A 56671-nucleotide genomic window follows, 5' to 3' on the forward strand; every position below is an offset into this window, starting at 1 on the left:
CAGGTGCCGCTGGTGCAGAAGCGGGCGATCCAGGCCGCGCGGGAGCGCAACAAGCCGGTCATCGTCGCCACCCAGATGCTCGAGTCGATGATCAGCAACTCCCGGCCCACCCGCGCCGAGGCCTCCGACGTGGCCAACGCGGTGCTCGACGGGGCCGACGCGGTCATGCTCTCGGGGGAGACCTCGGTGGGGCAGTACCCCATCGGCGCCGTCCGCACGATGGACCGCATCATCAGCGCGGTCGAGAACGACCACCTGTGGGTGCCCGAGGTGGCGCGCCGGTCGCGGTCCCGGTCGGGCGCGATCGTCCGTGCGGCCCGGGACATCGGCGAGTCGCTGGACGTGAAGGCGCTGGCCACCTTCACCCAGACCGGTGAGACGGCCCGCCGGCTGGCCGCCCTGCACCCGCGGCAGCCCCTGCTCGCCTTCACCGTGGACGCCCGGGTGCGCAGCCTGCTCGCCCTCTCCTGGGGGGTGGAGACGTTCCTGGTGCCCGCGGTGGAGCACACCGACGACATGGTGGAGCAGGTGGACTTCTCGCTGCTGTCGATCGGCCGGCTCCAGGTCGGTGACCGGGTGGTCGTCGTCGCCGGCAGCCCGCCCAACACGGTCGGCTCCACCAACCTCATCCGGGTGCACGAGGTGGGAACCGACTCGTGAGCGACCGGCCGCAGGACACCCAGGCCGCGGCGCTGCTGTCGGTGCTCGACCTCGCCGAGCGGGAGCCCGACGTGTTCGTCGGGAAGACGCCGAGCACCGAGCGGCAGCGCATCTTCGGCGGGCAGGTGGCCGGTCAGGCGCTCGTGGCGGCCGGGCGCACGGTGCCGGGCGAGCGCGGGGTGCACTCCCTGCACTCCTACTTCCTGCGTCCCGGCGACCCGGCGGAGGAGATCCGCTACTCCGTCGACCGCATCCGCGACGGGCGGTCCTTCTCCACCCGGCGGGTCATCGCCTGCCAGCGGCGCAGGGGCGAGGACGTGGCGATCTTCGCGCTGACCGCGGACTTCCACGCCGGGGAGCCCGCCGTCGCGGAGCACTCGCTGCCGATGCCGCAGGCCCCCGGTCCGGACGAGATGATGGGCACCGAGGAGATCGTCGCCCGGCACGGGGAGCGGGCGGCGTTCATGGCGGCGATGGGGCGGGTCGTCGAGCAGCGGTTCCTCCACGATCCGTTCGCGGCGCCGCCCAAGTCGCCACCGAACACGCAGTCGTGGACCTGGTTCCGGGTCGCGGGCGAGCTGCACGACGACCCGGTCGTGCAGGCGGCGGCGCTGACGTTCGTCAGCGACCTGACGCTGCTCTCGGCGGGGTTCGCCCGCCTGGGCGGTGGCTGGCCGGACTTCATCGGGGCGAGCCTCGACCACGCGGTGTGGTTCCACCGGCCGGTGCGCGCCGACGACTGGCTGCTCTACGAGACCGACAGCCCCGCGGCGGCGGCCGGCCGCGCGCTGTGCTTCGGGCAGGTCTGGTCCGCCGACGGCACCCACGTCGCCACCGTCGCCCAGGAAGGGCTCATCCGGTCGCTGGACCGCTGAGCGTCTCCCCGCCCGTGCCGGCCCCGCCCCGGTCGGCCGCGTCCGTCTCGTCGAGGGCGGCAGCCGTGTCCGCGACTCCGGGGAGGTCGTCGGCGGGGACCACGCGGATCCCGGCCTCGGCCCGGGCTGCCCGCTCCGCGCGCTCGCGCTCGGCGAGCTCCCGCTCGGCGGCCCGTGCGGCGGCCTGCTCCGCCGCCTGGGCGGCGAAGTCGGCCGCGAGCCAGTCGTGGCCCTCGGTGAGCAGCGCCCACACCCGCTCGACGTGCGCCCGGGTGGTGGCGGGGGAGCCGACGGCCACCCGGAGGACCGGCTCCCGTCGCACGGTGGTGTGGGTGAGGAAGACCTCGCCGCCGTCGTTGAGCCGGTCGAGCAGGGTCATGGTGGCGACGTCGGAGTCCACGCCCTCGGGCCACCGGGGCTTCAGGCAGACCAGCGAGAGCGGGTGCGGGGCGACGACGTCGAAGCGCTCGTCGGCCGCCGCCCACGCGGCCAGCTCCTGGGCCAGGGCGACGTGCCCGCGGATGTGCGCGCGCAACCCGTCGGCGCCGTACCAGCGGACCACGAACCACAGCTTCAGCGCCCGGAAGCGCCGGCCCAGCGGCACCTGCCAGTCGCGGAAGTCGACCACCGCGCCGGCGTCGGTGGCGGCGTTGCGCAGGTAGTCGGGGAGGATCGCCAGCGCACCGGTGAGGGCGGCGCGGTCGGCGACCCAGAACAAGGTGGCGTCGAAGCCGGTGAGCAGCCACTTGTGCGCGTCGGTCGTGTAGCTGTCGGCCCACTCGACGCCGGCCTGCAGCTCCCGCAGCTCCGGGGCGACGGCGCTCACGCCCGCGTAGGCGGCGTCGACGTGCAGCCAGACGCCGTACTGCTGGCAGATCGGCCCGATGGCGGCCAGCGGGTCCACGGCGGTGGTGGACGTGGTGCCGACGGTCGCGCACACCAGCACGGGGCGGTGACCGCGGGCGACGTCGCGCTCCAGCCGGGCGGCGAGCGCACCGGGGTTCATCGCCAGGTCGCCGTCGACCTCCACGATGCGGACCGCGTCGGTGCCCAGGCCCGCGATCCGCACCGCCTTCTCCATCGAGGAGTGCGTTTCGCTGGACACGTAGACGGTGGCGCGTTCGGGCTGGACGCCCTGGCGCACGGTCGCCCCGCCGCTCGCGCGGTGCAGGGCGGCCAGCAGCGCGACCAGATTGGCGCCCGAGCTCGAGTCCTGGACGACGCCACCGCCGGTACCGGTGGAGCGGAAGGACTCCGGCAGGCCGAGCAGCTCGGCGAACCAGTCCATGACGTGCTGCTCGAGCTCGGTGGCGGCCGGGCTGGTCACCCATGACATGCCCTGCACGCCCAGCCCCGCCGAGACCAGGTCGCCGAGCACCGACGGCCCCGAGGTGTTGGCCGGGAAGTAGCCGAAGAAGCCGGGGTGCTGCCAGTGCGTGATCCCGGGCATCACGACCCGGTCCAGGTCGGCCAGGACGGCCGAGAACGGTTCGCCCTGCTCCGGGACCGAGGCGGGGAGGGCGTCCCGGACGTCGCCCGGCGTGACCTGCGAGCGCACCGGGAAGGAGCCGATCCGCGTCCAGTAGTCCGCGATCCAGTCCACGACCTCGTGGCCGTGTCGCCGGAACTGCTCGGGAGTCATGTGCGGTGCGGGCTCGGTCACCCCGTCACCGTATTCGCCCCGCCGAGCGGGGCATGAAGGGTCCCCGCGAACACCAGGCGGGCGCTCGGCGCAGCAGGGTAACGGCGCCTGGCCGCGGTTCCGATCCGGAGGATCGCAACTCAGCACAGTGCCCCCGGTGCGACTCGAACGCACACTGCGCGGGTTTTGAATCCGCTCCCTCTGCCGATTGGGGTACGGGGGCGCGCCGGGGTGGCCCGGCACCCGAGCAGACTAGCCGGGCGGTGGACCGTCGCCGACGCCGATAGGCTGCCACCCCGTGACCAGCGAGCCGATCCGCGTCCTGATCGCCGAGGACGAGGCGTTGATTCGTCTCGACCTCAAGGAGATGCTCGAGGAGGAGGGGTACACCGTCGTCGCCGAGGTCGGCGACGGTCAGCAGGCGGTCGACCGCGCTGCAGAGCTGCGCCCCGACCTGGTCATCCTGGACATCCAGATGCCGGTGCTCGACGGGCTCTCCGCCGCCGAGCGGATCGCCACCTCGCGTATCGCGCCGGTCATCGTGCTCACCGCGTTCAGCCAGCGGGAGCTGGTGGAGCGGGCGCGGGACGCCGGCGCGATGGCCTACCTGGTGAAACCCTTCTCGAAGAACGACCTCGTGCCGGCCATCGAGGTCGCGCGGGGCCGGTTCGCCGAGTTGACCGCCCTGGACGGGGAGGTCAAGGACCTCGAGGAACGGCTGGAGACCCGGAAGGTCGTCGAGAAGGCGAAGGGCCGGCTGATGGCCGACCAGGGCATGAGCGAGGCCGAAGCGTTCCGCTGGATCCAGCGCACCGCGATGAACCAGCGGACCAGCATGAAGGCGCTCGCGGAGTCGATCCTGACGGCCACCGCGACGCCCGACGAGAGCCCCGCCTGATCCCGGACGGCGTTCTCGCCAGGTCTGTCGCACCGCAGGGTTGGCTACCGCGCACGCAGCGTTCCAGCGGTTCCACCATGCGGACACCGAGGTCACGACCTCATCACGGTCCCTCCCGGGCCGGGTGCAACCCCCCGGACGGCAGCTAGGTTCTGCGCACCGATCGGCGCCCGGTCGGCGGTCGTCGCGTACGCGCGCCGGCGCCGGGCGCACTGATGACACTGGGAGTCATTTGATGCGCACTGGCACTACTGCCCGCAGCATCGCCGTCACCGGTGCTGCCCTGCTCGCGCTCAGCGCCTGCGGTGGCGGCGACAGCGGTGGCGACACCGCCGACGGCGGCAACGGTGGCGGCGGCGGCGGCGGCGAGAAGCAGGTCAACGTCTACGGCACCGACGGCAACATGGGAAATGCCCTCGGTGAGGACTTCGAGGAGGAGGGCGCGCTCGCGGGGATGAAGGGCACCGCGCCCCTGACCGAGCTGTCCGGCGACTTCATGGACCGCCTGGAGGGCGTCTACCCCGGTCTCCAGGACTACAACTACGCCGGCGAGACCTACGACGCCATCATCCTCTCCGCCCTGGCCGCACAGGCGGCGGGGACCAATGACGCCAACGTGTTCAAGGCCTACGTCAACGGCATCACTTTCGGCGGCGAGACGTGCGAGGACTTCGCTGCGTGCAAGGAGATCCTCGACGGGGGCGGCAACCCCGACTATGACGGCGTCTCCGGGCCGCTGAGCTTCACCGACGCCGGCGAGCCGGCGCAGGCGAGCTTCGGGCTCCTTCAGTTCGGCGAGGACAACACCCTCGACGAGGACGCCACCGAGTTCGTCATCGCCGGCGACGAGGCCAACGCCGCCACCGACGAGGGCCCTGCGCCGGCGCCCGCAGGGACGACCGGTGACCCGCTGATCATCGGCACGCTGCTGCCGGAGACCGGCAACCTGGCGTTCCTCGGGCCTCCGGAGATCGCCGGGGCGCGGCTGGCCGTCGAGGACATCAACGCGGCCGGTGGCGTGCTGGGTCAGCCCGTGCAGCTGATCGAGCGGGACTCCGGTGACCCGACGACCGACATCGCGACCCAGTCGGTCGACCAGTTGCTGCAGGCCGGGGCGAACGTGATCGTCGGTGCGGCGGCCTCCGGTGTGAGCCTCACGGTCATCGACGCCATCACCGGCGCCGGCGTCATGCAGATCTCGCCGGCGAACACGTCCGACCAGTTCACGACCTACGACGACAACGGCCTGTACTTCCGCACGGCGCCGCCGGACACCCTTCAGGCCCGCGCGTTGGCCGACATGATCAGTGCCGACGGCAACAGCACCGTCGGAATCATGGCTCTCAACGACCCGTACGGCACCGGCCTGGCCGAGAACACGGTGAACAACCTGATGAGCGCGGGCCTCTCCGAGGACGCGATCGTCAGCCTCACCTACGACCCGCAGGCGGCGAACTTCGACTCCGAGGTGCAGCGGATGGTGGAGTTCAACCCCGACGCGATCGTCGTCATCGGGTTCGAGGAGTCCTCACGGATCATCCAGACCCTCAACCAGAACGGCATCGGGCCGCAGCGCTGAGCGTCCCGCCCGGGTCACCGACCCGTTAGCGCGCCACCACAGTGGCCCGGCACCGTCACGGTGCCGGGCCACTGTGCATTCGGGCATCGCCGCGGGACCGGCCGCTCCCACGACGGTTCACCGGCCCGGGGGGCTCGCGGAGTCCGGGGAGGTCGGGGCACTGTCGGCCTGGGTCGGCGGGGAGGCTGAGTCGGCGGAGAGGCTGGGTCGGACAGCGTCCCTGCCACCGGTCACGCGCCTCGATCGACCGAGGGCGGGCGGGGGAGAGGGCGCCGCCGGGGGAACGCGGCAGCGCCGGGCCCGGGGAAGGGCGCCGGCGCTGCCAGGGTTCGAGTGGGTCAGTGCGCCTTGGCGAGGGTGCCCAGGTACAGCTCGATGACCTTCGGGTCGTGCATGAGTGACTCGCCGGTGTCGGTGTAGGCGTTCCGCCCCTGGTCTAGCACGTAGCCGCGGTCACAGATCTGCAGGCATCGGCGCGCATTCTGCTCGACCATGATGATCGAGACACCGGTGGCGTTGATCCGTCGGCAGCGGATGAACACCTCGTCCTGGTAGGCAGGGGAGAGCCCGGCGGAGGGTTCGTCCAGCAGGAGCACCGACGGATCCATCATCAACGCGCGGCCCATGGCGACCATCTGCCGCTCCCCGCCGGATAGCGTCCCCGCCTTGGCCTTCCGCCGCTCGCCCAGCAGGGGGAACAGGTCGATGACGTAGTCGAAGCGCTCCTTGAAGGTGTTCGGCCGCAGGTACACGCCCATCTGCATGTTCTCTTCGAGTGTGAGCGAGGGGAACACGTTGTTGTTCTGCGGTACGTAGCCGACGCCCAGGGACACCAGTCGGTGCGCCGGCGCGGACGTGATGTCCTGACCGCGCAGCGAGACCGTTCCGGATCGAACGGGGATGAGCCCGAAGAGAGTCTTGAGCAGGGTGGACTTCCCGGCCCCGTTGGGGCCGATGATGCCGACCAGCTCGCCTTCCTTGAGGTAGAAGTCGCAGCCGTTGAGGATGTTCACCCCCGGCACGTAGCCGGCGACGATCTCGTCGGCGCGCACGAGGGCACCCTCGGCGAGCCCGACGTGCGCCTCCCTGGTGGCCGCCTGCTCGGCCGGGGACATCTCCTCGTCCGGGGAGGCGTCCCGGGCCAGAGCCCGCTCGCCGGGTGTGCCGCTGTCGCCGCCGTGGCCCACTTGGAACTGCGGGTCCTCGCTGGCAGGGTTGTCCATGGTGCTCATCGGGACGTCCCTCCGTGGCCGGTCCCCTCGGGGCCCTTCTGGCGTGTGATGGCGTCCTCCGCCTCGGCGAGGACCTGATCCTCCTCCTCGATGATGAGGGGGGCGTCGTGGTGGGCACCGAGGTAGGCGTCGACCACGGCCTGGTTCTGGCTGATCGACTCCGGAGGCCCCTCCGCGATCACGTTGCCCGCGGCCATCACGACGACCCAGTCGCTGATGTCACGGACGACGTCCATGTCGTGCTCGACGAAGATCACCGTCATGCCCTGCTCGCGCAGGTCCTTGACGTGCCCGAGGAGGCTCTGGGTGAGGGCCGGGTTCACCCCGGCCATCGGCTCGTCGAGCATGACGACCTTCGGGTCGCTCATGAGCGCGCGCGCCATCTCCAGCAGCTTGCGCTGCCCGCCGGAGAGCGTGCCCGCGAAGTCGTCCTTCTTGGCGTCGAGCTTGAACCGGTGCAGCAGGTCCATCGCCTTCTCGGTGTTCGCCCTCTCCTGCGCTCGCCAGGTTCCTGGTACGAGCGCCTTGAAGAAGCTCTCACCGCTCTGTCCCTGCGCGCCCAGAAGCATGTTTTGGAGCACGGTCAGTCGGGACAGCGCCTTGGTCAGCTGGAAGGTCCGGACGACGCCCAGGCGAGCCACCTTGTGCGGCGGCAGATCGTTCAGCGAACGACCGTCGAACGTCCAGCTGCCGGAGTTCGGCTGGTCGAACCCGGTCATCAGGTTGAACAGCGTCGTCTTGCCGGCGCCGTTGGGCCCGATCAGACCGGTGATGCCGCCGCGCTGGATCTCGAGGTGATCGACCGCGACGGCGGTCAGACCGCCGAATGTCCGGGTGACGCCGTCCAGGGCGATGATCGGATCCGGTTTGCCGACGCCCACCTCCCACGGGATGTCCTTGAGCGCCACCTGGGCCAGCCGCCGGTGGGCCGGGCTCGCCGAGGCGGCGTGCGCACCGGTCGTAGGGGTCGGTTCAGCGGGCATCGAGCATCACCTCTCGTCGGTCGCCGAAGACGCCCTGCGGACGGAAGACCAGCAGCAGCATCAGCCCGAGCCCCACCAGGACGAAGCGGATCTGCGCCACGTCCGTCGAGGAGAGCAGGCCCTCGGGGATCACACCGTTGCCGATGAGTGCCCGCAGGCCCGTGTCGGCGAACTGCAGGATGAACAGCAGCATCATGGCGCCGACGACCGGGCCGAGCACCCGAGCGGCACCGCCCAGGATCAGCACCGCATAGGCGAGGAACGTATTGGCGTTCTGGTACTGGTCCGGGATCGCCGATCCGGTGCCGACGGCGTACACCATGCCGCCCAGCGCGCCGAGGATGCCGCCGAGGACAAGCGCCTGCATCTTGTAGACGTAGACGTTCTTGCCCAGCGAACGGACGGCGTCCTCGTCCTCGCGGATCGAGCGGACGACCCGTCCCCAGGGGCTGCGTACCAGGGCCCACACGAGCAGGCAGGCCAGGGCGACGAGCACCCAGCCGACCAGCGCCACCCACAGCTCACCGCCGGACCAGCTGGTGCCGAGGAGCCGGTACCGCCGGCTGGTGTCCCACGGGGCGAGCGCGATGAAGTCACCGTTGAAGGCAGAGATCCCGCGGGTGCCGTTGGTGACCGGTGTCGCGGAGACCGATCGGAAGAGCAGTCGCAGTCCCTCGGCCGTGGCGATCGTGGCGATCGCCAGGTAGTCCGCGCGCAGCCGCAGTGTCGGCAGGCCCAGCAGGAGCGCCAGGACCACGGCGGCGAGGATGCCGACCAGGACGCCCACCCAGAAGGGCAGTCCCCACTTGCTCACTGAGATGGCGACGCCGAACCCGCCCAGCATCGCGAAGGCGATCTGGCCGAAGTTCAGCAACCCGGTGTAGCCGAACTGGACGTTGATGCCGATGGCCAGCAGCGCGAAGAAGATCGCCTGGAAGCCGAGGGCCGACTTGCCCGCGATGGCGATCGCGTTCAGGAGTTCGCTCATAGGTCAGCCCACCCGGACACGGCTGCCCAGGATCCCCTGGGGCCGGATGACGAGGATCACGATCAGGAGGAGCAGGCCCCCGACGTACTTGACGTCGTTGGGGATGACGAGCGTCGACAACTGGACGAAGACGCCGACGATCAGACTGCCCAGCAAGGCCCCGTACGCGGTGCCCAGCCCGCCGAGGGTCACCCCGGCGAACATCAGCAGCAGGAGCCGGAAGCCCATGTCCCACTGGACCTGGTCCGAGAGGCCCAGGAGCACGCCGCCGAGTGCGGCGAGCGCACCACCCATCATCCAGACCACCAGGATGACCCGGTTGACGTCGATGCCCGAGGAGGCAGCCAGGTCACGGTTGTCGGCGACCGCCCGCATCGCCTTGCCGATCTTGGTGCGCTGCAGCATCAGGGCGACGAGTACCAGGACGACGACGGAGATGATGATCGAGACGAGGTCGGCGTTCGTCAGACGGAATGCCCCGTAGTCGGTGGCTCGCCCGCCGCCGGTTCCCTGGTACGGACTGGACCGGCCGCCGTAGACGACCTGCACCAGGTAGCGGAGCAGCAGCGAGAGGCCGATGGAGACGACCAGCGCGGCGATGAGCCCGGTGCCGCGACGGCGGAGCGGTCGCCACAGGCCTAGTTCGTTGAGCGCGCCGACCGCCGCGCCGACCACCATGGCTATCAGCGCGGCGGGGATCAACGGCACTCCGCCGTGGACGTTGATGAACCAGGCGGCGACCGCGCCGATGGTCACCAGCTCGCCGTGCGCGAAGTTCGTCAGACCCGTCGTGCCGAAGATCAGCGAGAGGCCGACAGCCGCCATGGCGATCAGCAGCCCGAACCTGATGCCCTCCACCAGCAGCTGGACGGCACGGATGGTGCCACCGCCGGAGTTCCGGCTGCCGTCGGTGAGGCCGATGATCACCGCTTGCTGCCGTCCGGCGTCCACGGTGACGGTGCGGTTGTCCTCACCGGCCAGCGCGACGCCTTCGGGTAGTTCGTCGGCGTCGAGGGTGACGACGTACTCACCCGGACCCGGGAGGTCCACCGACCAGCGGCCGTTCTCGTCGGTCTCGACGGTGTCGATCTCCTCGCCGTCCGGAGTGGTGACCTCGATCTGCACGCCCTCGATGGGACCGCTGACACTGGTCTGCAGCGTGCCGAGGAGCTGCTCGCCCTCGGCGTGAGCGACGCCAGGCGTCAGAGCAGCCAGGCCCAGGCCGAACGCCAGCACGAGCAGCAGCCGCACGACGATCCGGTGCCCGCCCGTCGGTCGACCGCGACCGTGGGGCCGCTGCTTGCGGCCGCACGGGCCCGATCGTCGATCGTGCCGGCTGCCACGGTCTACCGCGTGCGTCACTCGACCTCCCTGGCGGATAAGTTGAGGACGGACCCTAACCCGCCTCTGCGGCTTCCCCGTGTCCGCGCCAGGACCTGTGACCTTTCCGCGACACGCCGGGATGGTCACGGAGAACAGTGCTTCGGTGCCTCGTCGTAATCGGCCCTGGTCGGTGGGGTGGATGGCCGACGTCCGACGAGCCCGCGAGTCGCTCCTCGGTCACCCCGCGCCTGTGATCGCCTGATCGGTCCGCGGCGTCCTGGGCGACCGGGTCACTTCTTCGTCGGCGCGTTCAGCGCCATGCAGGTCAGCCGGGCGGTGGCGGTCCGCCGGCCCTGGTCGTCGGTGATGTCGATGAGGAAGGTCGAGAGCGTCCGCCCGCGGCGCACCGGCGTGCAGACGGCCGTCACCGTGCCGGCCGTCGCCGCGCGGAGGTAGCTGACGTTGAGCTCGATGCCGACGACCTGCCGGTCCGGGCCGGCGCCGACGGCCGCGGCCATGGACCCGATCGTCTCGGCGAGCGTGCAGGTGGCCCCGCCGTGCAGCAGACCGAAGGGCTGCTCGTTGCCGGCGACCGGCATCGTGGCGACCAGCCGGTCGGGGTTCCAGTCGGTGATCCGCACGCCGAGCTTGTCGTCGAGAGGGCTGCTGATGCCGTCGGGCAGCCAGTCCGGGGGAGGAGTGGTCACGGCTGGCACCGTAGCCAGCGGTCGGCGGGCCGGTTCTGTCGGGCGCCGCCCCTAGGATCGGCGACGATGTCCGCTCCGGTTGCCACCTCCGCGCCCGCCGCCCCCTCGAGCACGGGCACGCGCCCGCGTCTCCTCCTGCTCGACGGGCACTCGCTGGCCTACCGCGCCTTCTTCGCGCTGCCGGTGGAGAACTTCTCGACCACCACGGGCCAGCCGACGAACGCCGTCTACGGCTTCACGTCGATGCTGATCAACATCCTGCGCGACGAGCAGCCCACCCACCTCGCCGTCGCCTTCGACGTCGGCCGCAAGACCTTCCGCAGCGAGATCTACGCCGAGTACAAGGCGAACCGGGCGGAGAGCCCGACCGACTTCCGCGGGCAGGTGAGCCTGGTGCAGGAGGTGCTCGGCGCCCTGCGGGTCCCGGTCATCACCGCCGAGGGCTACGAGGCCGACGACGTCATCGCCACCCTGACCGTCCAGGCGGTGGAGCAGGGCATGGACGTGCTGATCGCCACCGGTGACCGCGACGCGCTCCAGCTGGTCGACGAGCACGTCACCGTCCTCTACCCCCGCAAGGGCGTCTCGGACATGACGCGGTTCACGCCCGGGGAGGTCGAAGCCAAGTACGGCCTGACGCCCCGGCAGTACCCCGACTTTGCCGCGCTGCGGGGCGACCCCAGCGACAACCTGCCCAACATCCCCAGCGTCGGCGAGAAGACGGCCGCCAAGTGGGTGCGGGAGTACGGCTCCCTGGACGCGCTGGTCGACCAGGTCGACACCGTCCGGGGCAAGGTCGGGGAGAAGCTGCGCGAGCACCTGTCCTCGGTGCTGCAGAACCGGCGGCTCACCGAGCTCGACCGGGCGGTCGCCCTCGACGTCGGTCCGCAGGACCTCGCGGTCCAGTCCTGGGACCGCAACGAGGTGCACACGCTCTTCGACAACCTGCAGTTCCGCGTCCTGCGCGACCGGCTCTTCGCCACCCTCACCAGCGCCCAGCCGGAGGTCGAGGGCGGCTTCGACGTCCAGGTCGACGACGTGCCGGCCGGCGGGCTGGGGGACTGGCTGCAGGCCAACGCCCGCACCGGCCGCACCGGCGTGATCTTCCGGGGGACCTGGGGCCGCGGCACCGGGGAGCTCACCGGCATCGCGCTCGCGGCGGGCGACGACCACGTCACCTTCGTCGACGTCGGCCCCGACCTGGACGTCGCCGACGAGCAGGCGCTGGCTGCCTGGCTCGCCGATCCCACCGCGGAGAAGGTGGTCCACGAGGTCAAGGGCCCGCTGCTGGCCGTCTGGGCCCGGGGCTGGCAGCTCGAGGGCGTCATCAGCGACACCGCGCTGGCCGCCTACCTGGCGCTGCCCGGGCAGCGGTCCTTCGACCTCGGCGACCTCGCCGTCCGCTACCTGCGGCGCGAGCTCAAGGACGCCGCCGAGCCCGAGGGGCAGCTCGCCCTCGACGGCCTCGGTCCCAGCGAGGACGAGCTCGCCCGCGAGGCCGCGCACGCCGACGTGCTCAAGGCCGTCGCCGTCAACGACCTCTCCGACGCCCTGGAGACCGTTCTCGACCAGCGCGGGGGCGCTCACCTGCTGGGCCAGATCGAGCTGCCGCTCACCCGGGTGCTCGCCGCGATGGAGTACCGCGGCATCGCCGCGGACCTGGACTTCCTCCGCGAGCTGCAGCGGGAGTTCGCCGACGGCGTCGCCGCGGCAGCCGCCGAGTGCTACGCGGTGATCGGCCGCGAGGTGAACCTCGGCTCGCCGAAGCAGCTGCAGACCGTGCTGTTCGACGAGCTCGGCCTGCCCAAGACGAAGAAGAACAAGACCGGCTACACCACCGACGCGGAGGCGCTGACGAGCCTCCTGGCGCAGACCGGCCACCCGTTCCTCGAACACCTGATGCGCCACCGCGACGTCACCCGCCTGCGCACGGTCATCGACGGGCTGATCCCGATGGTCGACGACGCCGGCCGCATCCACACGACGTTCCAGCAGACGATCGCCGCCACCGGCCGGCTGTCCTCGACCGACCCGAACCTGCAGAACATCCCGATCCGCACCGCCGAGGGCCGCCGGATCCGGCAGGCGTTCGTGGTCGGCGCCGGCTACGAGTCGCTCATGACGGCGGACTACAGCCAGATCGAGATGCGGATCATGGCGCACCTCTCCGGCGACCAGGGGCTGATCGAGGCGTTCACCTCGGGGGAGGACCTGCACTCCTTCGTCGCCTCGCGGGCGTTCGACATCCCCATCGAGGAGGTCGACCCCGAGATGCGCCGCCGGATCAAGGCGATGAGCTACGGCCTGGCGTACGGGCTGTCCGCCTACGGCCTGTCCCAGCAACTGCGCATCACGCCGGAGGAGGCGCGGGGCCAGATGCACGCCTACTTCGAGCGCTTCGGCGGGATCCGCGACTACCTCGACGGCGTCGTCGACGAGGCGCGGCAGACCGGTTTCACCGAGACCACGCTGGGCCGGCGGCGCTACCTGCCCGATCTCACCAGCGACAACCGGCAGCGCCGGGAGATGGCCGAGCGCATGGCGCTGAACGCGCCGATCCAGGGTTCGGCCGCCGACGTCATCAAGGTGGCCATGCTGGCCGTGGAGAAGGCGATCACCGCCGAGGGCCTGAGGTCGCGCATGCTGCTGCAGGTCCACGACGAGCTGGTGCTCGAGGTGGCGCCGGGGGAGCGGGAGGCCCTGGAGGAGCTGGTCCGCCGGGAGATGGCGGGGGCCGCCCAGCTCTCGGTGCCGCTGGAGGTCTCCGTCGGCTTCGGCACCAGCTGGGACGCAGCGGCCCACTGACGACGGGCGCCCCGGCCCCCGGGGCCGGGGCGCCCCGCGTTACAGCCTGTTGTCGATTCGCCCCCGCGGGTCCGGTGGAGGTGTCAGGCCCCCCCGCCCGGTCCACACCGGGTCCATGGGCTCTCCACCACCCTCCGACCCGACCCGTTCCGCGGTTCCCGCCTGGCTCGCCAGGTCCTCGGCCATGGGTGGGCGGCTGCTCGTCCTCGCGGTCCTGCTCTGGCTCCTCGCCGGCTTCGCGGTCAAGGTGACGATGCCGCTCGTCGCCGTCCTGATCGCCCTGCTGGTCGCCGGCATCCTGGCGCCGCTCGTCGAGTGGGGGCACGGCCGGGGAGCGCCGCGCTGGCTGGCCGCGGGCTCCGCCGTGCTGCTGCTGGTGGCCGTCCTCGGCGGAGCGCTGCTGGCCCTCGGCGCGCGCGTCGCCGGTCAGCTGCCCCGGTTGCGGCAGCAGTTCCAGCAGGTCTCCTCCGACCTCTCCCAGCGCTTCGGCATCGACCTGCCGGGCTTCGGCCCCGGCGGGGGTGGTGGCGGAGGCGGCTCGGGCGGCGGCACCACCGCCGGCGCGCTGCTCGGCCCCGCACGGACGGTGGCCGAGGTCGTCGTCGCGGCCTTCCTGGTGGTCGCCCTGGCCTACCTCTTCCTGCACGGGGGGCCGGGGATCTGGCGCTGGCTGCTGGGGAAGTTCGGCGGGCAGGCGCGCGAGGACGTCGACGCCGCCGGCCGCGCGGCCTGGACCACCGTGGGCGGTTACGTCCGCGGGCTGACGATCGTCGCGCTGTTCGACGCGGTGGGCATCGGCGTCGGCCTGCTGGTGATCGGCGTCCCGCTGGCGCTGACCCTCGCGGCGCTGCAGTTCCTGGCGTCCTACATCCCCACGATCGGTGCCTTCGTCGCCGGGCTCGTCGCCGTCGTCGTCGCCTACGCCTCCGGGGGCCTCGCCACCGCAGCGCTGGTGCTGGGGCTGGTCGTGGTCGTGCAGCAGCTCGGCAACTCCTTCGTGGAGCCGTACGTCATGCGCAACCGGCTGCCGCTCAACGCCGCGACGGTGCTGATCGCGGTCACCGTCGGCGGCGTGCTGTGGGGGATCGCCGGGGCGCTGCTCTTCGTGCCGCTGGCCGCCGCGGTCTCCGCCGCCGCCCACGAGCTGTGGGTCCGGCACGGCTCCCGGCCCCTCGCCGGCGGCTGAGCCCTCAGGCGGGCGTGCGGCAGACCAGGATCAGCGTGCCCGGGACCAGGGCGCCGCGTTCGGGGGACCACTGGCCCCAGTTCTCCCTGCGGCCGGGCGTCCACTCCGGCTCCACGAGGTCGGTGAGCACCAGCCCCGCCCCGACGACCGCGCGGACCCAGTCGCCGACGGTGCGGTGGTGCTCGACGTACACCGCCCGACCGGCGTCGTCGGTCTCCACGTACGGCGTGCGGTCGAAGTACGACGAGATGATCCGCAGGTCCTCGGGGTCGGGTGAGTCGGGGAACGGCCAGCGCATCGGGTGGTTGACCGAGGCGACGAAGCGGCCGCCCGGGCGCAGCACGCGAGACACCTCCCGCAGCGCACCCTCGACGTCGGCGACGAACGGGAGCCCGCCGAACGCCGAGCAGGCGAGGTCGACGCCGGCGTCGGCCAGCGGCAGCGCACCGGCGTCGGCCTGCAGCAGTGGCACGGTGATGCCGGTGGACCGGTTGAGCGCCGCCGCCCGCGCCAGCATGCCGGCGGACAGGTCCAGGGCGACGACGTCGGCGCCGGCCCTCCGCAGCCAGCGAGAGCACGGCGCGGAGCCGCAGCCGATCTCCAGCACCCGCCGTCCGGCGACCTCGCCCAGCAGGTGGGCGTCGGCCTCCCGCAGTCCCTCCGGGCACCAGAGGAAGTCGGCGTCCCCGAGGTCGGAGCCGTGTTCGGCCAGGTACGCCGGCGCCGCGGCGTCCCACCAGCGGCGGTTGGCGCGCACCGACTCCTCGGCGCCCGCCGGGCGACGGGCCACACCCCCGGCGGCCGGGTAGCCGTCGCTGCCGAGGGGGAGTGCCGGGCCGGCGGAGGATGCGTCCATGACACGCCGATCGTGACACGCCGCCGGCGGGGAAGACCGGTCCCACCCAGGTGGACCCGGCGCGCCCGGCGTCCGTACGATGGAACGGCGCCAGAGGTCTGTCGTGCCCTTCCCTCCAGGGAATGCCCGCGCCGGTTCTCCCCGCTGTACCTCCCCGCGGCCCGACGGCCGCGGGTCGTCCTGTCCCTACGCATAAACCGTCCGGAGCAACCAACCACATGACCTCTACTCAGGTCCGTCCTTCCAGCACTCCCCAGGTCGCCATCAACGACATCGGTACCGCCGAGGACTTCCTCGCGGCGATCGACCAGACGATCAAGTACTTCAACGATGGCGACATCGTCGAGGGCGTCATCGTCAAGGTGGACCGGGACGAGGTGCTGCTGGACATCGGCTACAAGACCGAGGGCGTCATCCCCTCGCGCGAGCTGTCCATCAAGCACGACGTCGACCCGAACGAGGTCGTCAGCGTCGGCGACGAGGTGGAAGCCCTGGTCCTCCAGAAGGAGGACAAGGAAGGGCGGCTGATCCTCTCCAAGAAGCGTGCGCAGTACGAGCGCGCCTGGGGCACGATCGAGGCGAAGAAGGAGGCCGACGAGGTCGTCACCGGCACCGTCATCGAGGTCGTCAAGGGCGGTCTCATCCTGGACATCGGCCTGCGCGGGTTCCTCCCGGCGTCGTTGGTCGAGATGCGTCGCGTCCGCGACCTGCAGCCCTACGTGGGCCGCGAGCTCGAGGCGAAGATCATCGAGCTCGACAAGAACCGCAACAACGTCGTCCTCTCCCGTCGCCAGTGGCTGGAGCAGACGCAGTCCGAGGTCCGCAGCGAGTTCCTCAATAAGCTCGCCAAGGGCCAGGTCCGCTCGGGTGTCGTCTCCTCGATCGTCAACTTCGGTGCGTTCGTGGACCTGGGCGGCGTCGACGGCCTGGTGCACGTCTCCGAGCTGTCCTGGAAGCACATCGACCACCCGTCCGAGGTCGTCGAGGTGGGCCAGGAGGTCACCGTCGAGGTCCTCGACGTCGACCTGGACCGCGAGCGGGTCTCCCTGTCGCTGAAGGCGACGCAGGAGGACCCGTGGCGTCAGTTCGCCCGCACGCACCAGATCGGGCAGGTCGTTCCCGGCAAGGTCACCAAGCTGGTCCCCTTCGGTGCGTTCGTGCGCGTCGACGAGGGCATCGAGGGCCTGGTCCACATCTCCGAGCTGGCCGAGCGCCACGTGGAGATTCCCGAGCAGGTCGTGCAGGTCGGCGACGAGATCCTGGTCAAGGTCATCGACATCGACCTGGACCGGCGCCGGATCTCGCTGTCCCTCAAGCAGGCCAACGAGGGCGTCGTCGGCGACGAGGACCAGTTCGACCCGGCCGCTTACGGCATGGCCGCGTCCTACGACGAGCAGGGCAACTACATCTACCCGGAGGGCTTCGACCCGGAGACCGGCGAGTGGCTCGAGGGCTACGACGAGGCCCGCGAGACGTGGGAGCGGCAGTACGCCGAGGCCCAGGCCCGCTTCGAGGCGCACCGCAAGCAGATCGCGGCGGCCAAGGAGGCCGACGCCGAGGCTGCGGCCGGCGGGAGCTACTCCAGCGCCGACGCCACGCCGGACGCCCCGGCCGCCGCCGGCGGCGGCGGCACCCTGGCCAGTGACGAGGCGCTCGCCGCGCTCCGTGCCAAGCTGGCCGGTGGCGAGTGACCTGAGGGTCTGACCCGCCAGCACCGCGCACGCCGAAGGCCCAGGACCGTTCCGGTCCTGGGCCTTCGGCGCTCCTGGTCGGGGGTGTCGAGGCCCCCGGGTACGACGAAGGGGCCCGTGGACGACGTCCACGGGCCCCTTCGGTCATGTGCCCGCGCTGTCCCCTCGCGGGCGTGGAGGCATCGGCGGCGGGACGGCCGGCGCGGAGCGTGCGGCGGTGTCGAGGACAGCAGACCTCAGCGGGCCGGCTCCTGAACCCGCCGGACGAGGGCGGGGTGCGCTCAGAGGCTGAGGATGATGGCGAACGCCGTGCGGGGGCGCCCGCCGGAGCCCGCGAGGAAGCTCCAGGTGTGACGGCCCGTGGTCGGCGTCTGGAACATCCAGCGCCACAGCGAGCTGCGGTGGGCGACGGCCGGCCGCTGGAACAGCATCCGCTCGCGGACGGCGGGGATGTCGGCGCAGCGCACACCCGTGGCAGAGCCGAGCCGGTGCCGACCGGCGGCGCGGGACGACGGGGATGCGGCGGGCGTGGAACGGGACATGTCTCGGTCTGCCTCTCTCGGCGGGGAAGATCGCCGCGGCAGACGTTAGTGGTGGTGCGCGTGTGACTACTGCGACGCGCCGGACGGGCTGGAGGCGTGTTACCGCTCCGTGATCTCCGCCCGAGTGGTCGCTACTGTGCGTACGTGCTGAGGATCGGACTGACCGGTGGGATCGGCTCGGGAAAGAGCACCGTGGCCCGGCTGCTGGCCGAACGCGGAGCGCTCGTCGTGGACGCCGACCGGATCGCCCGGGAGGTGCTCGAGCCCGGCACCCCAGGCCTCGCCGCCGTCGCGGACGAGTTCGGCGACGGCGTGCTCGCCCCCGACGGCTCGCTGGACCGGGGCGCGCTCGCCGCGGTGGTCTTCTCCGACGAGACGGCGCGGCGGCGACTGGATGCCCTCGTCCACCCGCTGGTCCGCAAGCGCTCCGCCGAGCTGGTCGCGGCGGCTCCGGCCGACGCCGTCGTCGTGAACGACGTGCCCCTGCTGGTGGAGACCGGCCAGGCCGGCTCCTACGACCTGGTGCTGGTGGTGGACACCGACGTCGAGACGCGGGTCGCGCGGCTGATCGAGCGAGGCCTGGCCGAAGCCGATGCCCGTGCCCGCATCGCGACCCAGGCCACCGACGAGCAGCGCCGCGCCGTCGCCGACGTCGTCATCGACAACAGCGGCAGCCTCGAGCAGCTGACCGAGCAGGTCGACAGGTTCTGGGCGGAGCGTATTGCGCCGGCCCGCGACTGACGCCGGCGTCGCTGCTCGGACGTCGTCGGCGGCGCGTGAGGCGGTCTCACGGGCGCGGTTCCAGGTCCGCTGTGCAGGTGGTCCTCGGGCGCTCCGGCACAGGAGGCCACGTGGGCCGTCGTGGAGGTCGTCGGTGACGGGGGCCGGACGGCCGACACCCACATGCGAAGAGCCCCAGGTCATCGACCTGGGGCTCCGTGTGGTGGGCGATACTGGGTTCGAACCAGTGACCTCTTCCGTGTCAAGGAAGCGCGCTACCACTGCGCCAATCGCCCGATCCGACCAGAAGGCCGGCTCCCTCCTCCGCGCTCGTGCCCCGCGAGGAGACGACGAGGTGGAGACGGGATTTGAACCCGTGTAGACGGCTTTGCAGGCCGTTGCCTCGCCTCTCGGCCACTCCACCGCACGCGGGCACCAGTCTCTCGACCGGTGCCCGAGGTTTCGAGCGGACGACGGGATTCGAACCCGCGACCCTCACCTTGGCAAGGTGATGCTCTACCACTGAGCCACGTCCGCGTTACGAAGAGAACTCTAGCGGACGTCCCGAGGGGGGTCGAAGGGGGGGTCCCCCCGCCCCCTTCCCAGGGGTGCCGCGTGAGTGTCTTCGCAGGTCAGCGCCCGGGGGAGTCCGGTCCGCCGTTGGACAGCAGGGCGTCGAGCTCCTGGTCCAGGTGCAGCAGGGTGCTCTCCGAGCCCGACGGCACCAGCGCCTCGGTGTGCCGCAGGAAAGCGGCGACCGTCCCGCGGGAGAGCTCGAAGAGCGCCTCACCCGACGGAGCCCGCAGGTGCAGGAAGAGCAGGTCGGCCGTCGCGTGGGCCGGCCAGACGCGGACGTCGCCGTCGCCGATCGGGTGCTCCAGGCCTGCCTGGAGCAGCTCGCGGCTCACGAGCCAGGCGATGCCTTCGTCGCCCTCGACCCTCCCGTCGGACTCACCGGTGTCGCCGAACGCGATCCGCACCGCGAACGGGTCGGCCGGGTCGTAGCAGAGCAGCGCCGGGACCTCGGTCCAGGACTGCGAGCCGACCAGCTGAAGAGTGATGGGGGAGATGTGGCCGGGCATCCATCGGCTCGTCATGTCAGGTCAACGACCGCGAGGACGAGGAGTGACGCTCGTCGGATGGTGGTGTCACACCCGCATCATGCGTCACAGGCGGGTGAGTCAAACCGGATCGGCGTGTCCTGTCGAGGGCCCCGTGTGACCATGGGTGCCGTGAGCCGATCGGTCCTCCGGCCGGAGGACGGCGTCGGCGACGTCGAACTCCTCCGCCGCATCCGCGCCGGTGACCGCAGTGCCGTCGACGAGCTGTACGACCGCTTCCGGCGGCCCGCCTTCGCGCTGGCCCGCCGGATCCTCGGCGACGACGGGCTCGCCGAGGACCTCCTCCAGGAGGTCTTCCTCATGGTCTGGCGCGACCCGAGCGGCTACGACCGGGCGCGTGGGAGCTTCGCCTCCTGGTTGCTGGCCGTGGTGCACCACAAAGCCGTCGACGCGGTGCGCCGGGAGGAGTCGCAGCGCCGCCGCCAGGCGCGGGCCGAGGACGAGGCCGTGCTCGGCGGCCCGGTGGCGGCCCGCGACGTGGAGGACGACGCCTGGTCCCGGGTGGTCGCCGAGCAGGTGCGCTCGGCGCTGGGCGAGCTCCCCGGGCCGCAGAAAAAGGTCCTCACGCTGGCCTACTACGGCGGCTACACCCAGCGGGAGGTGGCGGCGCTGACCGGGACGCCGCTCGGCACGGTCAAGACCCGGATGCTCGCGGGGATGCGGCGGCTGAGGCCGGAGCTCGGCGGGGCGTCCGGCCCGGTGGGTGGAGGAGCGCTCGACGACGGCGCGCCGGGAGGCGGGGCGGAGCGATGAACGGCGAGCACGCGCACGACGAGATGGCGGTGGGCTGGGCCCTGCACGCGCTGGAGCCCGAGGACGAGGCCGCCTTCAGCCGGCACCTCCCCACCTGCGAGCGCTGCGCCCGCACCGTCGCCGAGACCTCGGAGGTCATGGCCGCCATGGCGCACGACCTGCCGGCGGCCGAGCCGTCGCCGGGCCTCCGGGCCCGCCTGCGCGCCGCGGTCGAGCAGACCGAGCAGTCGCCACCCGCCGGGACCGCACCCGTGCCCGCGACGCCCGCCACCCCGGTGAGCGCGGCGGAGCGGGCCGGCCCGCGGCCGGTGCCGCGTCCCGCGCGGCCGGCCGGACGGCGTCTGCCGACCCGCGCCCTGGCCGCGGCCGCCGCGGTCGTCGGCCTCGGCCTGTGGGTCGTCGCGCTGGACCGGTCGCGGGACGACCTGAACGCGACGATCGCGGCCCAGGAGGAGGTCGTCGCCGAGCTCCTGCGGCCGGGGCGGGCGACCATCGCGCCGCTCACCGCCGACGACCGGCAGGTGGCGGCCGTGGTGGTCCGGGACGGTGCGCTGCAGGTGGTCACCGACGGGCTGGAGCGCAACGACCCGGCGTCGACGACGTACGTGGTGTGGGGGCTCGGCGAGAGCGAACCCGTGGCGCTCGGGACGTTCGACGTCGCTGGGTCACAGATCGAGGTCCGGACCGTAGGCTCCGAGGAGATCGGGACCGACGACTTCCCTGGCTACGGCATCAGCATCGAGCCCGGTCGGCAGGCTCCGTCGGCTCCGACGGAGGTCGTCGCAACCGGGCAGGTGACCAGCTGAGCGCATCGAGGACCACGACACCGGCGATGGGACACCCGCAGCCCGAGACCGCCGACGAGCGGCGTGCCCGTTACGACAACGACGAGGTGCACAGCCTCCGCGAGCGGGTGGCCGGCGCGCGCTGGCGACGGCGGCTGGCGGCCCGCCGCAGCGTCAACCACGGCTACCGCGTCGGCGTCGGGGTCGTGGGCGGGCTGATCGTCGCCCTGGGGCTGGCCACCATCCCGCTGCCGGGCCCGGGGTGGCTCACCGTCATCGCCGGCCTCTTCGTCCTCGCCACCGAGTTCACCTGGGCCGAGCGCCTGCTGGAGTTCACCAAGCGCCACGTCACGCGCTGGACCGACTGGGTCACCGCCCAGCCGGTGTGGGTGCGGTTGCTGCTGGGACTGGCGACCGCGGCGTTCGTCTACGGCATCCTCGTGGTCGCCCTGCACATGATGGGCGTGCCCGGCTGGGTGCCGGGGTGGGTGCCGCTCTGGCGATGAGCGTCTGGCACAATCGGACGCGTGCCGGGCGATTGGCTCAGTGGTAGAGCGCTTCGTTCACACCGAAGAGGTCACTGGTTCGAACCCAGTATCGCCCACCGGTACGGCAGGCCCGGTCCGCAGCAGCGGACCGGGCCTCCGGCTTTTCCGGAGGCGGCGCGGCACGCCCGATCGCGGGACCATGGGCGGGTGAGCGCCCAGCCCGATCGCACGGCCCGGCTGCAGCTGATCCTGGATCGGGACGGAGCCACCTGCCTCTGGTGCGGGCGAGCCTTCTCCGCGCAGGTCCGGCCCACCACCGAGCACGTCGTGCCGCGCGTCAAGGGCGGCCCGTCCTGGCTGGAGAACGAGGTCGCCGCCTGCGGTCGCTGCAACGGGGAGCGCGGGCACCGCACGCCGGTCGAGTGGCTGGAGGAGTGCCGGCGGCGCGGCTGGCCGGCCGACGAGGACCGCCTGGCGCGCACCCTGGAGGCGCTGACGGAGGCGATCGCCCGCACCGGCGGCCAGCGGCGGGCCCGGCCCTACCTGGACGGCCAGCTCCGCCGCCTGCGGCGTGCGCGGGACGCCGCCTAAGGTCGCCACCGTGACGACGGCCGGGCGCGTGGCGCAGATCTGGGTCTACCCCGTGAAGTCCCTCGGTGGGACCGCGCGGGAGCGGGTGCGGCTGGCCCCCACCGGCCCGGAGGGCGACCGCGCCGCCACCGTCGTCGACGCGGCGACGGGGGAGGTCGTGCGGAGCAAGCACGCGCCCGGGCTGGCGGGACTCGCACCCACCGGCGATCCGGCCGCCGACGAGCGGGCGGTGTCGCAGGCGCTGGGCCGCGACGTGCGCATCCGTCCGGCAGAGGGCGGGTCCGGAGCCGATGCGGCGGCCGTCCACCTGGTCTCCCGCCAAGCCATCGAACGGGCCGCCGACGGCGATGTCCCGGAGGGGTGCTCGGCCGAGGACCCGCGGGCGAACGTGCTGCTCGACCTCCCCGACGGCGACGAGCGCGGCTGGGTCGGCCGGATCGTGCGCATCGGGGATGCCGAGCTCACGATCACCCGGACGCCGAAGCACTGCCTCGGGGTGTACGCGGAGGTGCGACGGCCCGGCGAGATCACCGTCGGCGACGCCGTCCTGCTCTAGCCTGCGGCCGTGACCCCTCGCCGGTCCGCGGTTCTCGCCGTCCTGGTGGTGCTGCTGGCCGGTTGTGGCGCGGAGCCGCAGCCGACGGCACCTGACGCCACCACCACGGCCGCCGCTCCGCAGCCGGGCGAACCGGAGAGCATCACCGTCCTGGCCACCGGCGACGTCCTCGTCCACCAGGGCCGCGCGCTCACCGCCGGCGCGCTCCGGGACGGCGGCAGGTACGACCTCAACGGGGTCTTCGCGCCGGTCGCCGACCTCATCGGCGCAGCCGACCTCGCCATCTGCCACCTCGAGACGCCGGTGGCTCCCGACGGCGGCTCCTACCGCGGCTACCCCGGCCTCGCGGTCCAGCCGGAGATCGTCGACGCGCTCGCGGAGGCGGGCTACGACCTGTGCTCGACGGCCTCCAACCACTCCCTCGACGCCGGCACCGACGGCCTGGTGCGCACCCTGGACGTCCTCGACGCCGCCGGCATCGCGCACACCGGCACCTACCCCTCGCCGGCCGAGAGCACCGAGCCGGTCCTCCTGGACGTGGACGGCGTGCGGATCGGGCACGTGGCCGGGACGTTCGGCCTCAACGGCGTGCCCCTGCCCGCCGGCCGCGAGTGGTCGGTCGACGTCGTCGCCGTGCCGGACGTCGCCCCGATGCTGGCGGCCGCCGCCCGGGCCCGCGCCGCCGGGGCGGAGGTCGTCGTCGCGAGCCTGCACTGCTGCCTGGAGTACCGGCACGAGCCGACGGCGGAGCAGGAGACGGCGGTGCGGGCGCTGCTCGCCTCGCCGGACGTGGACCTCGTGCTCGGCCACCACGCGCACGTGGTGCAGCCGGTCGAGCGGATCGACGGCGAGTGGGTCGCCTACGGCCTCGGCAACCACGTCGCCGAGCACGCCACCCGCGGCTACCCGACGGAGGACTCCGTGGCGGCACGGTTCACCTTCACCCGGGGCTCGGACGGCCGGTTCGCCGTGACCTCGGCGGAGGCGGTGCCGCTGGCCATCGAGCTGGGCGACGCCGCGGTCACGGTGCGACCGGCCGATCCGGCGACCTACGAACGGGTCGCCGGGGTGCTCGACATGCGGGGCGCCGTCGCCGACGGGCTGGTGGTCGCGCCGCGGTGAAAGGGCTGCGGGTCCGGCCGGGAGCGCGCACTAGGCTCGGAGCCGGTGACCGGCCTGCCCGGCCCGCCGACGACGCCGCACACGACCCCCTGGAGCCCCTGTGTCGACCCCGCCCTCGCCAACCGCAGTCGGACCGATCCGGGTGCCGGCCGGGACGACGGCGCAGCAGGCGCTGAAGGACGCCGGCGTCCCGCTCAAGGGTCCCGATGGGGCCGTGGTCGTCCGCGACCTCGCCACCGGCGACCTCAAGGACCTGGCCTGGACCCCGGACGCCGACGCCGAGGTGGACCCGGTGGCGGCCGCCAGCGGCGACGGCCGTGCGGTCATCCGGCACTCGGCCGCGCACGTGCTCGCGCAGGCGGTGCAGGACCTGTTCCCGGGCACCCGCCTGGGCATCGGCCCGCCGGTCGAGAACGGCTTCTACTACGACTTCGACCCCGAGCGCCCGTTCACCCCCGAGGACCTCAAGGCGCTCGAGAAGCGGATGACCGAGATCGTCCGGGCGGGGCAGCACTTCAGCCGGCGCGAGATCAGCGACGCCGACGCCGAGGCCGAGCTGGCGCACGAGCCCTACAAGCTCGAGCTCATCGGCCTCAAGGGCGGTGCTGGTGAGGCGGCCGAGGGGGCCGACGTCGAGGTGGGCAGCGCGCAGCTGACCATGTACGACAACCTCGACCCGCGCAGCGGCGACCGGGTGTGGACCGACCTGTGCCGCGGCCCGCACCTGCCGCGGACCTCGGGCATCCCGGCCTTCAGCCTCACCCGCAGCGCTGCCGCGTACTGGCGCGGCAGCGAGAAGAACCCGCAGCTGCAGCGGGTGTACGGCACCGCCTGGGAGAGCAAGGACGCCCACAAGGCCTACCTGGAGCACCTGGCCGAGGCCGAGCGGCGCGACCACCGGCGGCTGGGCGCCGAGCTGGACCTGTTCAGCTTCCCCGACGAGATCGGCTCCGGCCTGGCGGTGTTCCACCCCAAGGGCGGCGTCGTCAAGCGGGAGATGGAGGACTACGTCCGCCGCCGGCACATCGAGGAGGGCTTCGACTACGTCGGCAGCCCGCACATCAGCAAGGGCGGGCTCTTCGAGACCTCGGGCCACCTGCCGTACTACGAGGACACCATGTTCCCGGCCATGGACCTGGAGAACTCGAAGTACTACCTCAAGGCCATGAACTGCCCGATGCACAACCTGATCTTCCGGTCGCGCGGGCGGTCCTACCGCGAGCTGCCGCTGCGGTTCTTCGAGTTCGGCTCGGTGTACCGCTACGAGAAGTCCGGGGTGGTGCACGGCCTGACCCGCGTGCGCGGGCTGACCCAGGACGACTCGCACAGCTACGTCACCCCCGAGCAGGCCCCCGGCGAGATCCGGCACCTGCTGCACTTCGTGCTGAGCCTGCTGCGGGACTTCGGCCTCGACGACTACTACCTCGAGCTGTCCACCCGGGGGGAATCGGAGAAGTTCATCGGCTCCGACGAGCAGTGGGCGGAGGCCACCGCCGTCCTGGAGGAGGCTGCGCGCGAGACCGGTCTGGAGCTCGTCCCCGACCCGGGCGGCGCGGCGTTCTACGGGCCCAAGATCTCGGTGCAGGCGCGCGACGCCATCGGCCGTACCTGGCAGATGTCGACCATCCAGTACGACTTCAACCAGCCCGCCCGGTTCGGCCTGGAGTACACGACCGGCGACGGGTCCCGCCAGCAGCCGGTGATGATCCACTCGGCGAAGTTCGGCTCGATCGAGCGCTTCTTCGGCGTCCTCACCGAGCACTACGCCGGCGCCTTCCCGGCGTGGCTCGCCCCGGTGCAGGCCGTGGGCATCCCGGTCACCGACGAGCAGGTGCCCTACCTGACCGACGTCGCCCTGAAGCTGCGCGCCCGTGGCATCCGGGTGGAGATCGACGACTCCGACGACCGGATGCAGAAGAAGATCCGCACCGCGTCGAAGCAGAAGGTGCCCTTCGTGCTCATCGCCGGGGCCACCGACGCCGAGGCCGGCGCGGTCTCCTTCCGCTTCCGCGACGGCAGCCAGGACAACGGGGTCGCCGTGGACGACGCCGTCGAGCGGATCGCCGCCTGGATCGCGGCCCGGAGCAACGCCGACCCGACGGCCGAGAACGCGGCGGTTCCCGGATGAGCGGGGACAACGCCCCGTACCGCGTGCCGGTGTCCTCCGACGACGGAGGCCCGGCGACGGTCTTCGAGCACCTCTGGACGCCGTACCGGATGGCCTACATCCGCGGGGAGGGCAAGCCCACCGGCGCCCACGACTGCCCGTTCTGCGTCATCCCCACCCTCGACGACGAGGAGGGGCTGATCGTGGCCCGCGGCGCCTCGGTGTTCGCAGTCCTGAACCTGTACCCGTACAACGCCGGCCACCTGATGCTCGTGCCGTACCGGCACGTGCCCGACTACACCGACCTCACCGCCGACGAGGTGGCCGAGCTCGGCGCCTTCACCCAGACGGCGATGCGGGTGGTGCGGTCGGTCACCGGCGCGCACGGGTTCAACATCGGGATGAACCAGGGGTCGGTGGCGGGGGCCGGCATCGCCGACCACCTGCACCAGCACGCCGTGCCGCGCTGGGGTGGCGACACCAACTTCATGCCGGTCATCGGCCTCACCCGGGTGCTTCCGCAGGTGCTGCGGGAGACCCGGGCGCTGCTGGCCACCGCCTGGGCCGAGCACGTCGTCCCGGCCGGCCCTGGGCCGTCCGCCCGCCCCGCCACCGCTGAGCCGTCCGCCCGCCCCGCCACCGCTGAGCCGTCCGCCCGCCCCGCCACCGCTGAGCCGTCCGCCCGCCCCGCCACCCCGACGGAGGCCTGAGTGCTCGGCGTCAACGCCCGGCCCGTCGTGGCGAAGGTGATCAACCCGGTCGTCACCCGGCTGGCCCGGGTGGGGGTCAGCCCCGACATGGTCACCATCACCGGCACCGTCGGTGCGATCGCCGGGGCCGCCGGGCTCATCGCCACCGGTCACCTCTTCTGGGGCGCCTTCACCGTCACGGTCTTCGTCCTGCTCGACATGCTCGACGGCGCTCTGGCGCGGCTTCGCGGGGGCGGCTCGGTGTTCGGCGCGGTGCTGGACTCCACCGGCGACCGCGCCGCCGACGCCGCGATCTTCGGCGCGCTGGTCTGGTGGTTCGCGGGCAGCGGCGACAACCGCCTCCTCGTGCTGCTCGCGCTGCTCTGCCTCGTGCTCGGCGTCCTCACCTCCTACATCAAGGCGCGCGCCGAGGGCATGGGCCTGGCGTGCGACGTCGGGGTCGTCGAGCGCACCGAGCGGCTCATCCTCGTCCTGACCGGGACCGGTTTCACCGGCCTCGGCATCCCCTACGCGGTGCACGTGGCCCTCTGGGTGCTGCTGGTCGGCAGCGCGGTCACGGTGGGACAGCGCGTGCTCGCCGTGAAGCGCGCCGCCGACGGACGGCGGATCGAGCCGTGAGCGGCGCCCGCGCCCAGGTGGCCGAGCGGCTGGCCGACACCGGCTACGCGGCCGGCTGGCGGGCGGTGCGGATGCTGCCCGAGCCGGTCGCCCGAACGCTGTTCGAGCGCGCCGGTGACTGGGCCGCCCGACGGGACGCCGCCGGGGTGCGGCGGCTGCGGGCCAACCTCGGCGTCGTCACCGGGGGCCGGCTGACCGAGGCGGAGCTCGACGCGCTCACCCGCCGCGCGATGCGGTCCTACGCGCGCTACTGGCAGGAGGCCTTCCGGCTGCCCGCGCTCGGCGTCGACCGGATCCTCGAGGGCAGCGTCGTGGCGGGGACCGAGCACCTGGCGGCCGCGCGGGCCCAGGGGCGGGGCATGGTGGTCGCCCTGCCGCACAGCGGGAACTGGGACGCCGCCGGCGTCTGGTTCGTCGACTGGCTCGGTGCGCCGTTCATGACGGTGGCCGAGCGGCTCCGGCCGGAGTCCCTCTACCGCCGGTTCCTCGACTACCGCGAAACCCTGGGCATGCGCGTCGTCCCCCTCACCGGCGGCCCCCGGCCGAGCTCGGAGGTGCTCCGCGACTGGCTGGACGAGGGTGGAGCCAGCTGCCTGCTCGTCGACCGCAACCTCGGGGCGGGTGGCGTCCCGGTCACCTTCTTCGGCCGGCCGGCCACCATGCCCGGCGGCGCCGCGTTGCTCGCCGACCGCACCGGCGCCGCGCTCCTCCCGGCCGTCTGCCACTTCAGCGAGCAGGGCTGGCGGATGCGCATCTACCCCGAGGTGCCGGTGCAGGGGCCCGGCCGGCTCAGGGACCGGGTCGCCGGTGCGATGCAGGGCGTCGCCGACGCGTTCGCCGTCGGCATTGCCGAGCGACCCGAGGACTGGCACATGCTGGGCCGCGTCTGGCCCGACGTGCCGGAGGACCGGCCCCGTCCCGGCGGGGACGAGCTCCGCTGATGCGCATCGGCCTGGTCTGCCCGTACCGGTGGGACGTCCCCGGGGGCGTGCAGTACCACGTGCGCGACCTGGCCGAGACGCTGCGCGGCATGGGCCACCACGTCGAGGTGCTGACCCCGGCCGAGCGGGAGGAGTCGGTCAGCGATCCGTTCCTCACCTTCGCCGGGCGCACCGTCCCCGTGCCCTACAACGGGTCGATGGCGAGCCTGCAGTTCGGGCCGGTGTCGGCCGCGCGAGTGCGCCGCTGGCTGCGCGAGGGCCGCTTCGACGTCGTCCACGTGCACGAGCCGGCCACGCCCTCGGTGTCGCTGCTGGTGTGCATGATCGCAACCGGCCCCATCGTGGCGACGTTCCACGCGGCGACCACGCGCTCCAAGTGGCTGGCCGCCGTCGGGCCGATGACCCGGCCGTGGCTGGAGAAGATCAGCGGCCGGATCGCCGTCTCGGACTTCGCGCGCCGGGTGCAGGTCGAGCACCTCGGCGGCGACGCGGTGATCCTGCCGAACGGGGTGCACGTGCCGTTCTTCGCCGAGGGCCCGACGCTGCCCGGTCTCGGGCGCGGCGCCGGCGCTCCGCCGACCATCGGCTTCCTGGGCCGGTACGACGAGCCCCGCAAGGGCCTGCCGGTCCTGCTCGAGGCGATGCACGGCGTGGTCCGGAGCCACCCCGCCGTGCGGCTGCTGGTCGCCGGGCGGGGCGACGCCGACGAGCTGTGGCGGCTGGTGGGGGAGGAGCTGCGCCCGCACGTGACGCTGCTCGGCGAGATCTCCGAGGCGGAGAAGGCCGCCTTCCTCCGGTCGGTTGACGTGTACTGCGCGCCCAACCTGCTGGGCGAGTCGTTCGGCGTGATCCTCATCGAGGCGATGGCGGCGGGTGCCCCCATCGTGGCCAGCGACCTCGACGCGTTCTCCCGCGTCCTCGACGGCGGTGCGGCGGGGGTGCTGGTCCGCCGCAACGACGCCGCGGCCCTGGGGCGGGCGCTGGGCGAGCTCCTCGCCGACCCGGATCGCCGCGCCGAGCTCGCCGCCCGGGGCTCCGTGGCGGCGGCGCGCTACGACTGGCAGGTGCTCGCCCGCCGCATCCTCGCCGTCTACGAGACGGTGCTGCCTCCCGGCGGTGGCGTGGTCACGGCGGGTACCCACGACGACTTCCCGGCGGTGCCGCCGACAGGCACCGCGGCACGACCTCCCCGCATCCTGCGGCCGCGCCGCTAGCCTCCATCCCCGTGACGCCCGAGGCCTGGTTGCTGCTCGCCGCCGGTGTCCTCCTGGTCCTGCTCGCCTGGGCCGGGTGGACCCTCACCCGCCTGCGGCGGCTCGCCGCGCGGGTGGACCGGGCGTGGGCGACGCTGGACGCCCAGCTGCAGCGCCGGGCGGGGCTGGCCGAGGAGCTCGCCCGCAGTTACCCGGCGGCCCTGGGTCCGGAGCTGGCCGCCCGGCTGGCCGCCGACGCGGCCGAGGCACGGACCCCGCGGAGCGACGGTGACCGGGAACTGGCCGAGAACGCGCTCGGCCACGACCTGCACGAGCTGCCGGCCGACCTGCCGGGCGTGCCGGCGGCGCTGCGCGCGGATCTCGCGGGAACCCAGACGCGGGTCGCGCTGGCCCGGCGGTTCTACAACGACGCGGTCCGGGACACCCGGGAGTTGCGCGGCCACCGGTTCCCGCGCTGGGTCGGACTGCACCGGTCCCACCGGCTGCCGCGGTACTTCGACATCGACGACCGGCTGGGCGCCGTGATCAGGGACGCCGACCCGGCGGGCCGCCGGTCGGGCTGACGGCCGTAAGATCGGGCGCAACTCATCTCGGCGACCGAAGGCGGACACCAGTGGCAGGGCACCTCGACCGGACGGGCAGCGCGACCGGGACCGACCGGGTGAAGCGCGGGATGGCCGAGCAGCTCAAGGGCGGCGTCATCATGGACGTCGTCACCCCGGAGCAGGCGAAGATCGCCGAGGACGCCGGCGCGGTCGCGGTCATGGCGCTGGAGCGGGTGCCGGCCGACATCCGCGCCCAGGGCGGCATCGCGCGCATGAGCGACCCCGACATGATCGAGGGCATCATCGGCGCGGTCTCGATCCCCGTCATGGCCAAGGCCCGCATCGGGCACTTCGTCGAGGCGCAGGTGCTGCAGGCGCTCGGGGTCGACTACATCGACGAGTCCGAGGTGCTGAGCCCCGCCGACGAGGCCCACCACATCGCCAAGAGCGAGTTCACCGTGCCGTTCGTGTGCGGCGCCACCGACCTGGGGGAGGCGCTGCGCCGGATCTCCGAGGGCGCGGCGATGATCCGCTCGAAGGGCGAGGCGGGTACCGGCAACGTCGTCGAGGCGACCCGGCACATGCGTGCCCTGCGCGCGGGGATCAAGCGCCTGGCCACCCTCGACGAGACCGAGCTGTTCGTCGCCGCGAAGGAGCTGCGCGCGCCGTACGACCTGGTGGCGGAGGTCGCCCGCCTGGGCAAGCTGCCCGTCGTCCTCTTCACCGCCGGTGGCATCGCCACCCCGGCCGACGCGGCGATGATGATGCAGCTCGGCGCCGAGGGCGTGTTCGTCGGCTCGGGCATCTTCAAGTCCGGCGACCCGGCCCAGCGCGCGGCAGCGATCGTGCAGGCGACGACGTTCTTCGACGATCCCGACGTCATCGCCAAGGTCTCCCGGAACCTGGGAGAGCCGATGGTGGGCATCGACGTCGCGATGCTCCCGGAGAGCGAGCGGTACGCCACCCGCGGGTGGTGAGCGTGGACGTCCAGCGCCGCATCGCCGGGCTGGACGTCGCGCGCGGGCTGGCCGTCCTCGGCATGTTCGCCGCCCACATGAACGTGGGCGGCGAACTGCGGCCGGACCCGCGTACCTGGTCCGCGCTCGTCGACGGCCGCTCGTCGATCCTCTTCGCCACCCTGGCCGGCGTCTCGGTCGCCCTGCTCTCCGGGCGCACCCGGCCGCCCGCCGGCCGCGAGCTGACCCGGGTGCGGCTGCCGGATCCTCGCCCGCGCGCTCTGGGTGTTCGCGATCGGCTGGGTACTGCAGCAGCTGGGCACCTTCGTCGCGGTCATCCTCGGCGTCTACGGGGTGCTCTTCGTCCTGGTGCTGCCGTTTCTCCGCTGGCCGGTGCGCCGGCTGCTCGTCACCGCGGCCGCCGTCGCCGTCGCCGTCCCGCCGCTGCTCGTGGTCGCCGGGCAGGCGCTCACCACCGCGGGGGTGGCGGACGCGCTCGTCCCCTCGCTGCTGGTCACCGGCTACTACCCGGCGCTGCTGTGGATCGTCTTCGTCCTGGTCGGACTGGCGGTGGGGCGTCTCGACCTGTCCTCCGTCGCCGTGCGGCGCCGGGTGGCCGCGACGGGCGGTGTCGCCGCGGTCGTCGGCTACGGCGGTGGCTGGCTCAGCGCGCGGCTGCTGGCCGGTGGTGTGCCGTCCGCTGGCCCGGAGACCGGCTTCGGCGTCCCGGGGATCGTCAGCATCCGCTGGCTGACCGGCGCCGAACCGCACAGCGGGACCACCTTCGAGGTCGTCGGCTCCACCGGGTTCGCCCTCCTGGTGGTGGTGGCCTGCCTGCTGGTGGCCGAGCGGCTGCCGCGTCCGGCCGCGCCGTTCGCCGCGGTGGGGGCGATGGCGCTGACCGTGTACTCCGCCCACCTCCTGGCCATCCGGATCCTCATGGACGCCACGCCGGGCCGGGTGCAGGGCCCGGTGCTGTGGCTGTGGTTCGCCGGAGCCGCGCTGGTCGGCGCCGTCGTGTGGCGGCGCACGGTGGGCCGCGGACCGCTGGAGTCACTGCTCACCTGGACCTCGAGCCGGGCGGCCGGGCTCGCCCCGTCGTCCCCGGCCCGCTGAGCGGCGCCGTAGCGTGGGCGGCCGTGTCCACCGGCTCCGCACGTCCTGTCATCGGGGTCCTGGCGCTCCAGGGCGACGTCCGCGAGCACGTGGCCGCGTTGTGGGCCGAGGGCGCCGACCCCCGGCCGGTGCGCCGCCCGGAGGAGCTCGACGGCGTGCACGGCGTCGTCGTCCCGGGTGGCGAGTCGACGACGATGGCCAGGCTCGCCGGCCGGTTCGGCCTGCTGGAACCCCTGCGGGACGCCGTGCGCGCGGGCCTGCCCGCCTACGGCACGTGCGCCGGCATGATCCTGCTGGCCGACCGGCTGCTGGACGCGCCGCCGGACCAGCCGACGATCGGTGGCCTGGATGCCACCGTGCGGCGGAACGCCTTCGGCCGGCAGGTCGACTCCTTCGAATCGCGCGTGGATCTGGCCGGTCTGGACGGCGGCGCGCTCCACGCGGTCTTCATCCGGGCGCCGTGGGTCGAGGAGGCCGGCCCCGGGGTCGAGGTCCTCGGCCGGGTCGTCGGGGGTCCGGCCGACGGTAGGATCGTCGCGGTCCGCCAGGGGAACGTGGTGGCCACCAGCTTCCACCCGGAGTTGACCGGGGACCGCCGGGTGCACGCGCTGTTCGTCGACATCGTGCGCGGTCACCTGGCCGAGAGGGCCGGCCTGGACGCCGGGGACGAGAGGGGACTGCCGTGAGCGGCCATTCCAAGTGGGCGACGACGAAGCACAAGAAGGCCGGCATCGATGCCAAGCGGGGCAAGCTCTTCGCCAAGCTGATCAAGAACATCGAGGTCGCGGCCCGCACCGGCGGCGGTGACCCGGCGGGCAACCCGACGCTGTTCGACGCCATCCAGAAGGCCAAGAAGAGCTCGGTCCCCAACGACAACATCGACCGCGCCGTCAAGCGCGGCGCCGGCCTCGAAGCCGGCGGCGTCGACTACCAGGGCATCACGTACGAGGGCTACGCCGCGGGCGGCGTCGCCGTGCTCATCGAGTGCCTGACCGACAACAAGAACCGCTCGGCCATGGAGGTCCGCACCGCCATGACCCGCAACGGCGGTTCGATGGCGGACCCGGGATCGGTCTCCTACCTCTTCTCCCGCAAGGGCGTCGTGGTCGTGCCCCGGGCCGACGGCGTCGACGAGGACAGTGTGCTCCTCGCCGTCCTGGACGCCGGTGCCGAGGAGGTCCGCGACCTCGGCGACACCTTCGAGGTGCTGTGCGAGCCCGGTGACCTCATCGCCGTGCGCACGGCGCTGCAGGATGCGGGCATCGACTACGACTCCGCCGAGGCCGGCTTCCAGCCCAGCGTGCAGGTGGAGCTCGACGAGGACGGCGCGGGCAAGGTATTCCGGCTCATCGACGCCCTCGAGGACCTCGACGACGTGCAGAACGTCTACGCGAACTACGACGTGCCCGACGAGGTCATGGAGAAGGTCGCGGCCGAAGCCTGACGCCCGGGCGAGGCGGTCGACGAGCCCGTGGGCGTGTTGCGGGCGCGCGCCGGGAGCTTGCGGTTAGCGTAGGTCGAACAAGCGTTCGGTTCGGCGGAAGGCTTCTCATGCGGGTGCTCGGCATCGACCCGGGTCTCACCCGGTGCGGCTGGGGTGTGGTCGACGGGCGTCCCGGCGCGCGTCCCTCGGCGATCGGGGTCGGCGTGGTCCGCACCGTGCCGGAGCTCGACCTGGAGCTGCGGCTGCTGGAGCTGCACACCGCGGTGACGGCGCTCCTGCGCGAGCACCGGCCCGACGTCGTGGCGATCGAGCGGGTCTTCACCCAGAACAACAGGGGCACCGCCACGGGGACGGCGCAGGCGGCCGGCGTCGCCGCGCTCGCCGCGGCGCAGGCCGACCGGCCGGTCGCCTGGCACACCCCCAGCGAGGTCAAGGCGGCCATCTCCGGCAACGGCCGCGCGGACAAGGATCAGGTCACCCTGATGGTCACCCGGGTCCTCGGGCTCGCCGCCGCCCCCAAGCCGGCCGACGCCGCCGACGCGCTGGCCCTCGCGGTCTGCCACGCATGGCGCGGCCCGGCCCAGCAGCGGCTGCGCACCGCCGCGATCGCCGGCGGCATCGGCGCCCCCGTGCGCGCCACCACGCTGCCGCGCTGGACGGGGGTGGCGGCCCGATGATCGCCAGCGTGCACGGCCGCGTGGCCGCCGTGGGGCCCGACGGCGCCGTCGTCGAGGTCGGCGGGATCGGCCTGGCGGTGCAGTGCACCCCCGGCACGATCGCCCGGCTGCAGGTGGGCGAGGCCGCGCGGCTGGCCACCAGCCTCGTGGTGCGCGAGGACTCGCTCACCCTGTACGGCTTCGCCGACGACGACGAGCGCCAGCTGTTCGAGCTGCTGCAGACGGCGAACGGCGTCGGCCCGCGCCTGGCCCAGGCCGTGCTGGCCATCCACCCGCCGCGGGAGGTCCGCCGGGCGGTGTCGATGGCCGACGTCAAGGCCCTCATGCAGGTACCCGGCATCGGGAAGAAGGGTGCCGAGCGGCTCATCCTCGAGCTGCGCGACCGCCTCGGCTCGACCAGCACCGACACCGCGCTGGACGCGCCGGCGCCCGCCGGCCTGCCGGTCACCCCGGTGGCCCCGTGGCGCGACCAGCTCACCTCGGCGCTCGTCGGGCTCGGCTGGAGCGCCAAGGAGGCCGAGAACGCGGTCACCCAGCTCGCGCCGGTGGCCGACGAGCAGGTCGTCGCGACGGGCAGCGTCGAGGTCGCGGTGCTGCTGCGCCAGGCCCTCCAGCTCCTGGGCAGGGCATGAGCGCCCCGTTCGACCGCTCGCTGACCGGCGAGCTGGCCGGTGAGGTGCCCCCGGAGTGGGCGGTGTCTCCGCAGGCCGGCGACGAGGAGCGGGTCGTCGAGTCCGCGCTGCGGCCGCACTCGCTGGAGGACTTCATCGGCCAGCCGAAGGTGGCCCGCCAGCTCGCTCTCGTCCTCGAGGGCGCCAAGCGGCGTGGCCGCACCCCCGACCACGTGCTGCTGTCCGGGCCGCCCGGGCTGGGGAAGACGAGCCTGGCGCTGATCATCGGCTCCGAGCTCGGCACGTCGGTGAAGATCACCAGCGGGCCCGCCATCGAGCGCTCCGGCGACCTCGCCGCCATGCTCTCCAACCTCGCGCCCGGCGACGTCCTGTTCATCGACGAGATCCACCGCATCGCCCGCCCCGCCGAGGAGCTCCTCTACATGGCGATGGAGGACTTCCGGGTCGACGTCGTCGTCGGCAAGGGGCCCGGTGCCACGGCCATCCCGCTGGAGATCAACCCGTTCACCCTCGTGGGCGCCACCACCCGTGCCGGGCTGCTCACCGGCCCGCTGCGCGACCGGTTCGGCTTCGTCGGCCAGATGGAGTTCTACGAACCCGCCGACCTGCGGCGGGTGCTCGCCCGCAGCGCCGCGCTGCTCGGCGTGGAGCTGACCGACGAGGGCTCGGCCGAGATCGCGGGCCGGTCCCGGGGCACCCCCCGGATCGCCAACCGGCTGCTGCGCCGGGTGCGCGACTACGCCGAGGTCGAGGCCGACGGCCGGGTCACCCGCGAGGTCGCCGAGGCGGCGCTGGCCCTCTACGACGTCGACCACCTCGGCCTGGACCGTCTCGACCGCGCCGTCCTCGAGGCGCTCGTGGTCAAGTTCGGTGGCGGGCCGGTGGGCGTCGCCACCCTCGCGGTGGCGGTGGGGGAGGAGCCGCACACCGTCGAGGAGGTGTGCGAGCCCTTCCTCGTGCGGGCGGGCCTGCTGGCCCGCACCCCGCGCGGGCGCGTCGCCACCGAAGCCGCCTGGCAGCACCTCGGACGCCCGGTGCCGCGGGGCGGCGTCCCCCTCGGGCGGGTCACAGCAGACCCGCAGGCACCGGGGTCGTCGTCAGAAGCACTGTTCGACGCCTAGACTCCCGGACGCTGGCGCGCAACTCGCAGGCCGGGGACGCGCGCGTCCCGTCCGCCCGCGCGTGCCGGTGCCGACGTACCCGAGCGGTCCCGTCCCGGACCGCACCACCGCGGAGCACCAGCCGCGGAAGAGAGGCGCACCTGTCGTGGAGTTCTTCCCGCTGATCATGCTGGCCCTGCTGGCCGTCGTGCTGTTCGTGCTGCCCGCCCGGCAGCGCAAGCGCATGCAGGAGCAGAACGCCGCCATGCAGGCCTCGCTCACGATCGGCACCCCGGTCATGACCTCCAGCGGGCTGCACGGCACCGTCGCCGCGCTGGGTGACACCACGGTCGACCTGGAGATCGCTCCCGGCGTCGTCGTCACGTTCGCCCGCCAGGCCGTCCTCGAGGTGCGGCGCCCGGCCGACGCGACGCAGGCGGTCGACGACGACCCCTCGCGCCCGGCCGACGGCACCGTCTGACCCGGACGACCTCCGTGGCCAACCGCTCGCTCCCCGCGGGGCGCTACTTCGCCGCGTTCGCGCTGATCGTGGCGCTCCTCTACGGGCTCGTCTTCTTCACCGGGGACACCCGGACCCCGCAGCTCGGGCTGGACCTGCGCGGCGGCACGACCGTCACGCTGACCGCCCGCACGCCGGACGGCCAGGCGCCGGCCCAGGAGGACCTGGAGCTGGCCCGCCGGATCATCGAGCAGCGGGTGAACGGCCTCGGCGTCGCCGAGGCCGAGGTGGTCACCGAGGGTGACTCCAACATCGTCATCTCCGTCCCCGGGGACGACGGCGAGCAGGCCCGCGAGCTCGGCGCCACGGCGCAGCTGCGCTTCCGGCCGGTCCTCGACGGGCCCGCCGCCGCCACCCCGGCCGAGGAGGCCACCGACGAGGAGGCCACCGACGAGGGCGCCGAGACGGCAGACGGTGGCCCGACCGGGGACGCCGCCGAGGCGACCGGCGATGCGAGTGGCGACGAGGCCACCGCCGACGAGCCCACCGGCGATGCCGTCGCCGACCCGGCGCTCCCGGACCCCGACGCCCCCGCCGTCACGCTGGAGGAGGCGGCCGCGGCCTACGCGACCCTCACCTGCGAGGCCGAGAACCTCATCGGTGAGGTCTCGCGGCCCGACGACCACGTCGCCGCCTGCAGCGAGGACGGCGCCGCCAAGTACCTGCTCGGCCCCACGATCATCGAGGGCACCGAGATCGCCGACGCCAGCGCCGCCACGGACCCGACCGACGGCAGCTGGGTCGTCCTGCTGGACTTCGAGTCCGGGGGGCGCGAGACCTGGGCCGCCTACACGGCCGCCAACGTCGGGGCCAGCGTCGCCTTCACGCTGGACGGCCGGGTGATCTCCGCCCCGACCATCCAGGGGGCGATCAACGGGCAGACCACCATCACCGGTGACTTCGACCAGGAGTCGGCCACGGAGCTGGCCAACCAGCTCAAGTACGGCGCCCTGCCGCTCACCTTCACGCAGGCGACCGCGCAGTCGATCTCCACCGAGCTCGGCGAGGAGCAGTTGGAGGCCGGCCTGATCGCCGGCGCCATCGGCATCGCGCTGGTGTTCGTCTACGCGCTCCTCTACTACCGGCTGCTCGGCCTGGTCATGATCGCCAGCCTCGCGCTGTCGGCGGTGGTCGTCTACGGCTGCCTGATCCTGCTCGGCCGCGAGATCGGCTTCACGCTGAGCCTGGCCGGCATCGCCGGGTTCATCGTGTCCATCGGCATCACCGCCGACTCGTTCGTCGTCTACTTCGAGCGCCTCAAGGACGAGATCCGCGAGGGCCGGTCGCTGCGCTCGGCGGTGCCGCGGGCCTGGGTCCGTGCGCGCCGCACGATCCTCTCGGCCGACGCGGTCAGCTTCCTGGCGGCGGCGATCCTCTACCTGCTGGCGATCGGCGACGTGAAGGGCTTCGCGTTCACGCTCGGTATGTCGACCGTTCTGGACCTCGTGGTCGTCTTCCTCTTCACCCACCCGCTAATGGCGGTGCTGTCCCGGCTCAAGGGCTTCGGCCGGAACCGGTTCTCCGGTCTGGGCCGGGTGCAGCACACCCGCCGTCCGGACGCCGGTGCGCCGGCCCGCGGCCGTGAGCTCGTCGGCGCCGCCTCCGGGGCGGGCCGCCAGGACAGGAGCACCTCATGACCCGCCCCACCGACCCGGCGGAGCAGGCGCAGGTGGGCGTCGGCGAGGACGCGCTCGCCGACGCCGGGCTGCCGCAGGACCCCGGAGGCGACGACGTCCCGGCGGCTCCCGCGACGGGAGGCGGCCGGCGCGGGAGCCTCACCCAGCGGCTGTACAACGGGGAGGCCGGGCTGGACGTCGTCGGCCGCAGCCGGCTGATCTACAGGATCACCGCGGTGGTCGTGCTGCTGTGCATCGCCTCGATGGTCTTCCGGGGCTTCAACTTCGGCATCGACTTCGAGGGCGGCAACAGCTTCCGGCTGCCCGGCACCGAGCAGCAGCTGCAGGAGGCCCGAGCCGCGGCGGAGGACGCCGGGGCGGAGGTCGCCACCGCCCAGGTGGTCGGCGGCAACACCCTGCTCCTGCGCACCGCGCAGCTGGACAACGAGACAGAGCGCGCCGTCGTGGACGCGGTGGCCGACGCGGTCGGCATCGCGCCGGACCAGGTCAGCCCCGAGTCGGTCAGCGCCGAGTGGGGCGAGGACATCACCAGCCAGGCGCTGGTGGCGCTCGTGGTCTTCCTCGTCGCCGTGGTGCTCTTCCTGGCTGTGCGCTTCCAGCCGAAGATGGCGGTCGGCGCGATGGGCGCGCTGGCGCACGACATCATCGTGACCGCCGGTGTCTACGCGCTGGTCGGTTTCGAGGTGACCCCCTCGACCGTCATCGGCTTCCTCACCATCCTGGGGTTCTCCCTCTACGACACCGTCGTGGTCTTCGACAAGGTCGACGAGAACACCCGCGGCCTCGAGCGCAGCGCCCGCATGACGTGGGGCGAGGCGGCGAACCTCGCGGTCAACCAGACGCTGATGCGGTCCATCAACACGTCGGTCATCGCGCTGCTGCCGGTCGCCGGCCTGCTCTTCGTCGGTGCCGGGCTGCTCGGCGTCGGCACGCTCAAGGACCTCGCGCTGGTGCTGTTCGTCGGCCTGGCCGCCGGCACCTACTCGTCGATCTTCCTGGCGACGCCGATCGTGGCCGACCTCAAGGAGCGCGAGCCGGCCCAGGAGGCGCTGCGCCGCCGGGTGCTCGCCCGGCGCTCCTCGGCGGCCCGCACCGGTGGTGCCCCGGCCGGGCCGGTGGCCAGCGCCCGCCGGCGCCGACCGGGCGGCGCGACTGCCGTGGCCGACCTGCCGGGGACGGTGACCGCGGACGTCGTCGTCGAGTCGCCGGCCTCGGTCCGGCCGGACGGAGCGCGGGGTGCCACCCTGGCGCCGCGTCCGGGTGCCCGCCCACAGCGCCCCGACGGCCGCAGCCGGCCCATGGTCAAGCGCCGCCGGTGAGCGGTCCCACCGAGCAGCCGCTCGACGAGCTCATCGCCTCGCTCACGGTCGACGTGCCCGACCACCCGCAGCCCGGCGTCGTCTTCCGCGACCTCACGCCCGTCTTCGCCGACGGGGTGGCCTTCCGGCGCATGGTCGACGGGCTGGCGGCGCCGGCGGTCTCCGACCCGCGGGCGGCCGCGCTGGCGGCCAGCAGCCCGGGGAGGCACGACTTCGACGTCGTCGTCGGCGTGGAGGCACGCGGGTTCCTGCTCGCGGCGGCGGTCGCGCTGGACGCCGGGGTGGGCGTCGTCCCGGTGCGCAAGGCTGGGAAGCTGCCGCGTGAGCGGATCGCGGCGGATTACGCGCTGGAGTACGGCACCGCGACGCTGGAGCTGCACTCCGACTCGATCAGGCCCGGTCAGCGGGTGCTGGTCGTCGACGACGTGCTGGCCACCGGCGGCACGCTGGCGGCCGCGGTCGCCCTGGTCGAGCAGCTGGGCGGGGTGGTCGCCGCGGTCTCGGTCGTCGTGGAGCTCGCCGCGCTCGGCGGGCGGCAGGTGCTGGTACCGCACGCCGTGCACGCCCTCTGGACGACCTGACCGGGGGAGAAGGCACTCGTCGGCGCGGCGTCCACGGGCAGGGTCCCGCTAGCATGGGTAAGGTCCCCCCTCTGCCAGCCGCAGGAGTCGCCGTGGCTTCCGAAGTAGCCGCCGACACGGCTGCCGCGCGGCCCGGTTCCGCCGCCGGCGCGCAGGCGACCGGGCCCGGCCCGGCGGGGGATGCGCCGGTCCGGAGCCCGTTGCCCGAGCGACCCGTGGTGCGCCGTCCCGACGACGTGGGCCCCGAGCCCCTCGACCCCGAGTCGGGCGCCCCCCGGCGCCGGGTCCGCGACCGGCTGGCCCGGCGCATCGTCGCGGGGCAGCGCGGCGGCCTGGTCCGGCCGGTGCTCGAGCCGCTGGCCGCCCTGCACCGGCAGAGCCACCCGAAGGCCGACCTGGCGCTGCTGCAGCGGGCCTATGACGTCGCCGAGGCGGCGCACTCGTCGCAGAAGCGCAAGAGCGGTGATCCGTACATCACCCACCCGCTGGCCGTCGCCACCATCCTCGCCGGGCTCGGGATGGACACCACCACCCTGATCGCGGCGCTGCTGCACGACACCGTCGAGGACACCGGCGTCACCCTGGAGACGATCACCACCGACTTCGGGTCGGAGGTGGCCCACCTCGTCGACGGCGTCACCAAGATCGACAAGGTGAAGCTGGGCGACGCCGCCCAGGCCGAGACGATCCGGAAGATGATCGTCGCGATGTCCCGCGACCCGCGGGTGCTGGTCATCAAGCTCGCCGACCGGCTGCACAACATGCGCACGCTGCGCTTCCTCCCGCCGGAGAAGCAGGAGAAGAAGGCGCGCGAGACGCTGGAGATCCTCGCCCCGCTGGCCCACCGGCTGGGCATGAACACGATCAAGTGGGAACTCGAGGACCTCGCGTTCGCCACGCTCTACCCCAAGCGCTACGACGAGATCGTGCGGCTGGTGGCCGAGCGGGCGCCGTCCCGGGACACCTACCTGGCCGAGGTCACCACGACGGTCAACGAGCAGCTCAAGGCGGCCAAGATCGATGCCGTCGTCACCGGCCGGCCCAAGCACTACTACTCGATCTACCAGAAGATGATCGTCCGCGGCCGCGACTTCACCGACATCTGGGACCTCGTCGGGATCCGCATCCTCGTCGACTCGGTGCGGGACTGCTACGCCGCGCTGGGCATCATGCACGCCCACTGGCAGCCGGTGCCGGGCCGCTTCAAGGACTTCGTGGCGATGCCGAAGTTCAACATGTACCAGTCGCTGCACACCACGGTCATCGGGCCGCAGGGCAAGCCGGTCGAGCTGCAGATCCGCACGCACGACATGCACCGCACCGCCGAGTACGGCATCGCCGCGCACTGGAAGTACAAGGAGAAGGCCCGCGCCGGGGGCAAGCCGAGCGCCGGGGAGTTCGGCGCCCCGCCGAAGGCCGGCTCGCCCGACGACATGCTGTGGCTGCGCCAGCTGCTGGACTGGCAGCGCGAGGCCCAGGAGCCCGGCGAGTTCCTCGAGACGCTGCGCTACGACCTCGGTCCGCAGGAGGTCTTCGTCTTCACGCCGAAGGGCGACGTCGTCAGCCTGCCCGGCGAGGCGACGCCGGTCGACTTCGCCTTCGCCGTGCACACCGAGGTCGGCTACCGCTGCATCGGGGCGCGGGTCAACGGCTCGCTGGTCTCGCTGGACAGCAAGCTGAGCAACGGCGACGTCGTCGAGATCTTCACCTCCCGGTCGCCGAACGCAGGCCCGTCGAAGGACTGGCTGTCGTTCGTCGGCTCGTCCCGGGCGCGCACCAAGATCCGCCAGTGGTTCACGAAGGAGCGCCGCGAGGACGCCGTCGACGCGGGGAAGGAGGCGCTCACCCGCGCGATGCGCAAGGCGGGCCTGCCGCTGCAGCGACTCCTCGGCGGCGAGGCCCTGTCGACCCTGGCCAAGGACCTGCGCTATGCCGACGTCACCGCGCTGTTCGCGGCGGTGGGGGAGAACCAGCTCTCGGCCGCCTCGGTGGTCGAGAAGCTGATGGCGGCCCTCGGCGGCAGCGAGGGCGCGGCCGAGGACATCGCCGAGACCGCGATCCCGACCCGCCGCCCGGTCGCGCGCCGTCCGGCCGGCGGGGACCCCGGGATCGTCGTCCACGGCATGACCGACGTCTGGGCCAAGCTCGCCAAGTGCTGCACCCCGGTGCCGGGCGACGACGTGCTGGGGTTCGTCACCCGCGGCGGCGGCGTGAGCGTGCACCGCACCGACTGCACCAACGCGGGGGACCTGCGGAGCAAGCCTGAACGTCTGGTCGAGGTCGAGTGGGCCTCGTCGCCGGGGGCGGTGTTCCTGGTGGCCATCCAGGTCGAGGCCCTCGACCGGCACCGGCTGCTCTCGGACGTCACCAAGGCCCTGGCCGACGAACGGGTCAACATCCTCTCGGCCTCGGTGCAGACCAGCCACGACCGTGTCGCCATCAGCCGGTTCACCTTCGAGCTCGCCGACCCCGCGCACCTGGGCGCGGTGCTGCAGACGGTACGGAACGTGGAGGGCGTCTTCGACGTCGAGCGCGTCACCGCCTGAGGCCCGGTCCGGAGGCTCGTCCCGAGCCTGCGAGGGACGGGGTCCTTCACCCGACGACGGCCATGTCCTCGATGGTCACGGGGATGTTCGGCGCGCCGTCGCCGGGGCCCTCGGCGCCCTGGACGCCGCCGGCGGCGACCTGGTCGAGGACCGCGAGTCCCGCCTCGTCGATCGTGCCGACGACGGTGTACTCCGGCGGCAGCTCGGTGTCGACGAAGGTCAGGAAGAACTGGCCACCGGTGCTGTTGGGCGCCGCGGTCTTGGCCATGGCGACGGTCCCCCGGGGATAGGTGGTCTCCGGGGTGACCTCCTCGGCGTACTTGTAGCTCGGGCCGCCCGCCCCGGTGCCGGTGGGGTCGCCGCACTGGAGGACGCCGAAGGTCTCCGCGTTGACCAGCCGGTGGCAGGAGGTGTCGTCGTAGAAGCCCTGCTCGGTGAGGTACACGAAGCTGGCCGCGGCGCAGGGGGCCTTCGCCCGGTCGAGGGTGAGGGTGAGGTCTCCCTGGCTGGTCTCCATCAGGAGCGTGGCGGTGCCCTGGGTGGGGGTGGCCTCGGGGTCCGGCGGGGTGCCCACGTCGGTGAGGTTGGTGTTCCCCGACTCGTCCGGCAGGTACTCGCAGGTGACGGTGCCGTCGGCGTTGGTGGTCCGCGCGGCCGCCGAGCTGGTCGCGGCCGGGGTCGTCGGCGTGGTCGTGCCGGCCGCCCGGTCGTCGGTGTCGTCGCCGCCGAACGCGCCGGTGATCAGCAGCGCCGCGCCGGCCACGACGACCAGGGCGAGCGCGGTGAGGAGGACGCCCAGGTTGCGGCGGCGCTTCTTCGCCTGCTCGGCGCGGCGCTCCAGCTGACGCTGCAGGTGACGCTGCGCGGCTTCGCGACGCTGCTTGTTCGTGGGCACGGGTGCGGACTCCTCGGGCGGACGGGGGCGCGGTGGGCGGCCTCGACGGCGGTGCGGACGGGCGGCTGCGGCGTTGGTCGGGGTGCGAGTCTAGGTGGCGGACCTGGGCGATCCCTGGCAGCGCCGGAACCCGCGGGTGGCCCCGCGTAACCTGCACGGGTGCTCATCCGCTCGTTCCCCGCCGGCGCGTTCGGCACCAACTGCTACGCGGTCGCCTCCCGGCCGGGGTCGGAGTGCGTCGTCGTCGACCCGGGCATGGACGCCGTCGAGCCCTTGGCCCGCATGCTCGCCGAGGACGGCCTCAAGCCGGTCGCGGTCGTGCTGACCCACGGCCACCTCGACCACACCTTCTCGGTGCTGCCGGTGTGCGACGGCTACGACATCCCGGCCTACCTGCACCCGAGCGACCACGGCATGCTCAGCGACCCGGTGCGCTGGCACGGTCCCGCGCTGGCCCCGCTGATCACCGGGGTGCGGCTGCCCGACCCGTCGGACGTCCGCACGCTCGACGACGGCGCGGTGCTCTCGCTGGCCGGGGTGGACCTCACCGTCCGGCACGCGCCCGGCCACACCCAGGGCTCGGTCGTCTTCGAGCTGGACCTGGGAGAGGCACCCGGGCTGCTCGCCGGCGACGTGCTGTTCGCCGGCTCGGTGGGCCGCGTCGACCTGCCCGGCGGCTCGTGGGACGCGATGCTCCGGTCCCTGCAGGACGTCGTGCTGCCGCTGGCCGACGAGACGGTGGTGCTGCCCGGTCACGGTCCGGCGACCACGATCGGCCGCGAGCGGGCCACCAACCCGTACCTGGCCGAGGCGGCTTCCGCGCCGAAGGGGCGCGGGCTGTGAGCGGGCTGACCGCTCCCAAGGGCACCTTCGACATCCTGCCCCCGGAGTCGGCGCGGTTCCTCGCCGTCCGCGATGCGCTGACCGCACCGCTGCGCCGGGCCGGCTACGGGTACGTCGAGACGCCGGTGTTCGAGGAGACCGCCGTCTTCTCCCGCGGCGTCGGTGAGTCCACCGATGTCGTGACCAAGGAGATGTACACGTTCGAGGACCGGGGCGGGCGCTCGCTGACCCTGCGCCCCGAGCTCACCGCCGGGCTGATGCGGGCCTTCATCGAGCACCGGCTGCACGCCGGCGCGCTGCCGGCGAAGCTCTGGACGGTCGGCTCGGCCTTCCGCTACGAGCGGCCGCAGGCCGGGCGGTACCGTCACTTCACCCAGGTGGACATGGAGGCGCTCGGCGTCGACGACCCCGCGCTGGACGCCGAGGTGGTGGCGCTCGGCGTCCAGGGCTTCCGCGACCTGGGGCTGACCGACTTCGAGCTGCTCCTGACCTCGCTCGGTGACGCCACCTGCCGGCCGCAGTACCGCGAGCTGCTCGTCGCCTACCTGGACAAGCTCGACCTCGACGAGGAGACGCGGCGGCGGGCGGCGATCAACCCGCTGCGGGTGCTCGACGACAAGCGGCCGGAGGTCCAGGCGCAGCTCGACGACGCCCCACTGATGGTCGACCACCTCTCGGACTCCACCCGAGCCCACTACGACGCCGTCCGTCAGCACCTCACCGACCTGGGCGTGAGCTGGACGGAGGCGCCCAAGCTGGTGCGCGGTCTGGACTACTACACGAAGACGACGTTCGAGTTCGTGCACAACGGGCTGGGCGCGCAGTCGGCCATCGGCGGCGGGGGGCGCTACGACGGGTTGTCCGCGGCGCTGGGCGGCCCCGACGTCTCGGGTATCGGCTACGCCGTCGGGGTCGACCGCACGCTGCTCGCCGTCCAGGCCGAGGGCCTCGACGTCGGGGCGGTGGCGGGCGTGCAGGCGTTCGTCGTCCCGCTCGGGACGGAGGCCAAGCGGCTGGCGGTCCGGCTGGTCGGTCAGCTCCGGCAGGCGGGGATCGCCGCCGACACCGTCTACGGCGACCGCGGGCTCAAGGGCGCGATGAAGGCGGCCGACCGCTCCGGCGCCTCGCACGTCGTCGTCATCGGGGAGCGCGACCTGGCCGAGGGCGTGGGCCAGCTGAAGGACATGGGCACCGGCGAGCAGCGAGCCGTCCCGGTGGGGGAGCTGCTGGAGACGGTGCGTGCGAGTGTGGAGGGATGAGCATGGAACAGCGACCACTCGGCCGGACCGGGGCAGACGTCAGCGTGATCGGCCTCGGCACGTGGCAGCTCGGTGGTGACTGGGGGGAGGTCGACGAGGACACCGCCGGTACGGTCCTCGACGCCGCGCTCGACGCCGGCGTGACCCTGCTGGACACCGCGGACGTCTACGGCGACGGCCGCTCGGAGGAGCGCATCCGCAAGGCGCTGGCGCCGCGCGCCGACCGGCCGTTCGTGGCGACCAAGGCCGGCCGGCGCGCGGACCCGTTCACCGCCGAGCAGTACACCCCGGAGAACCTGCGGGCCTGGGTCGACCGGTCCCGCCGCAACCTCGGTGTCGACACCCTCGACCTCGTGCAGCTGCACTGCCCGCCGACCGCCGTCTACTCCGACCAGCGGGTGTACGACACCCTCGACGGGTTCGTCGCCGACGGGTCCGTCGCCGCGTACGGCGTCTCCGTGGAGACCGTGGCGGAGGGGCTGACGGCCCTGGAGCACGAGGGGGTCCAGACGATCCAGGTCATCCTCAACATCTTCCGGCGGAAGCCGCTGGACGAGCTGCTCCCCGCTGCGCAGCGCGCCGGCGTCGGGATCCTCGCCCGCGTGCCCCTGGCCAGCGGGCTGCTCACGGGCAAGTACGACGAGTCGACGACGTTCCCGGCCGACGACCACCGGAACTTCAACCGCAACGGCGAGGCCTTCGACGTCGGCGAGACGTTCGCCGGGGTGCCCTTCGAGGTCGGCATCGAGGCCGCCCGGGAGGTCGCCGCGATCGCCGGCGACGCCGTGCCGACGGCCGCCTTCGCCCTGCGCTGGGTCATCGACCAGCCCGGCGTCACCACCGTCATCCCGGGGGCGCGCAACGTCACCCAGGTCCGCGGCAACGCCGCGGCGGCCACGATGGCGCCGTTGTCGGACGCCCAGCTCTCCGACCTCGAGCGGCTGTACGACGAGCGCATCCGCGCCCACGTGCACGACCGCTGGTGAGCCACTCCTCCCTCTCTGCACCATCTCCCGCCACCCACCCGAAGGAATTCCCCGTGCTCCGCACCCACGACGCCGGAACGCTGCGCACGTCCGACGCCGGCACCACCGTCACCCTCGCCGGCTGGGTCGCCCGCCGGCGCGACCACGGCGGGGTGGTCTTCCTCGACCTGCGCGACGCCTCCGGCTACGTGCAGGTCGTCGTCCGCGAGGAGGAGGCGCACTCGCTGCGCAACGAGTACTGCGTGCTCGTGACAGGGGAGGTGCGCCGCCGCCCGGAGGGCAACGAGAACGCGGAGCTGCCGACCGGCGAGATCGAGGTGGCGACCACCGAGCTGCGGGTGCTGTCGGCCGCGGCGCCGCTGCCCTTCCCGATCGAGACCGACCAGGCGGCCTCTGACGACGTCCGCTACCGGTACCGCTACCTCGACCTGCGCCGGCAGGGGCCGGCGAAGGCCATCCGGCTGCGGTCGGAGATCAGCCGGGTGGCCCGTGACGTCATGGCGCGGCACGGGTTCGTCGAGGTGGAGACGCCGAACCTGACCCGCTCGACGCCGGAGGGCGCCCGCGACTTCCTGGTGCCGGTGCGGCTGCAGCAGGGCAAGTGGTACGCGCTGCCGCAGTCGCCGCAGCTGTTCAAGCAGCTGCTGATGATCGGCGGCCTGGAGCGGTACTACCAGATCGCCCGCTGCTTCCGGGACGAGGACTTCCGCGCCGACCGGCAGCCGGAGTTCACCCAGCTCGACTTCGAGATGAGCTTCGTCGAGCGCGACGACGTGCTCGCCGTCGCCGAGGACGTCGTCCGCTCGCTGTGGCGGGAGCTGGCCTCCTACGAAGTGCCGGAGATCCCGCGGATGACCTACCGCGAGGCGATGGACCGGTTCGGGTCCGACAAGCCCGACCTGCGCTTCGGCGTGGAGCTCACCGAGCTGACCGCCTACTTCGCCGACACCCCGTTCCGCGTCTTCCAGGCGCCCTACGTGGGCGCCGTCGTCATGCCGGGCGGTGGCTCGCAGCCGCGCCGGGCGTTCGACGCGTGGCAGGACTGGGCGAAGTCGCGGGGCTACCGCGGGCTGGCCTACGTGACGATCGCCGAGGACGGCACCCTCGGCGGGCCGGTGGCGAAGAACATCTCCGACGCAGAGCGCGCCGGCCTGGTCGAGGCCGTCGGGGCGAAGCCCGGTGACTGCGTCTTCTTCGCCGCCGGGGCCCGGCGCTCGGCGCAGGAGCTGCTGGGCGCCGCCCGCAACGAGATCGCCAAGCGGCTGGACCTCGTCGAGCCGGGTACCTGGTCGTTCCTCTTCGTCGTGGACTTCCCGATGTTCGAGGAGACCGAGGACGGCAACTGGACCTTCATGCACCATCCGTTCACCTCGCCCACGCCCGAGTGGCGCGACCGGTTCGCCGAGGACAAGGGCGCGGCGCTGTCGGATGCCTACGACCTGGTGGTCAACGGCAACGAGCTGATGAGCGGCTCGGTGCGTATCCACGACGCCGCGCTGCAGGAGAAGGTCTTCCAGACCCTCGGCATGTCGCGGGAGGAGGCGCGGGAGCGCTTCGGCTTCTTCCTCGAGGCGTTCGCCTACGGCCCGCCGCCGCACGCTGGGGCCGCTATCGGCTGGGACCGCACCTGCGCCCTGCTGTCCGGGGTCGAGTCCATCCGCGAGGTCATCGCCTTCCCCAAGACCGGCGCCGGCTACGACCCGCTGACCGGTGCGCCGACGCCGATCACCGACGCGCAGCGCACGGAGGCGGGCATCGACGCGAAGCCGGAGGAGCCCGCGCTCCCCGGGGAGCCGGGGGCTCCCGGCCCGTCCGATCCGACGAAGTAGCTGACCCCGCCAACGGCCCTGCGGCGGTCCGCCGGACGCACCGGTAGCGTCCGGGACATGCCGCTGCGTGCCCGCACCCTGCTCGGTCCCGGCCCGTCCAACCCCTACCCGGAGGCCCAGGTGGCCCTGGCCCAGCCGCTGCTGGGCCACCTGGACCCGGTCTTCCTGCAGGTGCTGGACGAGACCTCCGACCGGCTGCGGCAGGTCTTCGGCACGGCCAACCGGCGCACGCTCCCGCTCTCGGCCACCGGGTCGGCGGGCATGGAGGCGGCGTTCGTCAACACCGTGGGGCCCGGGGACGTCGTCGTCGTCGCGGTGAACGGGCTGTTCGGACAGCGGATGGTCGACGTCGCCGGCCGCTGCGGGGCCGAGGTGATCGCCGTGGAGCACGCGTGGGGACAGCCGGTCGACGCCGAGCGGGTGCTGGCCGCGCACCCGTCGCCCAAGCTCATCGCCGCGGTGCACGCCGAGACCTCCACCGGGGTGCTGTCGGACATGGCGCCGCTGGCCGCCGGGAAGGGCGACGCGCTGCTGCTCGCCGACTGCGTCACCTCGCTCGGCGGCATCCCGGTCTCGCTCGACGAGTGGGGCGTGGACCTCGCGTACTCGGGATCGCAGAAGTGCCTCGGCGTCGCACCGGGGCTCGCGCCGTTCACGATCTCCGACCGGGCCTGGGAGCGGCGGATCGACAAGCCGCAGAGCTGGTACCTCGACCTGGGCATGCTCGGCGGGTATGCGGGCGAGGCCGCCGGCACCGGCGGGCGCACCTACCACCACACCGCGCCGACCGGGATGGTGGTGTCGCTGCACGCCGGGCTCGGCCGGATCCTCGACGAGGGGCTCGACGCCGTCCACACCCGGCACGCCGAGGCCGGCCGGCTGCTGCACGAGGGGCTGGCCGAACTCGGCTTGGAGCTGTTCGCCGCCGAGGGGCACCGGCTCCCGGAGCTGACGACCGTGAAGGTTCCCGAGGGCGTCGACTCGGCGGCGGTGCGCAAGGAGCTGCTGGAGCGGTACGACCTGGAGATCGGCGGGGGCGTGGGCGCCTATGCCTCGACCGTGTGGCGCATCGGCCTCATGGGCCCCAACGCCTCACCCGCCAAGGTCGCCCTCGTGCTGGCCGCCCTGGAGGACGTCCTCGGTCGCTGACGCCCCGGCGGTCGCGCCGCGCCGGCCCGGCCGCGCGATGGCAGCACCGGCGCCCGAGAGGAGAGTCGTGGTCGCCGGGGCCGGCGTGTCCGCGCGTGTCGGCGACCGCGACTGCCCACTCGGTCCCGGAACCGGCGGTCACCACGTCGCGCCTCGGCTGATCAGCGCTCGACGGGTCCGGTCGACCACGGTGTCGAGCCGTTCCAGCACCGCGCGCCCGAACCGCAGCACCAGCCAGCCGTCGGCGGCCATGAGGGAGTACCGCTCGATGTCCCGGTCGAACTGCTCCCGTTCGGCGTGCTGCCGTCCTTCGTACTCGACGGCGATCTTCCAGCGCCGGTGGCCCAGGTCGGCGTGGGCCACCACCCGGCCCCACGGGTCGTGCACCGGACCTGGACCTCGGGCATCGGGAGGTCGCTGCTGAGCAACGCGTGGCGCACCAGGCTCTCCGGCCGGGACGCGGCCAGGGGCGTCAGATGCCCGGCCAGGGCCCGCGCGGCGACGACGCCCCGGCGCCCGGCCGCGAGATCCAGCCGACCGGTCAGCGTGGCGGCGTCGAGGTGGCCGGCCCGCATGACCGCATCGCCCACCGCGAGCAGCTCACCCGGGGGCAGCAGCCCGGCGGCAGACGACTCCGAGCGGGTGTAGGCAGGCGGCAGCTGCACGCGGTCCACCACGGCAGCGTCGGGGCGCCCCGGCGGCGGTGGGGTGCGGGCGCTGGATCTGTGCAACCGGAGCCCGCCTGTGGACCGCCGAGAGGGCACTCGTGGTCGTTGGAGCCGGCGTGCCCCCGCGTGTCGACGACCGCAACTGCCCACTCGGTGAGCTGGGCCGACGTGGACCGGAGGGCTCAGGCCGCGTCGAGGCGGGCCAGGTGGTCGGGGCTGAGCTGCAGGTCGGCGGCGGCCGCGGAGTCACGGATCGACGCCACCCGGGACGCCCCTGGGATCGGCACCACGGCGTCGGCCTGGGCCAGGTGCCAGGCGAGCGTCACCCGGTACACCGAGACCCCCAGCTCGTCGGCCACCTCCCTGAACGCCGGTGCGGTCGACCCCAGTGACCCGGCTGCCGTCACCCCGCCGAACGGGCTCCACGGGAGGAAGGCCAGCCCGTGCGCCGCGCAGTGCTCGAGCTCACCGTGCGAGGACCGGTAGCCGGGGGAGAACTGGTTCTGCACGCTGACCAGCGCGTCCCCGACGATGGACCGCGCGACGTCGATCTGTGCGATGTCGGCGTTGGAGATGCCGACCATCCGCACCAGGCCCTCGTCGGCCAGCGCGCGCAGCGCCCCCATCGAGTCCTCCCACGGGGTGGCCGGGTCGGGCCGGTGGAGCTGGTACAGGCCGATCGCGTCGACGCCGAGCCGGCGCAGCGACGCCTCGCAGGCCCGCCGCAGGTAGGCCGGCGTCCCGTCCAGCTCCCAGTCGGTGCCCCGCCGGGTGTGCCCGCCCTTGGTGGCCACCAGCACGTCCCGCGCGCCGTCGCCGTAGGAGGCCAGCGCCTCGGCCACGAGCGACTCGCCGTGCCCGAACTCCGCCTCGTCCCGCGAGTAGGCATCGGCGGTGTCGACGAGCGTCACCCCGGCGTCCAGGGCCGCGTGGACCACCGCGACGGCGTCGTCGTGCGAGGGCCGGTCGTCCTTCGTGGACAGGGGCATGGCCCCGAGCCCGACGGCGCCGACGGTCTGGCTCCCGATGCGTCGCTGTTCCATGGGGACGTCGTGCCCCGCGAGTAGCGTTCTGACCCGTGAGCGGACAGGTGCGTGGAGATCGCAGCGAGGAACGAGCGAGGAGCGCAGCGCGTCGCGGGAGCGAACCGGTGTCGCCGTGACATCGCTGTTCGACGCACCAGAGGACGAGGGCCCCGCCGGCGTCGACCCGGGTGCGCCGCTGGCGGTGCGGATGCGGCCGCGAGCGCTGGAGGAGGTCGTCGGCCAGCAGCACCTGCTCGGCGACCGCGCCCCGCTGCGGCGGCTGGTCGAGTCCGACGAGCCGATGTCCCTGGTTCTCCACGGCCCACCCGGCACCGGCAAGACGACCCTCGCGCACGTCATCTCCCTGGCCACCAAGCGCCAGTTCGTGCAGCTCTCCGCCCTCGACGCCGGGGTGAAGGAGGTCCGCGCGGTCATCCAGAGCGCCAGGCGCGAGCTCACCTACGCCGGCCGCCGCACCGTGCTCTTCATCGACGAGGTGCACCGGTTCTCCAAGACGCAGCAGGACAGCCTGCTGTCCGCGGTCGAGGACCGGATCGTCAGCCTGATCGCCGCCACCACCGAGAACCCGTTCTTCTCCGTCGTCAGCCCGCTGCTCTCCCGGAGCCTCGTGCTGGCGCTGCAGCCGCTCACCGACGACGACATCCGCTCGGTCCTGCACCGTGCCCTCACCAGCGCGCGGGGGCTGGCCGGTGAGCTGACGCTCAGCGCCGAGGCCGAGGACCACCTGGTCCGGGTCGCGGGCGGCGACGCCCGCAAGGCCCTCACCGGCCTGGAGTCCGGTGCCGGGGCGGCCCGGGCGGCCGGCGCGCCGGAGATCGACCTCGCCACGCTGGAGACCGCGGTCGCGCAGGCGGCCGTGCGCTACGACCGGCAGGGCGACATGCACTACGACGTCGCCAGCGCGCTGATCAAGTCCATCCGCGGCAGCGACGTCGACGCCGCGCTGCACTACCTCGCGCGCATGGTCACGGCGGGGGAGGACCCGCGCTTCATCGCCCGGCGGCTGGTCATCAGCGCCAGCGAGGACATCGGCATGGCCGACCCGACGGCGCTGCTCACCGCGGTGGCGGCCGCGGACGCGGTCGCCTTCATCGGCATGCCCGAGGGGCACTTCCCGCTGGCCCAGGCGGTGGTGCACCTGGCCACGGCGCCGAAGTCCAACGCGGTCACCGTGGGCATCGGGGAATCGATGGCCGACGTGCGGGCGGGGCTGGGCGGGCCGGTCCCGCCGGGGCTGCGGGACGCCCACTACGCCGGGGCGAAGAAGCTCGGTCACGGCAGGACCTACGTCTACCCGCACGCCCACCCCGACGGCGTGGTCCCGCAGCAGTACCCGCCGGACGCCCTGGTCGGCAAGGACTACTACCGGCCGACCGGCCGCGGCGCCGAGGCACGGCTGGCCGACCGGCTGGCGAAGCTACGGGCGATCGTCCGACGCCCGCGATGACGCCCCGGCGGGGGACGGACGGCAGCGGGGGGCCGCGACTACTGTGACGAGGCCGGAGTCCGCTCCCGGCGCCCACCCCCTCAGAACAGGAGCACGCGTGTCCGCAGGAGAGATCGCCGGGCTGATCGCAGCCGGGGCGCTGGTGCTGCTGGTGGCACTGGTGGCCGTGCCGCTGCTCAAGCTGGGCCGGACGCTCGACGAGACCACCCTGACCATCCGCCAGGTGCGTGAGCAGAGCGCTCCGATCCTCGGCCAAGCCAGCACCACGGTCGCGCACGTGAACAGCAACCTGGAGCGGGTCGACGACATCACCGGCAACGCCGCCAGCGTCTCCAGCAACGTCGCCGCGCTCACCAGCGTCGTCGCCGCCACGATCGGCAGTCCGCTGATCAAGGTCGCCGCGTTCAGCTACGGCGTGCGCAGCGCCACGAGGAAGAAGCGCGAGGGCCAGGCGCTGGCCGACGCCGCCGCGCGGGACAAGGCCGAGCGCCGTGCCCGCCGTGCCGCCCGGCGGGCCGCCTGATGCGCCGGCTGTTCTGGCTCGCCATGGGCGTCACGATCGGCGCGCTCGTCGTCCGCAAGCTCTCCGCCGCGGCCGAGAAGATGACGCCGGCCGGCATCGGGGCCTCGATCGCCGAAGGGCTGCGCGACCTGGCCGACGCCATCGGGGACTTCGGTGCCGACGTCCGCGAGGCGATGAGCGAGCGGGAGCTGGAGCTGCGCGCCGGGACGGGCCTCGATGCGCCGCTGCCCGAGGCCGGTGACGCGGCAGCCCTGCGCCGCGGGGCGCACGCCGCCGACCTCTGACCCCCGCAGCCGGCTCGCGCACCACACCGGCCCTCCTACACCGAGAAGACCTGATGCAGACCGCCGAGATCCGCCGCCGCTTCCTGGAGCACTTCGCCCAGCGCGGTCACACCGTCGTCCCCAGCGCGTCGCTGGTCTCCCCGGACCCGTCGCTGCTGTTCACCGTCGCCGGCATGGTGCCGTTCATCCCGTACCTGACCGGCCGGGAGCCCGCGCCGTTCCCGCGGGCCACCAGCGTGCAGAAGTGCGTGCGCACCCTCGACATCGAGGAGGTGGGCAAGACCACCCGCCACGGCACGTTCTTCCAGATGAACGGCAACTTCTCCTTCGGCGACTACTTCAAGGAAGGTGCCATCCAGCACGCCTGGGAGCTGATCACCGGTCGGCTGGACGACGGCGGGCTGGGCTTCGACCCCGAGCGCATCTGGGTCACCGTCTACCTGGACGACGACGAGGCCGCGGATGCCTGGCACCGCATCGCCGGCCTGCCGGTGGAGCGCATCCAGCGGCTGGGCAAGAAGGACAACTACTGGCACACCGGGGCGGCCGGCCCCGGCGGCCCCTGCTCGGAGATCTACTTCGACCGCGGGCCGCAGTCCGGGCCCGACGGCGGCCCCCTGGTGGACACCGCAGGCGATCGGTTCCTCGAGATCTGGAACCTCGTGTTCATGCAGTACGAGCTCACCGACGTCCGGAGCAAGGAGGAGTTCACGGTCGTCGGGGAGCTGCCGAAGAAGAACATCGACACCGGCATGGGCCTGGAGCGGGTGGCCTACCTGCTGCAGGGCGTCGACAACATGTACGAGATCGACGAGGTCGCCCCGGTGCTCCGCCGCGGTGCCGAGCTGGCCGGGGTGACGTACGGCAAGGACGCCGACGCCGACGTCCGGCTGCGGGTCGTCGCCGACCACGTGCGCAGCGGGCTGATGCTCATCGGCGACGGCGTGACCCCCGGCAACGAGGGCCGCGGCTACATCCTGCGCCGGCTGCTGCGCCGCGCCGTCCGGTCGATGAAGCTGCTCGGCGTCGACGAGGCGACGCTGCCCGAGCTGCTGCCGGTCTCCCGCGACGCCATGAGCGCCAGCTACCCGGAGCTGGCCGCCGACTTCGACCGGATCTCCGCGGTCGCCTACGCCGAGGAAGAGGCGTTCCGCCGCACCCTCGCCTCGGGGACGGCGCTGTTCGACACCGCGGTCCGGCAGGCCAAGCAGGCCGGCACGCCGAAGCTCTCGGGTGACCAGGCCTTCAGCCTGCACGACACCTACGGCTTCCCGATCGACGTCACCCTCGAGATGGCCGCCGAGCAGGGCGTCACGGTCGACGAAGCCGGTTTCCGTGCCCTGATGACAGAGCAGCGGGACCGGGCTCGCGCCGACGCCCGCGCCAAGCGCACCGGCTCGGTCGACGTGCTGGCCTACCGCCGGCTGCTGGCCGACCACGGCCCGACCGACTGGCGGGCCTACGAGACGCTGCGCACCGACTCCCGCGTGCTCGGGATCGTGCGCGAGGGCGACGAGGACGGCGAGCGGCCGGCCGGCCCGGGCGAGATCACCCGCGTGGTCCTGGACCGGACGCCGTTCTACGCCGAGTCCGGCGGGCAGGTCGCCGACGCCGGCATCCTCAGCTGGGACGGCGGGCGCGCCGAGGTCATCGACGTGCAGCGGCCCGTCAAGGGGCTGGTCGCCCACCAGGTGCGGATACTCGAGGGCGAGCTGCGTGACGGCGCCGAGCTGACCGCCGAGGTGGACCGCGAGTGGCGGCTGTCGGCCTGCCAGGCACACTCGGGCACCCACGTGGTGCACGCCGCGCTGCGCCAGGTGCTCGGCCCGCAGGCGCTGCAGTCCGGCTCCTACAACCGGCCCGGCTACCTGCGGCTGGACTTCGCCTGGCAGGGCGCGCTCACCCAGCAGCAGCGCACCGACATCGAGGACGTCGCCAACGCCGCCGTCCGCGCCGACCACAAGGTCACCGCCCAGTACATGACGCTGCCCGAGGCGCAGGCCTTCGGTGCGCTGGCGCTGTTCGGCGAGACCTACGGCGAGCAGGTCCGAGTCGTGGAGATCGGCGGGCCGTGGTCGCGGGAGCTCTGCGGTGGCACGCACGTGCGGGGCAGCGCCCAGATCGGCACGCTCGCGCTGACCGCGGAGTCCTCGGTCGGCTCGGGCGCACGGCGCGTGGAGGCCGTCGTGGGGCTCGAGGGCTTCCGGTACCTGGCGCGCGAGCGGGACCTGGTGCGCCAGCTGGCCGAGATCCTCAAGGCGCCGCAGGACGGCCTGGTGGAGCGGGTGAGCGGCATGGTCGCCCGGCTGCGCGACCTCGACCGGGAGCTGGCCGACCTGCGCGCCCAGCAGAGCGTCGCCGCGGCCGGCGAGCTGGCCGCGGCGGCCCGCGACGTCGGCGGGGTCGCCGTCGTCACCGGCTCGCCGGCGGGCCTGGGGGGCGGTGATCTGCGCACCCTGGCCCTCGACGTCCGGGGCCGGCTCGGGTCCGATCGCCCGGCGGTCGTGCTGCTGGCCTCGGAGTCCGGTGGCAAGGTGGCACTGGTGGCGGCGCTGAACCCGGCTGCCGTCGCGCAGGGGCTGTCGGCCAACGACGTCCTGAAGGCCGCTTCCGCCCCCGTCGGCGGCCGGGGCGGTGGCAAGTCCGACGTCGCGCAGGGCGGCGGAACCGATCCCGCGGGAATCCCCGCGGCGTTGCAGGCCGGCGAGCAGGCGGTCGCGGCCGCCAGTGGGAGGTAGACACTACGTGTCCGGATCCGAGCACAGCCCCGAGGACACCGGCCCGGTCGGCGGCCGGCGGCGCGAGCTGCCGGCGGTGCCACCGGCGCGGCCGCGTCCGTCGACGGGTGAGCAGCCGACCTATCACCCGACGACCGAGATCGACCTGAGCCAGGGCTTTCCGCCGGTCAAGCACGAGACCACCGAGATCGACCTGTCCGGCGGCTGGCCGCAGCACCTGAAGGTACCGCCGCGCCGG

54 protein-coding genes and 5 tRNA genes (2 of these 59 cut by a window edge) are annotated in these 56671 nt (G+C 73.2%); 43 read left to right on the plus strand and 16 right to left on the minus strand.

What is annotated here, in order from left to right; genetic code table 11:
• Both pyk and ABC795_RS07680 read left to right on the plus strand, forming a co-directional pair.
• A protein-coding gene (gene pyk, locus ABC795_RS07675; RefSeq protein WP_347060388.1) for a pyruvate kinase crosses the window boundary here: on the plus strand, window positions 1-660 show its end. 756 nt of this gene lie to the left of the window's left edge; only the last 660 of its 1416 coding nucleotides appear in the window; the start codon falls outside the window, past its left edge; the stop codon is at window positions 658-660.
• Window positions 657-1535 carry an acyl-CoA thioesterase II gene (locus tag ABC795_RS07680; RefSeq protein ID WP_347060389.1) on the plus strand — a complete coding sequence of 293 codons (879 nt, stop codon included), beginning with the start codon at window positions 657-659 and terminating at the stop codon, window positions 1533-1535. Before pyk ends, ABC795_RS07680 begins: the two co-directional genes overlap by 4 nt.
• On the opposite strand, the gene ABC795_RS07685 is transcribed toward ABC795_RS07680, so the two are convergent.
• Both ABC795_RS07685 and ABC795_RS07690 read right to left on the minus strand, forming a co-directional pair.
• On the minus strand, window positions 1513-3198 hold the full coding sequence (locus tag ABC795_RS07685) for an aminotransferase class V-fold PLP-dependent enzyme (protein WP_347060390.1): 1686 nt from the start codon (window positions 3196-3198) through the stop codon (window positions 1513-1515). The genes ABC795_RS07680 and ABC795_RS07685 overlap by 23 nt on opposite strands.
• Window positions 3199-3326: 128 nt before the next feature.
• A tRNA-Leu gene (locus tag ABC795_RS07690) sits at window positions 3327-3400 on the minus strand.
• A gap of 75 nt (window positions 3401-3475) precedes the next feature.
• On the opposite strand from ABC795_RS07690, the gene ABC795_RS07695 reads away from it, so the two are divergent.
• Window positions 3476-4075 carry a response regulator gene (locus tag ABC795_RS07695; protein ID WP_347060391.1) on the plus strand — a complete coding sequence of 200 codons (600 nt, stop codon included), beginning with the start codon at window positions 3476-3478 and terminating at the stop codon, window positions 4073-4075.
• 235 nt (window positions 4076-4310) lie between these two features.
• Entirely contained in the window at window positions 4311-5654 is a 1344-nt protein-coding gene (locus ABC795_RS07700; RefSeq protein WP_347060392.1) for an ABC transporter substrate-binding protein, read from the plus strand.
• Between the two features lie 338 nt (window positions 5655-5992).
• Here ABC795_RS07700 and ABC795_RS07705 read toward each other — a convergent pair whose 3' ends face one another.
• The 5 genes from ABC795_RS07705 to ABC795_RS07725 form a co-directional block, all read right to left on the minus strand.
• On the minus strand, window positions 5993-6886 hold the full coding sequence (locus ABC795_RS07705; protein WP_347060393.1) for an ABC transporter ATP-binding protein: 894 nt from the start codon (window positions 6884-6886) through the stop codon (window positions 5993-5995).
• Window positions 6883-7869: an ABC transporter ATP-binding protein gene (locus ABC795_RS07710; RefSeq protein WP_347060394.1), complete on the minus strand. Its 987-nt coding sequence runs from the start codon at window positions 7867-7869 to the stop codon at window positions 6883-6885. The genes ABC795_RS07705 and ABC795_RS07710 overlap by 4 nt, the downstream gene beginning before the upstream one ends.
• Window positions 7859-8857 carry a branched-chain amino acid ABC transporter permease gene (locus tag ABC795_RS07715; protein ID WP_347060396.1) on the minus strand — a complete coding sequence of 333 codons (999 nt, stop codon included), beginning with the start codon at window positions 8855-8857 and terminating at the stop codon, window positions 7859-7861. The genes ABC795_RS07710 and ABC795_RS07715 overlap by 11 nt, the downstream gene beginning before the upstream one ends.
• Window positions 8858-8860: 3 nt before the next feature.
• Window positions 8861-10108, minus strand: coding sequence for a carboxypeptidase regulatory-like domain-containing protein (locus ABC795_RS07720; RefSeq protein ID WP_347060397.1), 1248 nt, complete (start codon window positions 10106-10108; stop codon window positions 8861-8863).
• A gap of 362 nt (window positions 10109-10470) precedes the next feature.
• Window positions 10471-10887, minus strand: coding sequence for a PaaI family thioesterase (locus tag ABC795_RS07725; protein ID WP_347060398.1), 417 nt, complete (start codon window positions 10885-10887; stop codon window positions 10471-10473).
• A 66-nt stretch (window positions 10888-10953) separates the two neighbouring features.
• Here ABC795_RS07725 and polA point away from each other — a divergent pair, with 66 nt between their 5' ends.
• Both polA and ABC795_RS07735 read left to right on the plus strand, forming a co-directional pair.
• Window positions 10954-13692, plus strand: coding sequence for a DNA polymerase I (polA, locus tag ABC795_RS07730; protein ID WP_347060400.1), 2739 nt, complete (start codon window positions 10954-10956; stop codon window positions 13690-13692).
• Window positions 13693-13876: 184 nt separating this feature from the next.
• On the plus strand, window positions 13877-14878 hold the full coding sequence (locus ABC795_RS07735; RefSeq protein ID WP_347060401.1) for an AI-2E family transporter: 1002 nt from the start codon (window positions 13877-13879) through the stop codon (window positions 14876-14878).
• A 4-nt stretch (window positions 14879-14882) separates the two neighbouring features.
• On the opposite strand, the gene ABC795_RS07740 is transcribed toward ABC795_RS07735, so the two are convergent.
• Window positions 14883-15734 carry a methyltransferase domain-containing protein gene (locus ABC795_RS07740; protein WP_347060402.1) on the minus strand — a complete coding sequence of 284 codons (852 nt, stop codon included), beginning with the start codon at window positions 15732-15734 and terminating at the stop codon, window positions 14883-14885.
• 218 nt (window positions 15735-15952) lie between these two features.
• On the opposite strand from ABC795_RS07740, the gene rpsA reads away from it, so the two are divergent.
• Window positions 15953-17425 carry a 30S ribosomal protein S1 gene (rpsA, locus tag ABC795_RS07745; protein ID WP_347060403.1) on the plus strand — a complete coding sequence of 491 codons (1473 nt, stop codon included), beginning with the start codon at window positions 15953-15955 and terminating at the stop codon, window positions 17423-17425.
• A gap of 281 nt (window positions 17426-17706) precedes the next feature.
• Here rpsA and ABC795_RS07750 read toward each other — a convergent pair whose 3' ends face one another.
• Window positions 17707-17967 (minus strand): hypothetical protein, encoded by a 261-nt coding sequence (locus ABC795_RS07750; RefSeq protein WP_347060404.1) that lies wholly within the window; start codon window positions 17965-17967, stop codon window positions 17707-17709.
• A gap of 144 nt (window positions 17968-18111) precedes the next feature.
• Between ABC795_RS07750 and coaE the strand changes: the two genes are divergently transcribed.
• Complete coding sequence (gene coaE / locus ABC795_RS07755) at window positions 18112-18708, plus strand: dephospho-CoA kinase (protein WP_347060405.1); 597 nt, start codon at window positions 18112-18114, stop codon at window positions 18706-18708.
• A 200-nt stretch (window positions 18709-18908) separates the two neighbouring features.
• Here the strand turns inward: coaE and ABC795_RS07760 are convergent.
• From ABC795_RS07760 to ABC795_RS07775, 4 genes are all read right to left on the minus strand, one after another.
• Window positions 18909-18983 (minus strand) — tRNA-Val (locus ABC795_RS07760).
• A 57-nt stretch (window positions 18984-19040) separates the two neighbouring features.
• Window positions 19041-19111, minus strand: a tRNA-Cys gene (locus ABC795_RS07765).
• Window positions 19112-19152: 41 nt separating this feature from the next.
• Window positions 19153-19224, minus strand: a tRNA-Gly gene (locus ABC795_RS07770).
• 95 nt (window positions 19225-19319) lie between these two features.
• Window positions 19320-19769 (minus strand): SsgA family sporulation/cell division regulator, encoded by a 450-nt coding sequence (locus tag ABC795_RS07775; RefSeq protein WP_347060406.1) that lies wholly within the window; start codon window positions 19767-19769, stop codon window positions 19320-19322.
• Between the two features lie 141 nt (window positions 19770-19910).
• Between ABC795_RS07775 and ABC795_RS07780 the strand changes: the two genes are divergently transcribed.
• The 25 genes from ABC795_RS07780 (at window position 19911) to ABC795_RS07900 (ending at window position 42766) form a co-directional block, all read left to right on the plus strand.
• On the plus strand, window positions 19911-20561 hold the full coding sequence (locus tag ABC795_RS07780; RefSeq protein WP_347060407.1) for a sigma-70 family RNA polymerase sigma factor: 651 nt from the start codon (window positions 19911-19913) through the stop codon (window positions 20559-20561).
• Window positions 20558-21367, plus strand: coding sequence for an anti-sigma factor (locus tag ABC795_RS07785; protein WP_347060408.1), 810 nt, complete (start codon window positions 20558-20560; stop codon window positions 21365-21367). Before ABC795_RS07780 ends, ABC795_RS07785 begins: the two co-directional genes overlap by 4 nt.
• Before the next feature lie 26 nt (window positions 21368-21393).
• The gene (locus ABC795_RS07790; protein ID WP_347060409.1) at window positions 21394-21852 is read left to right on the plus strand and encodes a PGPGW domain-containing protein; all 459 of its coding nucleotides are present in this window, start codon (window positions 21394-21396) and stop codon (window positions 21850-21852) included.
• Between the two features lie 26 nt (window positions 21853-21878).
• Window positions 21879-21950 (plus strand) — tRNA-Val (locus ABC795_RS07795).
• Between the two features lie 91 nt (window positions 21951-22041).
• On the plus strand, window positions 22042-22425 hold the full coding sequence (locus tag ABC795_RS07800; protein ID WP_347060411.1) for an HNH endonuclease: 384 nt from the start codon (window positions 22042-22044) through the stop codon (window positions 22423-22425).
• A 10-nt stretch (window positions 22426-22435) separates the two neighbouring features.
• Window positions 22436-22981: an MOSC N-terminal beta barrel domain-containing protein gene (locus ABC795_RS07805; RefSeq protein WP_347060412.1), complete on the plus strand. Its 546-nt coding sequence runs from the start codon at window positions 22436-22438 to the stop codon at window positions 22979-22981.
• Window positions 22982-22990: 9 nt separating this feature from the next.
• A complete protein-coding gene (locus tag ABC795_RS07810; RefSeq protein WP_347060413.1) occupies window positions 22991-24103 on the plus strand; it encodes a CapA family protein in 1113 nt (370 codons plus the stop codon).
• Between the two features lie 142 nt (window positions 24104-24245).
• Window positions 24246-26231: a threonine--tRNA ligase gene (thrS, locus tag ABC795_RS07815; protein ID WP_347060414.1), complete on the plus strand. Its 1986-nt coding sequence runs from the start codon at window positions 24246-24248 to the stop codon at window positions 26229-26231.
• Window positions 26228-26920 carry an HIT domain-containing protein gene (locus ABC795_RS07820; RefSeq protein ID WP_347060415.1) on the plus strand — a complete coding sequence of 231 codons (693 nt, stop codon included), beginning with the start codon at window positions 26228-26230 and terminating at the stop codon, window positions 26918-26920. Before thrS ends, ABC795_RS07820 begins: the two co-directional genes overlap by 4 nt.
• Window positions 26921-27538 carry a phosphatidylinositol phosphate synthase gene (gene pgsA / locus ABC795_RS07825; RefSeq protein WP_347060416.1) on the plus strand — a complete coding sequence of 206 codons (618 nt, stop codon included), beginning with the start codon at window positions 26921-26923 and terminating at the stop codon, window positions 27536-27538.
• Complete coding sequence (locus ABC795_RS07830; protein WP_347060417.1) at window positions 27535-28479, plus strand: phosphatidylinositol mannoside acyltransferase; 945 nt, start codon at window positions 27535-27537, stop codon at window positions 28477-28479. Before pgsA ends, ABC795_RS07830 begins: the two co-directional genes overlap by 4 nt.
• Window positions 28479-29693, plus strand: a complete 1215-nt coding sequence (locus ABC795_RS07835; protein ID WP_347060418.1) for a glycosyltransferase family 4 protein — start codon at window positions 28479-28481, stop codon at window positions 29691-29693. The genes ABC795_RS07830 and ABC795_RS07835 overlap by 1 nt, the downstream gene beginning before the upstream one ends.
• Window positions 29694-29704: 11 nt before the next feature.
• Window positions 29705-30256 (plus strand): hypothetical protein, encoded by a 552-nt coding sequence (locus tag ABC795_RS07840; RefSeq protein WP_347060419.1) that lies wholly within the window; start codon window positions 29705-29707, stop codon window positions 30254-30256.
• A 50-nt stretch (window positions 30257-30306) separates the two neighbouring features.
• Complete coding sequence (pdxS, locus tag ABC795_RS07845; RefSeq protein ID WP_347060420.1) at window positions 30307-31215, plus strand: pyridoxal 5'-phosphate synthase lyase subunit PdxS; 909 nt, start codon at window positions 30307-30309, stop codon at window positions 31213-31215.
• Between the two features lie 264 nt (window positions 31216-31479).
• The gene (locus ABC795_RS07850) at window positions 31480-32310 is read left to right on the plus strand and encodes a DUF418 domain-containing protein (RefSeq protein ID WP_347060421.1); all 831 of its coding nucleotides are present in this window, start codon (window positions 31480-31482) and stop codon (window positions 32308-32310) included.
• A gap of 23 nt (window positions 32311-32333) precedes the next feature.
• Complete coding sequence (pdxT, locus tag ABC795_RS07855; protein ID WP_347060422.1) at window positions 32334-32996, plus strand: pyridoxal 5'-phosphate synthase glutaminase subunit PdxT; 663 nt, start codon at window positions 32334-32336, stop codon at window positions 32994-32996.
• On the plus strand, window positions 32993-33754 hold the full coding sequence (locus ABC795_RS07860) for a YebC/PmpR family DNA-binding transcriptional regulator (RefSeq protein ID WP_347060423.1): 762 nt from the start codon (window positions 32993-32995) through the stop codon (window positions 33752-33754). Before pdxT ends, ABC795_RS07860 begins: the two co-directional genes overlap by 4 nt.
• 107 nt (window positions 33755-33861) lie before the next feature.
• Window positions 33862-34431 carry a crossover junction endodeoxyribonuclease RuvC gene (ruvC, locus tag ABC795_RS07865; RefSeq protein ID WP_347060424.1) on the plus strand — a complete coding sequence of 190 codons (570 nt, stop codon included), beginning with the start codon at window positions 33862-33864 and terminating at the stop codon, window positions 34429-34431.
• A complete protein-coding gene (ruvA, locus tag ABC795_RS07870; RefSeq protein WP_347060425.1) occupies window positions 34428-35063 on the plus strand; it encodes a Holliday junction branch migration protein RuvA in 636 nt (211 codons plus the stop codon). Before ruvC ends, ruvA begins: the two co-directional genes overlap by 4 nt.
• Window positions 35060-36184, plus strand: coding sequence for a Holliday junction branch migration DNA helicase RuvB (gene ruvB / locus ABC795_RS07875; protein ID WP_347060426.1), 1125 nt, complete (start codon window positions 35060-35062; stop codon window positions 36182-36184). Before ruvA ends, ruvB begins: the two co-directional genes overlap by 4 nt.
• A 145-nt stretch (window positions 36185-36329) precedes the next feature.
• A complete protein-coding gene (gene yajC / locus ABC795_RS07880) occupies window positions 36330-36644 on the plus strand; it encodes a preprotein translocase subunit YajC (RefSeq protein ID WP_347060427.1) in 315 nt (104 codons plus the stop codon).
• 14 nt (window positions 36645-36658) lie between these two features.
• Entirely contained in the window at window positions 36659-38320 is a 1662-nt protein-coding gene (gene secD, locus ABC795_RS07885; RefSeq protein WP_347060430.1) for a protein translocase subunit SecD, read from the plus strand.
• Window positions 38317-39639, plus strand: a complete 1323-nt coding sequence (gene secF / locus ABC795_RS07890; RefSeq protein WP_347060431.1) for a protein translocase subunit SecF — start codon at window positions 38317-38319, stop codon at window positions 39637-39639. The genes secD and secF overlap by 4 nt, the downstream gene beginning before the upstream one ends.
• Window positions 39636-40220, plus strand: a complete 585-nt coding sequence (locus ABC795_RS07895; RefSeq protein ID WP_347060432.1) for an adenine phosphoribosyltransferase — start codon at window positions 39636-39638, stop codon at window positions 40218-40220. Before secF ends, ABC795_RS07895 begins: the two co-directional genes overlap by 4 nt.
• Window positions 40221-40312: 92 nt before the next feature.
• Window positions 40313-42766 carry a bifunctional (p)ppGpp synthetase/guanosine-3',5'-bis(diphosphate) 3'-pyrophosphohydrolase gene (locus ABC795_RS07900; protein ID WP_347060433.1) on the plus strand — a complete coding sequence of 818 codons (2454 nt, stop codon included), beginning with the start codon at window positions 40313-40315 and terminating at the stop codon, window positions 42764-42766.
• A 46-nt stretch (window positions 42767-42812) separates the two neighbouring features.
• Here ABC795_RS07900 and ABC795_RS07905 read toward each other — a convergent pair whose 3' ends face one another.
• On the minus strand, window positions 42813-43661 hold the full coding sequence (locus ABC795_RS07905) for a peptidylprolyl isomerase (protein WP_347060435.1): 849 nt from the start codon (window positions 43659-43661) through the stop codon (window positions 42813-42815).
• Window positions 43662-43820: 159 nt separating this feature from the next.
• Here ABC795_RS07905 and ABC795_RS07910 point away from each other — a divergent pair, with 159 nt between their 5' ends.
• Genes ABC795_RS07910 through ABC795_RS07930 form a run of 5 tightly spaced genes read left to right on the plus strand, consistent with a single transcriptional unit; the run spans window position 43821 to window position 49727 of the window.
• Window positions 43821-44504 (plus strand): MBL fold metallo-hydrolase, encoded by a 684-nt coding sequence (locus tag ABC795_RS07910; RefSeq protein ID WP_347060436.1) that lies wholly within the window; start codon window positions 43821-43823, stop codon window positions 44502-44504.
• Window positions 44501-45763, plus strand: a complete 1263-nt coding sequence (gene hisS, locus ABC795_RS07915) for a histidine--tRNA ligase (RefSeq protein ID WP_347060437.1) — start codon at window positions 44501-44503, stop codon at window positions 45761-45763. The genes ABC795_RS07910 and hisS overlap by 4 nt, the downstream gene beginning before the upstream one ends.
• Before the next feature lie 2 nt (window positions 45764-45765).
• Window positions 45766-46749 carry an aldo/keto reductase gene (locus ABC795_RS07920; RefSeq protein ID WP_347060438.1) on the plus strand — a complete coding sequence of 328 codons (984 nt, stop codon included), beginning with the start codon at window positions 45766-45768 and terminating at the stop codon, window positions 46747-46749.
• A 53-nt stretch (window positions 46750-46802) separates the two neighbouring features.
• Complete coding sequence (aspS, locus tag ABC795_RS07925; protein WP_347060439.1) at window positions 46803-48578, plus strand: aspartate--tRNA ligase; 1776 nt, start codon at window positions 46803-46805, stop codon at window positions 48576-48578.
• Between the two features lie 57 nt (window positions 48579-48635).
• Window positions 48636-49727 carry an alanine--glyoxylate aminotransferase family protein gene (locus ABC795_RS07930; RefSeq protein WP_347060441.1) on the plus strand — a complete coding sequence of 364 codons (1092 nt, stop codon included), beginning with the start codon at window positions 48636-48638 and terminating at the stop codon, window positions 49725-49727.
• Between the two features lie 138 nt (window positions 49728-49865).
• Here the strand turns inward: ABC795_RS07930 and ABC795_RS07935 are convergent, their stop codons facing one another.
• A complete protein-coding gene (locus tag ABC795_RS07935; protein ID WP_347060442.1) occupies window positions 49866-50114 on the minus strand; it encodes a DUF559 domain-containing protein in 249 nt (82 codons plus the stop codon).
• Window positions 50115-50577: 463 nt separating this feature from the next.
• Window positions 50578-51438, minus strand: coding sequence for an aldo/keto reductase (locus ABC795_RS07940; RefSeq protein WP_347060444.1), 861 nt, complete (start codon window positions 51436-51438; stop codon window positions 50578-50580).
• Window positions 51439-51553: 115 nt separating this feature from the next.
• On the opposite strand from ABC795_RS07940, the gene ABC795_RS07945 reads away from it, so the two are divergent.
• From ABC795_RS07945 to ruvX, 5 genes are all read left to right on the plus strand, one after another.
• Window positions 51554-52888 carry a replication-associated recombination protein A gene (locus ABC795_RS07945; RefSeq protein WP_347060445.1) on the plus strand — a complete coding sequence of 445 codons (1335 nt, stop codon included), beginning with the start codon at window positions 51554-51556 and terminating at the stop codon, window positions 52886-52888.
• Window positions 52889-52985: 97 nt separating this feature from the next.
• Entirely contained in the window at window positions 52986-53411 is a 426-nt protein-coding gene (locus ABC795_RS07950) for a DUF948 domain-containing protein (RefSeq protein WP_347060446.1), read from the plus strand.
• On the plus strand, window positions 53411-53695 hold the full coding sequence (locus ABC795_RS07955; protein WP_347060447.1) for a hypothetical protein: 285 nt from the start codon (window positions 53411-53413) through the stop codon (window positions 53693-53695). Before ABC795_RS07950 ends, ABC795_RS07955 begins: the two co-directional genes overlap by 1 nt.
• Before the next feature lie 53 nt (window positions 53696-53748).
• Window positions 53749-56433 carry an alanine--tRNA ligase gene (gene alaS / locus ABC795_RS07960; protein WP_347060448.1) on the plus strand — a complete coding sequence of 895 codons (2685 nt, stop codon included), beginning with the start codon at window positions 53749-53751 and terminating at the stop codon, window positions 56431-56433.
• Between the two features lie 7 nt (window positions 56434-56440).
• A protein-coding gene (gene ruvX, locus ABC795_RS07965; protein ID WP_347060449.1) for a Holliday junction resolvase RuvX crosses the window boundary here: on the plus strand, window positions 56441-56671 show its start. 444 nt of this gene lie beyond the right edge of the window; the window shows 231 of its 675 coding nt (coding positions 1-231); it begins with the start codon at window positions 56441-56443; its stop codon lies off the right edge, out of view.

This window comes from Blastococcus sp. HT6-30, from assembly GCF_039729015.1.
Taxonomy (GTDB): Bacteria; Actinomycetota; Actinomycetes; order Mycobacteriales; family Geodermatophilaceae; genus Blastococcus.

What these genes read in the sequence shown, in the direction of transcription:
- ABC795_RS07835 (WP_347060418.1), top strand. Translation starts at nt 28,479, where the DNA reads ATGCGCATCGGCCTGGTCTGCCCGTACCGGTGGGACGTCCCCGGGGGC.
- ABC795_RS07740 (WP_347060402.1), bottom strand. Translation starts at nt 15,734, where the DNA reads ATGGACGCATCCTCCGCCGGCCCGGCACTCCCCCTCGGCAGCGACGGC.
- ABC795_RS07785 (WP_347060408.1), top strand. Translation starts at nt 20,558, where the DNA reads ATGAACGGCGAGCACGCGCACGACGAGATGGCGGTGGGCTGGGCCCTG.
- ABC795_RS07955 (WP_347060447.1), top strand. Translation starts at nt 53,411, where the DNA reads ATGCGCCGGCTGTTCTGGCTCGCCATGGGCGTCACGATCGGCGCGCTC.
- ruvC (WP_347060424.1), top strand. Translation starts at nt 33,862, where the DNA reads ATGCGGGTGCTCGGCATCGACCCGGGTCTCACCCGGTGCGGCTGGGGT.
- ABC795_RS07710 (WP_347060394.1), bottom strand. Translation starts at nt 7,869, where the DNA reads ATGCCCGCTGAACCGACCCCTACGACCGGTGCGCACGCCGCCTCGGCG.
- ABC795_RS07700 (WP_347060392.1), top strand. Translation starts at nt 4,311, where the DNA reads ATGCGCACTGGCACTACTGCCCGCAGCATCGCCGTCACCGGTGCTGCC.
- ABC795_RS07715 (WP_347060396.1), bottom strand. Translation starts at nt 8,857, where the DNA reads ATGAGCGAACTCCTGAACGCGATCGCCATCGCGGGCAAGTCGGCCCTC.
- polA (WP_347060400.1), top strand. Translation starts at nt 10,954, where the DNA reads ATGTCCGCTCCGGTTGCCACCTCCGCGCCCGCCGCCCCCTCGAGCACG.
- ABC795_RS07750 (WP_347060404.1), bottom strand. Translation starts at nt 17,967, where the DNA reads ATGTCCCGTTCCACGCCCGCCGCATCCCCGTCGTCCCGCGCCGCCGGT.
- ABC795_RS07930 (WP_347060441.1), top strand. Translation starts at nt 48,636, where the DNA reads ATGCCGCTGCGTGCCCGCACCCTGCTCGGTCCCGGCCCGTCCAACCCC.
- ABC795_RS07735 (WP_347060401.1), top strand. Translation starts at nt 13,877, where the DNA reads ATGGGTGGGCGGCTGCTCGTCCTCGCGGTCCTGCTCTGGCTCCTCGCC.
- ruvB (WP_347060426.1), top strand. Translation starts at nt 35,060, where the DNA reads ATGAGCGCCCCGTTCGACCGCTCGCTGACCGGCGAGCTGGCCGGTGAG.
- ABC795_RS07920 (WP_347060438.1), top strand. Translation starts at nt 45,766, where the DNA reads ATGGAACAGCGACCACTCGGCCGGACCGGGGCAGACGTCAGCGTGATC.
- ABC795_RS07820 (WP_347060415.1), top strand. Translation starts at nt 26,228, where the DNA reads ATGAGCGGGGACAACGCCCCGTACCGCGTGCCGGTGTCCTCCGACGAC.
- ABC795_RS07775 (WP_347060406.1), bottom strand. Translation starts at nt 19,769, where the DNA reads ATGCCCGGCCACATCTCCCCCATCACTCTTCAGCTGGTCGGCTCGCAG.
- secF (WP_347060431.1), top strand. Translation starts at nt 38,317, where the DNA reads ATGACCCGCCCCACCGACCCGGCGGAGCAGGCGCAGGTGGGCGTCGGC.
- ABC795_RS07780 (WP_347060407.1), top strand. Translation starts at nt 19,911, where the DNA reads ATGGGTGCCGTGAGCCGATCGGTCCTCCGGCCGGAGGACGGCGTCGGC.
- ruvA (WP_347060425.1), top strand. Translation starts at nt 34,428, where the DNA reads ATGATCGCCAGCGTGCACGGCCGCGTGGCCGCCGTGGGGCCCGACGGC.
- alaS (WP_347060448.1), top strand. Translation starts at nt 53,749, where the DNA reads ATGCAGACCGCCGAGATCCGCCGCCGCTTCCTGGAGCACTTCGCCCAG.
- ABC795_RS07940 (WP_347060444.1), bottom strand. Translation starts at nt 51,438, where the DNA reads ATGGAACAGCGACGCATCGGGAGCCAGACCGTCGGCGCCGTCGGGCTC.
- ABC795_RS07790 (WP_347060409.1), top strand. Translation starts at nt 21,394, where the DNA reads ATGGGACACCCGCAGCCCGAGACCGCCGACGAGCGGCGTGCCCGTTAC.
- rpsA (WP_347060403.1), top strand. Translation starts at nt 15,953, where the DNA reads ATGACCTCTACTCAGGTCCGTCCTTCCAGCACTCCCCAGGTCGCCATC.
- ABC795_RS07705 (WP_347060393.1), bottom strand. Translation starts at nt 6,886, where the DNA reads ATGAGCACCATGGACAACCCTGCCAGCGAGGACCCGCAGTTCCAAGTG.